Below are 55,221 nucleotides of genomic sequence, written 5' to 3' on the forward strand. Positions count from 1 at the left end.
ATCCAACACCGCTTGCGTACGCGCGCGCGGCTGCCAGCGCGCACGAGCCTCGGCGAAGGCGAGGGGATCCACCACTCCCGGAGTGAGCAGCTCCTCCTCGCAGAACGCCTGCTCCAGAGCGGTCGGCGCCCCATGCGCGGCGATGAGCGCGCCGGCCACACCGTCGCCTGGCTCGACGAGCACCGACCAGGCGGCGCGCGCTATCACCTCGGCAGGATCGGCATCGGGTCTCAGTCGCTGCGCTGCGGCGGGCAGCCGGTGATCGTTCAGCAGCTGATTTCTCTTGGCGCTCATGCCAGCAGTCCCTTCTTCAAGAACAGCGCCCTGCCCAGTTCATCGAGCCCGGGTGAGGACGCTCCGGTCAGATCGGCCAGCGTCCATGCGATGCGCAATACCCGGTCATAAGCGCGCAGTGTGACCTGACCGCGTTCCAGCGCGCGATCCAGCGGAGCGCGGACGGCAGCGGGCAGGCGCAGGGCGCCCGTCCGGAGCCGCTCCCCTGGTACCTCTCCATTGACTCGCCACGGGGAGCCGCGCCATCGTTCGGCCGCTGATGCGCGGGCAGCGACCACGCGCTCCCTGGCGACCGCCGACGTCACCGCCGATCGCTCCCCCGAGGTCGCCCGCGAGGCGGCCACCCGCGCGACCTGCAGATCGATGTCGATGCGGTCGCGCAGCGGCCCAGACAGTCGCGAAGCGTAGCGTCGGATCGCGATCGGCGGACACGTGCACTCCGCCCCGCGGACCCCGTAGTTGCCGCACGGACAGGGGTTCATAGCGAGAACCAGCTGGAACCGCGCGGGATAGCTCGCTGTGAAACCGGCCCGGTGCACCTCGATGCGTCCCGATTCCAGCGGCTGGCGCAGCGCATCGAGAGCGACGCGCTGGAACTCGGGAGTCTCGTCCAGCAGCAGCACACCGCGGTGGGCACGGACGATCGCACCGGGGCGCGCCACTCGCGTACCACCGCCGACCAGCGCCGCGGGCGAAGCGCTGTGGTGAGGAGCGACGAAGGGCACCACAGGATCGAGCCGCGTGACCGGCTCCCCGGCGAGTGATCGGATGGCCGCGACCTCGAGCGCCTCGTCGCTCGGCAGCAATGGCAGAATGCCCGGGAGCCGCCGAGCCAGCATGGTCTTGCCTGCGCCCGGAGGCCCGCTGAGCATGAGGTGATGCCCACCGGCTGCCGCGACGATCAGCGCGTCGACGGCTTCGTCCTGCCCGATGACATCGGCCAGATCCAGGTTCTCGGCATCCGCCTGCTCCTGCCCTGCCAACTCGACGGGCTCGACCAGGGGCACGTCGACCTCGGCACCGTGCAGCGCCGCAACCTCGGCGAGCGACGCCGCCGCGTGGATGTCGATGTCGGGCACCAGCGCTGCTTCCGCCGCGTTCGCGTGCGGCACGATGACCCGCCGGAACCCTGCACGGGCCGCCGCGTACACAGCGGGGAGCACGCCCGGCACCGGGCGCAGTCTTCCGTCCAGGCCCAGCTCGCCCACGTGCACGGTCGAGCGGATAGCCTCAGCCGGAAGCACACCACCGGCCGCCGCGGTCGCGATTGCGATGCCGAGGTCGAATCCCGATCCGTGCTTGGGCAGACTCGCCGGGGACAGGTTCACGGTGAGCCGGCGCCGCGGTACGACGAGCCCGGTGTTGCTGCACGCGTTCCACACCCGCTGCACTGCCTCGCCGAGTGCCTTGTCGGGCAGCCCGATGATCTTGAACTCCGGCGTCTGCGTGGAGAAGTCCGCCTCGACCTCCACCAGGTGGCCGTCCACGCCGGTGAGTGCGACCGCCCAGGTCCGCGCGGTGCTCATAGCAGATCCACCAGGTGCTCGAGGCGGGCGGTCTCGGCATCCGCTCCGATCAGCCCGACAGCCTCCAGCCGGATCGCGCATCGTCGCGCCGTGTCGGGGTGCGCGGCAGCCCAGGCGTACGCGAGCCGCCAGAGCCGTCGCCGCTTGCGCTCGTCTATCGCCTCGAACGGATGCCCGTACCGATCGGATCTGCGCGTCTTGACCTCCACGACGCACAGCTGGTCGTCGCACATCGCGACGATGTCGATCTCACCCTGATCGCAACGCCAGTTGCGATCGAGGATGACGTATCCCTGAGCCCGGAGGTGTCTTGCGGCGCGCTCTTCACCTGCGCGCCCCAACTCGTCTTTCGCTGCCATGACGACAGCTTGACGGTGTACACCGACCCTCCAGCACCGGAATCCCGGCCGCTGTGCACAACCCGCTCAGATCAGCGCATTGTGGAAAGCAGTGCGTTCACTTGCCGTCCAGGGACAGTTCGTCGGGCAGCTCGAACTCCCGCCGCTGCAGCTCCTCGACGTTGACGTCCTTGAAGGTCAGCACCCGCACGCTCTTCACAAACCGGTCGGCACGGTAGATGTCCCACACCCAGACGTCCTTCATGGAGATCTCGAAGTAGAAGTCGTTCTCGGTGTCGCGGCGCACCACGTTCACCTCGTTCGCGAGATAGAAGCGACGCTCGGTCTCCACGACGTACTGGAACTGCGCGACGACATCGCGGTACTCGCGGAACAGCGCGAGCTCGAGTTCGCGGTCGTAATCGTCGAAGGCATCCTCATCCATGATGACTCCATCCTAGGAGAGCGCGCCCCGGTGTGAGCGCAGTCGGCGTCGGGCCGCTCAGAACAGGGTGGGTGCGTCGGCGATCGACCAGGATGCCCGGTGCAGCGGCGACAGTCCCTGCTCGCGGATCGCGCGCCGGTGCTCGGCGCTGGCGTAGCCCTTGTTGCGATCCCACTGGTAGGCCGGATGCTGCGGGTGCAGCTCGGCCATCAGTCCGTCCCGTGCGACCTTCGCGATCACGGATGCCGCTGACACCGACGCGCAGTCGCGGTCTCCCTTGATCACGGTCCGCACCACGAGCGGGTCGGGATGCACCCGGGAGAGGTAGTCGTGATTGCCGTCCAGGATGACCACTGCTCGATCCAGGGCCGCACCCTGGTCGACGACGGCCTGCACCGCGCGGGAGGCAGCCAGTCCGAGAGCGCACATGATCCCGCTCGCATCCACCTCGGCAGCGCTGGCCCAGCCGACGGCGGATGCCGGCACCCAGCCCGCCGCGCGCGCGGCCATCTCCGGCCGACGGCGCTCGGTGATGAGCTTGGAGTCGCGCAGCCCGTCGGGCACGCGCCTGCGCGAGCACGTGGCGTCGATCACGGCCGCACCGACGGCGACCGGACCGGCCAGCGCCCCGCGCCCGACCTCATCGAGCGCGATGATCACGTCGAACTCCTGCTTCAGCAGGCTGCGCTCCAGGCGGAGCGTCGGCGCGACCACACTCACTTCGGCTCCGGCACCGACGTGAACACCTCGTCGTGGGTGTCTATCAAACCGACGCGGTTCAGCGGCCACGTGGTCAGGAACGCACGACCCACCACGTTCTCGAGCGGGACGAATCCCCCGCCGGGGAGCCCCTGATGCGCGCGGGAATCCTGCGAGCGGTCGCGGTTGTCGCCCATCACCCAGATCGAGTTCGCCGGAACGGTCACGTCGAAGTCCATATCGGATGCCGAGGTGTCGCCGTCAGGCAGATTCAGGTAGGAGAGCTCGTCGATCGGCGATCCGTTTATGGTGATCTGATCGAGCGCGTTGCAGCACACGACGTGATCGCCAGGCAGGCCGATGAGCCGCTTGACGAGGTGATCCTGGGCATCCGATGTCGAAAGTCCAACGAAGGTGAGCACCCAGTCCGCGGCTTCGACGATGAACGGGCGAGGCGCGCGCTGCGGTGCCGGCGGCAGCCATCCGCCAGGGTCCTGGAACACGATCACGTCCCCGTGGTCGTAGCCCGTCCACAATGGAGTCAGCTCGTCGACGAGGATGCGATCGTTGATCAGCAGGGTGCGCTCCATCGAACCGGAGGGGATGTAGAACGAGCGCACGACGAAGGTCTTCACCACGAACGAGACCAGAGCGGCGATGAGGATGATCACCAGCACATCCCGCAGGAAGACCAGTACGCCCCGCCGCCGAGGGGTGCGCTCCGCGGACTCGGCGGCGTCGGATGTCATGTGCTCTCTCTTCTACGATCGCGTCGCACGATGGCGGCATCTACAAGGTTCGCACATCGACGCTCAGACGACAGAACCCCGGGACGCAGTGTCCCGGGGTTCCGTCGAAATGCGCTGGCTGATCAGCCGCGCTTCTCCTTGATCTTGGCCTTCTTGCCACGGAGGTTGCGCAGGTAGTACAGCTTGGCACGGCGAACGTCGCCGCGGGTGACGACCTCGATGCGCTCGATCACCGGCGAGTGCACCGGGAAGGTGCGCTCCACGCCCACCTGGAAGCTGATCTTGCGAACGGTGAAAGTCTCACGCACACCATCGCCCTGACGGCCGAGGACCACGCCCTGGAACACCTGGACGCGCGAACGCGATCCCTCGGTGATGTTGACGTGCACCTTGACGGTGTCACCGGGGTTGAAGACAGGAATGTCGGAACGGAGCGATGCCGCGTCAACGGCGTCGAGGATCTGCATGATCGTCTCTCTCTGCACTCGCCACAGGTCGGGTGCATGATTCAAAGGAATAAGAACGGGTGCGTGCCGAGCGGCGCAGAATGCGTCCGCGGGTTCCCCTGAGGCAGAACCGGTTCACGGCACAAACATCTATTCTGCCATGAACCCGACCCGCTTCAAAACCAGTCGGATCACCGCCGAGTCCGGCGCTCCTCGATGATGACCACGTCGGGTTCGCGAGACGGCTCGCGGCGATCGGCCCGCGATGACGCGGACCAGCTCACCGTCTCGCGCACGCGCAGACCGGTGCCGCGTGCCTCGTTCCACAGCTGCCACAGCTGCAGCCAGAACAGTGCGACTGCGGTGACGATCGCTCCCGTCAGCAACCATCCGAAACCGCCGTCCAGAAACAGGCCGACCGCGATGGTCAGGGCATGCCAGACCGCGAAGCCCGCGACATCCCACCAGGACAGCGCACGTTCAGCGCGCACGGAAGGACGCGAGCGGGTGAGCAGGGTGAGCACGAGCTGACCGCCGAAGACCGCCGGCATCGCCATCAGCAGCACCCACAGCAGACTCCAGGCGCTCTGCCCGAAGATCGCCCAGCCGACGAACAGCCACAGCGGCAGCAGGAAGGCCGCCGGCAGGAGCCAGCGGAAGAACGCCTGACGCAACCACATGCTCCGATGTTACGTGCGCCCCCTTCTCGGACGACGGGTGTTCGCTGTGAGCTTGTCCAGCACGGCATCGGAGAGAATGGATGCTGACGAGAGGATCTTCCCCATGATCGAACTGCGCACACCCGCTGAGATCGACGAGATGCGAGCCGCCGGCCGCTTCGTCGCAGAGACACTGGCGACGCTGCGCGCAGAGACGAAGGTCGGCACGAATCTGCTCTCGATCGACCGCCACGCACACGATCTGATCCGCAAGGCCGGCGCCGAGTCCTGCTACATCGACTACGCGCCGTCGTTCGGGAACGGGCCGTTCGGAAAGGTCATCTGCACGTCGGTCAACGATGCCGTGCTGCACGGCCTTCCGCACGACTACGTGCTGCGCGACGGCGATCTCGTCTCTCTCGATTTCGCCGTCTCCGTCGACGGCTGGGTAGCGGACTCCGCAGTGTCCTTCGTCGTGGGGGCGCCGCGTGACGAGGACCTGCGCCTGATCGACACCACCGAGCGCGCACTGGATGCCGCGATCGCATCGGCTGTGGTCGGCAACCGGGTCGGAGACATCTCGGCATCCATCGCCGCCGTCGCACACGGTGCGGGATATTCGATCAACACCGACTTCGGCGGCCACGGCGTGGGCCGCATCATGCACGGCGACCCCCATATCCCCAATGACGGCCGCGCTGGTCGCGGATTCCCGCTGCGCGAGGGGCTCGTGTTCGCCCTCGAGCCGTGGCTGCTCGCCACCACCGACGAGCTGCGGACGGATGCCGACGGCTGGACGCTGCGCAGCGCAGACGGCTCGCGTGGCTCGCACTCCGAGCACACCGTGGCAGTGACCGCCGATGGCCCGATCATCCTCACCGACCGGAGCTTCCTCGGCGTCGACTGACGCCCGCCCACCCGACACGCCCGTGCTCTTCGTACCCTGCGCGACCGCTCGGGTGACTCATCTGGTCCCCTCCCCGACACGGATGCGGCGATTCGGGTCACACGAGGGAGATCATCGGGGCCGGAGGACGATCAGCGAGGGTCAGGACGCGCGGTAGACGTAGACATCGGTGATCTGCGGCAGCTCGAACTCGTCGCGACCCGCCGTCTCGGGGTCGGTGTCGAGGATGCGTTCGATCTCGGCTACCATGCGCGTGCGCTCGCGATCGGATGCGGCGAGGAACGAGCTGACGGTCAGCCAGCGCGCGATGTAGTCAGCCCGTCCGATCCGCTCGCGCCAGGGCACCTGCACGAACCGGGGCGGCTCGAACCCGGTCAGGTGCTCGGTGCTCTCCGCTGATGCGGTCAGTCCGTTCTCCAGCGCGGGGTGCGCGACGCGCGTGCAGGCGCGGTCCCAGGTACAGGCGGCATCGGAATGGTTCCACAGCAGTCCGAGGGTGCCCCCCCCGAGCGAGAACCCGCCGGATCTCGGCACAGGCCGGCTCGCGGTCGAACCAGTGGAAGGCCTGCGCGGCGGTGACGACGTCAACGGAGCCGTCGGCGGCGGGAATCGATTCGGCCGTGCCGAGGTGCACCTCGACATCGGGGAGCTTGGTGCGCAGCACGGCGAGCATCGGCTCGGACGGCTCGACCGCGATCACGTGCTCGGCGCGGTCGAGCAGAAGCTCGGTGAACTTGCCCGTTCCTGCGCCCAGATCAAGCGCGGTGCGCACAGGTGTCGGAATGACAGCATCCGCCGCCGCATCCGGGAACCCGGGACGGAAGCGTTCATAGTCCTCCCCCGCATCGAGGAACGACTTCGCCAGCATCCGATCAGCCATGCTTCAACACTATCGGCGCCACCGCGCGCCTCCCCTCCGCCGAAACCCCTCCCCAGCGTCCAGACCCCTCACCACAGACGTAATTCTGAGGGGGTTTCGACAACCAGGAGGGGTTTCGGCGAGCCGGGGTCAGGCCAGCAGATCGGGGCGCCGGGCGCGGGTGCGCTTCAGCTGCTGCTCGTGGCGCCAATCCGCGATCGCGCCGTGGTTTCCGCTGAGCAGAATCGGCGGCACCGCGCGATCGCGCCACACCGACGGCTTCGTGTACGAGGGGTACTCGAGCAGGCCGTCCTCGTGGGATTCCTCGACCAGGCTCTCAGGGTTGCCCACGACGCCGGGGATGAGCCGGCCGATCGCTTCGGTCATGGCCATGACGGCGACCTCCCCGCCGTTGAGCACATAGTCGCCCAGGCTGATCAGGCGCACTTCCCCCAGCGAGGCGGCGTACTCGAAGACGCGTTCGTCGATGCCCTCGTAGCGGCCGCAGCCGAAGATCAGGTGCTCGCGGGTTGCGAGCTCCCGGGCTGTCGCCTGGGTGAAGACCTCTCCTGCGGGCGAGGGGAAGATGATGGTCGGCTGCCCTTCCGACGACACGGCGAGCTGATCGAGCGCGTCACCCCAGGGCTCCGGCTTCATGACCATGCCCGCGCCGCCGCCGTACGGGGTGTCATCGACGGTGCGGTGCCTGTCGTGCGTCCACTCGCGCAGATCGTGCACCTTCAGGTCGAGGAGGCCGGTCTCGCGAGCCCTGCCCAGCAGGGAGAGCGTCAGTCCGTCGAAGTACGACGGGAAGATCGAGACGACGTCGATTCGCATATGCGGATGCCAGACGTCACTCAGACGGATCGCCCGCGGCATCCGACGCCGGCGGATCCTCGAAAAGGCCGTTCGGCGGGGTGACGATGATCCGGCCTCCGGCGATATCGACGGTCGGGACGATCGCCGCGACGAACGGGACCATGACCTCTGCGGTGTCCGTCTTGACGATCAGCAGATCCTGTGCGGGCAGATGCTCGACGCGCAGCACGCGTCCGACCACGACGTCGTCGCGGATCACGTCGAGGCCGACGAGCTGGTGCGCGTACCAGGCGTCATCCTCCGCCTCGTCGTCCTCATCCATCCAGAGGATCGCGCGGACCAGGGTCTCGGCGGTCGATCGGTCGTCGACGCCCTCGAGGAAGATCACGGAGTTGCCGTTCATCACGCGGTATTCGCGCACCGTGATGGTCTTGCCGTGCCACTCGGATGCCTCGGGCACTTGAAGCGTGAAGACGGCGCCGGGGACGAAACGGCGCTCGGGAGCATCCGTATAGAGCTCGAGCTTCAGCGCACCCTTGAGACCATGCGCCTTGAGCAGGCGTCCGACGCGGAGCTGGTTCCTGTCACCGGCCACAGTCAGTCGTCCGCGACATCGACGCGGACACGACGTCCGTCGGCGAGGGCGGAGATCAGCGTGCGCAGCGCCTTGGCTGTGCGGCCACCGCGCCCGATCACGCGTCCACGGTCATCCGGGTGCACGTGCACCTCGAGCAGATCGCCTCGCGGCGATGCGGATGAGACGATGCGGACATCGTCAGGATGATCGACGATCCCCTTGACGATGTGTTCGAGCGCGGCGGCGAGCACGGCGGATTACTCTGCGTCGGCGGCGGGAGCCTCAGCGGCCTCCGCGTCGGCGGCGGGAGCCTCCTCTGCGGGAGCCTCCTTCTTCTCAGCCTTGGGCTTGACGACGGACTTCTTCGAGGCGTCGATCTCGAACGGCGCCTTGGGCTCAGCGACCTGGACGGTGGACTTCGCGTCCTTGTCGCCCTTGAACTTGCCCCAGTCGCCGGTGAGCTTCAGCAGCGCGGTGACCTGCTCGGTCGGCTGCGCACCCACCGACAGCCAGTACTGCGCACGCTCGGAGTCGACCTCGATGAACGACGGCTGCTCAGTGGGGTGGTACTTGCCGATCTCCTCGATCACACGACCATCGCGCTTGGTGCGCGAGTCGGCGACGACGATGCGGTAGTACGGCGCACGGATCTTGCCGAAGCGCTTGAGACGGATCTTGACTGCCACGATTCTCCTGAATGGGTGTGGAAAGGAAGACGAACTGGTCACCTGGAGAGTGGGGTGCACAACCCGGTGGAAGCTCTGAAAGGGGGACGGGAGCTGGATAGAGGGTCGAGCAGCCGTCCGACCCTCTATTCTGCCAGATCCGGGCCCCGTGCGCGAAACCGGGCGACTCCGTGGGTGCGGCGAGTCGATCGCGCATGTCAGACTGTGCGCGTGCCGATCGAATTCGCGCCCTCAGCCCGCTCCACGGTCGGGTTGGAGTGGGAGGTCATGCTCGCCGACCCGGTGACCGGGGATCTCGTCGGCCGAGCGCCCGAACTGCTGGAGCTCCTCGAGGCGCAGAGCGCCGAGGAGCGGCACACCGTCACCGGTGAGCTGCTCACGAACACGATCGAGGTGACCAGCGGTGTGGGGGCGACCGTGGCGGACGCGGTGGACGACATCTCCGCGGCGGTGGCATCCGTCCGCCGCTCCACCGACCCAGCGGGAATCGAGCTGCTGTCGGCGGGCAGCCATCCGTTCGCGCAATGGTTCAACCAGCGTGTGACCGAGAAGACGCGCTACCGCCAGCTCATCGAGCGCACGCAGTGGTGGGGGCGGAACATGATGATCTGGGGCATCCACGTGCACGTGGGCGTCGAGGATCGCGACAAGGTGCTGCCGATCATCGGCGCGCTCTCGTCGTTCCTGCCGCATCTGCAGGCGCTGTCGGCATCCAGCCCGTTCTGGGCGGGTGAGCGCACCGGCTACGCCTCCAACCGCTCGCTGGTCTTCCAGCAGCTGCCGACCGCCGGGCTGCCCTGGCCGATCCGCACCTGGCAGGAGTTCGAGGGATACCTCGACGACATGGTCCGCTCCGGGGTGATGCACGACGTGTCCGAAGTGCGCTGGGACATCCGCCCCGCGCCTCGCTGGGGCACGATCGAGGTGCGCGCCTGCGACGGCATGTCCACCCTCACCGAGCTGGCCTCGGTGGCCGCACTGACCCAGTCGCTGGTCGAGCACTTCTCCCGGGAGCTCGACGAGGGTCGCGAGCTTCCCGGGCTGCAGCCGTGGTTCCATCGCGAGAACAAGTGGCGCACCGCGCGCTACGGGCTCGACGCCCGGGTCATCGTCGATCCGGCCGGGTCGCAGATTCCCGTGCGCGATCATCTTCTGGCGGTGCTGGAGGACCTCGCCCCCGTCGCACGCGATCTGTCGTGCTCGCGGGAACTCGAAGGCGTGCGGACGATCCTGCAGGATGGCGCCAGCTACGCTCGCCAACTGAGCGCGGCGCAGGCCGCAGACGGCGACCTGCGCGAGGTCGTGCAACATCTCATCCGCGAGTTCCGCGCCGGCCCCGAGCGCTCCACCGCGGTCTGAGCCGGGCTTGAGGAACGCGGGCTTGGGGCGATCGAGCACCGCTCCAGGCTCAATCCTCTTCGAGCAGCAACCGCGCGAGCGACTCGTCCAGGACGACATCCGTGATGATCCCCGCGGCGATCGCTGCGCGCAGCGCGCCGACCTTCGCCGCTCCGGAGACGACGCACACCCGCCGCGGCACGCGACGGAGACGATCCAGCCCAGGGCCGGTGGAGCGTGCGTTCAGACGGATGTCGCGCCAGCTGCCGTCCGCGCGGAAGAACACCGTCGCCACGTCGCCGATCGCCTCGTCCTCGCGCAGACTTCGGTAGTCGTCGCGGTTCAGGTATCCGCCGACATAGACCCGGCTGGGCACCTCGGCCTGCGGCGAGCCCAGCCCGAAGACGGCGATGTCCATCTTGGACTGGAACGACAGCACCCGGCGTGTGCTGCGCTCCCGCCACACGGCCGCGCGCGTGTCGGGATCGTCGAAGAAGGCCGGCACCGGGAACTGCTCCACCTGCGCGCCGAACGCGTGTCCGAAGCGCTGCAGGATGTCGCTGGAGTACTCCAGGCCGCTGGTCTGGACGTTGCCGGCTCCATTGAGCTGCACGATCGTCGTGCCATGTGTCTCCTTGGGCGCAAGCGATCGGCTCACCATGCCGATCGTGGAGCCCCAGGCGATGCCCACGACCATGTTCGATTCGACGAACTGCGACAGCAGCCGACCCGCGGTCAGCGCGACCCGCTCGAGGCTCTCGACATCGTTGACGATGCCTGACATCGGCACGATGTGCCCAGAGATCCGAAAGCGCGCACGCAACTGCTCCTCAAGCTCGCCGACGCGTTCGAAAGGCGAGTTGATGCGGATGTCGACCAGGCCGCTGGCGCGCGCATACGACAGCAGCCGCGACACCGACGACCGCGAGGTGCCGAGCTCGGTCGCGATGGCGTCCATGGTCATGTCCTGCAGATAGTAGAGCCTGGCCGCCGCGAGAGCGGCGGTCGTCCTGGCCTCCTGCCGGCCCGAGCTCGCGACCATCGCGCATCACCTCCGAGTCCACAATTGCACATTCGTGCACAGCGTTTGCGTGATCCGGTCAGGCGACGGATGCTGGAATCCGCAGCGGATGCACAGATCCGGACGAAGGGGACATCATGGTCGAGAAGACGCGCAGCACACGGCGAGAAGCGGAACTGGCCGCAGTGCGCGAGGCCGGCCGAACCACCGTCCTGATCGTCGGCGCCGGCATCAACGGCATCTCGCTGTTCCGCGATCTGGCGCTGCAGGGTGTGGATGCCGTCATCGTCGATCGGGGCGATTTCGCCGGCGGCGCGTCGGCGGCGTCCAGCCACATGATCCACGGCGGTATCCGCTACCTGGAGAACGGCGAGTTCCGGCTGGTGCGGGAATCCGTTCAGGAGCGCAACGGCCTGCTGCGCATCGCACCGCACTACGTCAAGCCACTGCAGACCACGATCCCGATCTACTCGACCTTCTCGGGCATCCTCTCCGCTCCCCTGCGCTTCCTCACCCATCGCAGCGGCAAACCGCAAGAGCGCGGTGCCGTGCTCATCAAGGCGGGGCTGACGATCTACGACCTGTTCTCGCGCGACGGCGGCTCCGTGCCGCGGCATCGGTTCCTCGGTCGCACATCGTCGCTGGCGGAACTCCCCCAGCTCGATTCGAAGATCAAGTACACCGCCACCTACTACGACGCCTCCATGCACGATCCGGAGCGGCTCGCACTCGACGTGCTGCAGGACGGCCGCTCGGCCAACTCCGGCTCCTTCGCACTCAACTATGTCGAGGCCGTGGGGCGCCAGGGCGAGGCTGTCGTGCTGCGCGACCGGGAGAGCGCCGAGGAGTTCGCGCTCAAAGCGGACGTCATCGTGAACACCTCCGGCCCCTGGACGGATCTGACCAATGAGTCGCTCGGCACCGACACCCGCTTCATGGGCGGCACCAAGGGATCGCACATCGTGCTGGATCATCCCGAGCTGCTGGCTGCGACGGGCGGCCGGGAGATCTTCTTCGAGCACTCCGACGGACGCATCGTGCTGATCTATCCACTCAAGGGCCGCGTGCTGGTGGGCACGACCGACATCGATGCCGACCCACGCGAGCCGGCACGCTGCACCGAGGAGGAGATCGACTACTTCTTCGCGCTCATCAACCACGTCTTCCCGACGATCCGCGTGGACCGCTCCCAGATCGTGTACCGCTTCGCCGGCATCCGTCCTCTGCCGCGGCACGAGGACACCGCCCCCGGCTTCGTCTCCCGCGACTACCGGATCGAACGCGATGACAGCGGTGCGACGCCGATGCTGAGCCTGGTCGGCGGCAAGTGGACGACGTTCCGCGCACTGGGCGAGACGCTGTCGAACCGCGTCCTCACACTGCTCGGGCGCAGGCGCTCGGTGTCCACGGTCGGCTTGCCGATCGGCGGCGGACAGGGCTTTCCTCGCACGACGCGGGCGCGGTCGGCCTGGAAACAGGCGAACCTGCCCGGTGCCGCCCCGGCGCGCGGCGATCAGCTGCTGGCGAGGTACGGCACGCGCGCGGCCGAGGTGTGGGCGCACATCGAGCAGGAAGAGGATCGCCCGCTCGCCGGCGGAGAGCTGTCGGTGCGCGAACTGGAGTGGATGGTGCAGCACGAGCTCGTCGTGCGTCTCGCCGACGTCGTGCTTCGCCGTTCCAACATCGCGTTCGTCGGAGATGTCACGGATGCGCTGCTCACGGAGCTGGCGGATGCCCTGGCTCCGCTGCTGGGATGGGATGGTGACCGCAGGGATGCCGAGGTCGAGGCGACGGTGCAGCTGTTGAATGACGCACACGGCCTGTCGCTCGCTGTTCCCGCTCGTCGCTGACGACACACTGGTGAGAATGCGGATCGTCGATGATCCGCTGAAGGAGGGCCGCATGGCCGAGTACGTTCTCTCGATCGATCAAGGCACCACATCGAGCCGGGCGATCATCTTCGACCGCTCCGGCAGCGTCGTCGCGACGGGCCAGAAGGAGCATGAGCAGATCCTGCCCAAAGCGGGCTGGGTCGAGCACGACGCGGCAGAGATCTGGCGGAACGTGCAGGAGGTCATCGGCCTCGCCCTCACCCGCGCCCATCTGACCCGTCACGACATCGCCGCCGTCGGCATCACCAACCAGCGCGAGACCGCTGTGGTGTGGGACCGGAACACGGGCGAGCCGGTGTACAACGCGATCGTGTGGCAGGACACGCGCACGCAGGAGATCGTCGACCGGCTCGCCGCGGACGGCGGGGTCGACCGCTTCAAGCCGGTGGTCGGTCTGCCGCTGGCCACGTACTTCTCGGGCACGAAGATCGCCTGGATCCTGGAGAACGTCGACGGCGCGCGAGAGAAGGCGGATGCCGGTGAGCTGATGTTCGGCACCACCGACACCTGGGTGCTGTGGAACCTCACCGGCGGAGTCGACGGCGGCGTGCACGCCACGGACGTGACGAACGCGTCGCGCACGATGTTCATGGATCTGGAGTCGCTGCAGTGGCGCGATGACATCCTCGAGGTGTTCGGGGTGCCTCGCTCGATGATGCCGGAGATCCGCTCCTCGTCCGAGGTGTATGGCACGGCCGAGAGCTCCTCGCTGCTGCGCGAGACGCCGATCGCCGGCATCCTGGGCGACCAGCAGGCGGCGACCTTCGGCCAGGCGGCCTTCGCTGCGGGTGAGAGCAAGAACACCTATGGCACGGGCTGCTTCCTCATCTTCAACACCGGTGAAGAGATCGTGCGCTCCGAGAACGGGCTGCTCACCACGGTCGGCTACAAACTCGGCGACGGCCCCACGCACTATGCATTGGAGGGTTCGATCGCCGTCGCAGGATCGCTGATCCAGTGGCTGCGCGACCAGCTCGGCCTGATCTCGTCGGCGCCCGAGGTGGAGGATCTCGCCCGCAAGGTCGACGACAATGGCGGCGTGTACATCGTTCCCGCGTTCTCGGGGCTGTTCACGCCCTATTGGAAGCCGGATGCCCGCGGCGTGATCGTCGGACTCACCCGCTTCGCGAACCGCAGCCACCTCGCCCGCGCGGCACTGGAGGCGGTCGCCTTCCAGACGCGCGACGTGCTCGACGCGGTGAACGCGGATGCCGATGTCGACCTCAGCGAGCTGAAGGTCGATGGCGGGATGGTCGCCAACGACGCGCTCATGCAGTTCCAGGCCGACGTGCTCGGCGTGCCCGTGGTGCGCCCCGTCGTGACCGAGACGACCGCGTTGGGAGCGGCCTACGCGGCCGGACTCGCCGTCGGCTTCTGGAGCGATCTGGATGATCTGCGCGCGAACTGGCAGGAGGATCGCCGCTGGGAGCCGACGATGGATGCCGACGAGCGCGATCGTCAGCTGCGATTGTGGCGCAAGGCCGTCACGAAGTCGATGGACTGGGTCGACGAGGACGTGCGCTGACTCAGCCCTTGCCGAACAGCTTCTGGATCTCGGCGAGGTCGGCTTCGGACGGCGCCTTCTGACCGCCGCCGAGCCCGAAGCCGGACCCGGTCGGATTGGCGGTCGAGGTGGCGATGCCGGCATTCTCGGCGGCACGCTTGGCCGGGTTGCCCGAGCGCGAGCCGCCCCTGCTCTTGGAGCCCTTCTTGCCGCGCTTGGAAGAAGCACCGGGCTTGCCCATCGGGCCCATCCCGGGAATCTGCGGGGTGCCGCCGCGGGCGACGGTCTTCATCATCTTCGCGGCCTGGTCGAAGCGCTGCACGAGCTGGTTCACGTCGGTGACGGTCATCCCGGAACCGCGGGCGATCCGCAGACGGCGCGAGCCGTTGAGCACCTTGGGATTGCGACGCTCGCCCGGCGTCATCGAGCGGATGATCGCCTCGGTGCGGTCGATCTCGCGGTCGTCGAAGTCCTCGAGCTGCTGCTTCATCTGGCCCATGCCAGGCAGCATGCCGAGCATCTTCTTCATCGAGCCCATCTTCTTCATCTGCTGAAGCTGCTCGAGGAAGTCTTCGAGGGTGAAGGCCTCGTTGGCGAGCTTCTCAGCGACCTTCATCGCCTCTTCCTCATCAAACGCCTGCTGCGCCTGCTCGATGAGGGTGAGGATGTCGCCGAGGTCGAGGATGCGGCTCGCCATGCGGTCGGGGTGGAACGGCTCGAGGTCCTCGAGGTTCTCACCCGTGGAGGCGAAGATGATCGGGCGACCTGTCACCGAGGCGACGGAGAGCGCGGCACCGCCGCGGGCGTCGCCGTCGAGCTTCGACAGGACGACGCCGGTGAAGTCGACGCCCTCCTGGAATGCCTTGGCCGTGTTCACCGCGTCCTGACCGATCATCGCGTCGATGACGAACAGCACCTCGTCCGGCGCGGTCGCGGTGCGGATGTCGGCCGCCTGCTTCATCAGCTCGGCATCCACACCGAGACGCCCGGCGGTGTCGATGATCACGACATCGTGCTGCTGGCGGCGCGCGTACTCGACGCCGTCCTGGGAGACCTTGACCGGGTCTCCCACGCCGTTCCCCGGCTCCGGAGCATAGATGGCGGCTCCAGCACGTTCGGCCACCACCTGCAGCTGATTCACCGCGTTCGGACGCTGCAGGTCGGCCGCGACGAGGATCGGAGTGTGGCCCTCACCCTGGAGCTGCTTTGCGAGCTTGCCCGCGAAGGTGGTCTTTCCCGATCCTTGGAGGCCGGCGAGCATGATGACGGTCGGCGGGGTCTTCGCGAACGCCAGCCGGCGCTGCTCGCCGCCGAGGATCGAGACGAGCTCCTCGTTCACGATCTGCACGACCTGCTGCGCCGGGTTGAGCGCCTTGCTGACCTCATCGCCCAGTGCGCGTTCGCGCACCTTGGCGGTGAAGTCCTTGACGACGGCCAGCGCGACATCCGCGTCGAGCAGAGCGCGGCGGATCTCGCGGACGGTGCCGTCCACATCGGCGGGGCTCAGCTTTCCCTTCGTGCGCAGATTGCGGAAGGTCTCGGTGAGCCGATCGGAGAGCGTGCCAAAGGTAGCCATGGTGCCTCCGATTCTACGGGAGAGCGGCGTCCGGGCCGAGCAGGGGCTGCTCAGCCCCAGGGGAGGTCGTGGATGCTGCGCAGCGCCGCATCGAACCGCTGCTCGAGCGATACCTGGCCCGGTCCCTGCTCCGCCCAGACCCGCAGCGCGGAGAGCACCGCAGTCGCGACGGCGGAGCCGAGGATGTCGGCGCGGATGACCTCCACGCCGGCGCTGCGCGCGGCCGCCGCGACGGCCGAGGCGATGCGAGCGTGCCGCAGGCCGGTATCTCGCAGCAGTTCGCTCTCCAAGCCCATCGCGGCACTGTTGCGCAGTGCGAGCGCCAGAGGGTCGGGGGCGAAACCGCGCACGATCGGTTCTACGGCCGCTCGCACGGACGCTCCATCGGCCTCTGTGCCGAGTGCGGCCAGCGCGACGGATGCCGCAGCGATCCTCGCATCCAGGCCCGACCACAGCACATCGCTCTTCGATGAGAAGTAGTTGAAGAAGCTGGATCGGCTGACCCCGGCGCGTCGTGCGATGTCGACGATCGATGTGGCCTCATAGCCCCGCTCGAGGAACAGCTCGCATGCCGCCTCTGCCAGCGTCTCGCGAGACGACGCCCGAGGCCTGCCCGCGCGCGGCTCCGAAGTCATGGCTTCAGCGTAGCGGTGCTGTGTCTCGCCGACTTCCCGGCGGGTGGAGTACGCTGGAGCGCAGAAGTTCTTGCACTGCATCCAACAACCTCGGGAGCACCCATGCTCGACATCCGGATCGCCGGTCTCGCACCGGACTTCGTGCCCTACCTGGACGGCTGGGAGCTGCAACGCAGCATCCATCGCGACGTCGTCGCGGGCGATCGTCCCGACACCCTGCTGCTGCTCGAGCACGAGGCGGTCTACACGGCCGGGAAGCGCACCGAGCCACAGGAGCGCCCGCAGGACGGAACGCCGGTCGTCGACGTGGATCGGGGCGGCAAGATCACCTGGCACGGCCCTGGCCAGCTCGTCGGCTATCCGATCGTGCGGCTGCCCGAGCCGATGGACGTCGTCGCGCATGTGCGACGCATGGAGCGGCTGCTGATCAGCATCCTCAAGCCCCTCGGCGTCGACGGCTACCAGGTCGCCGGGCGCAGCGGCGTCTGGGTGCGCCGGCCGCTCTCCGAGGACAAGGTGGCCGCGATCGGCGTGCGCGTGCAGCAGGGCGTGACCATGCACGGCTTCGCGATCAACTGCGACAACACCCTCACCGGGTTCAGCGGCATCATCCCCTGCGGCATCACGGATGCCGGTGTCACCACAGTCAGCGAGGTCGTCGGCGCTGACATCTCCCCCGTCGACATCGTGCAGGCCGTCTCCGACGCCTTCGCCGCCGAGTACGCCGGTGCGCCGACCGCGGGGGTCGCTGCATGAGCGCGACGCACCCGGAAGGCCGCAAGCTGCTGCGCCTGGAGATCCGCAACTCCGCGACCCCGATCGAGCGCAAGCCGGAGTGGATACGCACCAAGGCGAAGATGGGCCCTGAATACCAGGCGCTGCACTCATTGGTGAAGGACGAAGGTCTGCACACCGTCTGCCAAGAGGCCGGCTGTCCCAACATCTACGAATGCTGGGAGGATCGCGAGGCCACCTTCCTCATCGGCGGTTCGCAGTGCACCCGCCGCTGCGACTTCTGCCAGATCGATACCGGCAAGCCCGCCGACTACGACACGGACGAACCGCGCAGAGTGGCCGAGAGCGTCACCCGGATGGGCCTGCGCTACGCCACGGTGACCAGCGTCGCACGCGATGACCTGCCCGACACCGGTGCGTGGCTGAATGCCGAGACGGTGCGGCAGATCCATGCGCAGAACCCGAACACCGGGGTCGAGCTGCTGGCCAACGACCACAGCGGCAAGCCGGAGTTCCTGGGGCAGATCTTCGATGCCCGCCCCGAGGTATTCGCGCACAATGTCGAGACCGTGCCGCGCATCTTCCGCCGCATCCGCCCGGCGTTCACCTACGAGCGGTCGCTGAACGTGCTCACACAGGGGCACGAAGCGGGGCTGATCACGAAGTCGAACCTCATCCTCGGCATGGGCGAGGAGCCGGAGGAGGTCGTCCAGGCGCTGCAGGATCTGCGCGATGCCGGCTGTGACATCATCACGATCACGCAGTATCTGCGGCCGACGCCTCGGCACCTGCCGGTGGCGCGCTGGGTCAAGCCCGCCGAGTTCGTAGAGTTCAAGGAGGAGGCCGAGAAGATCGGTTTCCTCGGCGTGCTCGCCGGGCCGCTGGTACGTTCGTCGTACCGCGCTGGACGGCTGTGGGCGCAGTCGATGATCTCGAAGGGTCGCGAGATCCCGCCGCATCTCGCGCACATCGCCGAGAGCGCCGATCTCGGCTTCGCGCAGGCGGTCTGATCCCGGCGCCCGACTGCAGATCGGCGCGCCGCAGACCGATGCCGAACGCTAGTCGGCGCTCATCACCGAGAGCACCGCGCCGTCGGAATCGAGGTTGACCAGCAGCACGTCGTCGGTGGCATCCGCGTCAAGCGCATACTCCATGACGGCGAACGGGTCGGTGCCGCCGTGCTCGTCGGCGAGGATCGTCATGCTCATCAGCGTCAGCGATCGGATGATGTCGACAGCAGGATCCCCGCTGACGTCGACCAGGATCTCCTCGAGCTCGTCGCCATAGGCCTCCTGCTGCTGCAGGATGTACTCGGTCACCTCACTGGTGCGATCGTCGACCTCCGCCAGCATGGCGCGGCGGACGACCGCGTCCAGTGCCTCGATTCCGGAGATCAGCGACGCTGCGACGTCGAGCGCCGCCTGCGAGACGTCGTCCTGATCGGGGGCGGTCAGGTCGACCGTCACCGACTGCTCTCCCACCTCGACCCGCTCGGTCCAGAAGATGGCGCCGTCGGGCCCGGCGGAGAGGACTCCGAAGTAGTCGTGTTCGATCGCCATATCGCTATGAAACCAGCCTCCGCGCTCGTCCGGTAGTCCTACGCGCCGACGAGTGCCGACACGAAGACGTGCGGTGTGAAACCGGTGAGGTCGTCGATGCCCTCACCCTGCCCCAGCAGCTTCACCGGGATGCCGGTGCGCTCCTGCACGGCGAGGATGAACCCGCCCTTGGCCGAGCCGTCCAGTTTGGTGACGACGAGTCCGGTGACGCCTGCGTGCTGCAGGAACGCCTCGGCCTGCAGCACACCGTTCTGCCCTGTGGTGGCATCCAGCACCAACAGCACCTCGCTGATCGGCGCGAGCTTCTCGACCACGCGGCGCACCTTGGAGAGCTCGTCCATCAGCCCGCCCTTGGTGTGCAGGCGGCCGGCTGTGTCGATGATCGCGATCTCCACGCCGTGCTGCTGCGCGTACTCCACGGTCTGATAGGCCACGGATGCCGGATCCTGTCCCTCGTGCTGGGGGCGCACCATAGCCGCTCCCCGCGCTGCGCCCAGGTGGCCAGCTGGTCGACGGCGGCGGCCCGGAAGGTGTCGGCGCCGCCGACCACGACGCTGCGCTCGAAGCCACGCAGGAACTTGGTGAATTTTCCGATCGTGGTGGTCTTGCCCACGCCGTTCACACCGACCACGAGCACGACGGCGGGACGCTCGGTGAGTTTGAGCGTCGTGTCGAACTTCGCGAAGCGCTCTTCGAGGGTCTCGCGCAGCATCCGCTGCAGATCCCGCGGATCGGTGGTGCGGTACCGGTCGACCTTCTCGTGCAGCTCATCCAGCAGCTGCTCGGTGATGTCGGGACCGAAGTCTGCGGTGATCAGCGCGGTCTCCAGATCCTCCCAGGTGGTCTCGTCGATGGTGGGCTTGACGAACATGCCGCGCAGTGCACGACCGAGGGACCAGGACTTCTCCGCCATGTGTCCAGCCTACGATGATCGACATGAGCATCCGTCGCGTCTACGTCCATGGCGCCGGCCGACGGGGCGCGGATGCCTGGCCCGGCGCTGACCCGGTATCCAGTGAATTCGTGTCCTTCCCCTCCGCATCCACCGTCCAGGAGCAGGCAGAACTGCTGGTTCGAGGCTTCGGCACTGCGCCGGTGCTCTTCCACGCACACTCGATCGGTGCAGTCCCGGTCGCGCTGGCAGCACAGCGGATGCCGGTCGCCGGCCTCGTGCTCGTCGAACCCGCTCTCTACGACATCGCCCGCGGCGCCGAACCGGTCGAACGGCATATCAGCATCGTCACCGAGGCGCGATCCCAGGCTGAGAACGGCGATCTGCGCGCCTTCTGGGCGATTCTGCGACCGCTCATGTTCGGCGGCCCGTTCGACCCTGCCAGGTGGGACGCCGAGCGTCCGGTTGCCGAGCACTGGGCAGTGACGAACCTGCCCTGGGGCCATGGAGTGCGCCGACGGATGCTGTCCGACATCCCGACGCTCGTCGTCACGGGCGGCTGGAATGCGGAGTACGAGACGATCGCCGCAGAGCTGGCATCGGACGGCGCCGAGCACGTCGTCCTGCCGGGTGCCCAGCACCGCCCTATGGATGTGCCCGGCTTCGCTGAGCTGGTGACCGCTTTCGAAGCCTCGCTGCCGGCCCGACCCACCTGACGCCCCCGTCGCACTTTTCGTCGCCTCCGGGCTCGGAAAGCGACAGAAAGTGCGACGGGAGCGAATCAGGCGGATGCCGTGGCGCGGTCTCCGACACGCTGACCGACGACGGCCGAGACGCCGTCCTGGCGCATCGACACGCCGTAGAGCGCGTCGGCGATCTCCATGGTGCGCTTCTGGTGCGTGATCACCAGCAGCTGCGAGTTCTCACGCAGCTGCTCGAACACCGTCAGCAGGCGTCCCAGGTTGGCGTCATCGAGCGCCGCCTCTACTTCGTCGAGGATGTAGAACGGGCTCGGCCGCGCCTTGAAGATCGCCACCAGCAGCGCCACCGCTGCCAGCGACCGCTCACCGCCCGAGAGCAGCGAGAGTCGTTCGATCTTCTTGCCGACCGGGCGCACCGCCACCTCGATGCCGGTGGTGAGCAGGTTCTCGGGATCGGTCAGCGAGATGCTGCCGGAGCCGCCGGGGAACAGCAGCGGGAAGACCTCGCCGAACGCCTGCTTCGTGTCCTCGAAGGCGCTCGCGAAGATCACCTGCATCCGCTCGTCGAGCTCGGCGATGATCGCCAGCAGATCCTGCCGGGTCTTGGTCAGGTCCGACAGCTGCTCGGTGAGGAAAGCGTGCCGTTGCTCGAGAGCCGCGAACTCCTCCAGTGCCAATGGGTTCACGCGACCGAGCTGGGCGAGCTTGCGCTCGGCCTCCTTCAGCCGTCGCTCCTGGATTCTTCGATCGAACGGGATCGCCGTGTCGTCGTCCGGCTCCTCTGCTCCCGGATCGTGCGGCACTGGCTGATCCGGACCATATTCCGCAATCAGAATATCTTCGTCGAGAGCGAGCTCCGAGGCGACTCGTTCAAGCAGACCGGACAGGTGCAGCTTCTTCTCGTGGATCTGCAGCTCGAGTCCGTGCACGCTCTCGGTCAGACCCGCCAAGCGTTCCCGCAGCGAGCTCTCCTGCGCGCGCAGCGCCGTCAGCTCCTCGCTGTGCGCAGATCGCTCTGCCTCGGCCGCGGCGAGGGCCAGGCGTGCCTCGGCGACAGAGCGATCGATCGAGTCGAGCACGCGCGGCACCTCCTCTGCCACCGCCGATGCCGCCTCGCGCTGTGCGCGTCGGATCACTGCACGCCGGGCCGCCTCGGCGGCAGCCTCACGCTCCTGTTCACGCTGCCGCTGCAGCGAGACGACGCGGGCCTGCGCAGCGCGCACGCGTTCGCGGAGCGTCTCGATCTCCAGGCGCGCTCGAACCTCCCCTCGCGAGCCGCCTCCAGAGCCTCCAGGAGTCCATCGCGCGCGGACGCGTCCAGCACGGGACGGGGTTCGGACTCCGCGGCCTCGAGCTCGGCCTTGGCCTGCGTCGCCGACGACTCGGCATCGGCCACGGCCTTCTGCGCCTGTGCGAGCCCGGATTCGAGTCGCTCGCACTCGGCGACGGCCGCCTCGTGCTGTACCGTGACCCGGTTCACGTGCTCGGCGTGGGTCGCCAGCGCGGCGTCGTGCTCCCGCAGCGCCCGCAGCGCGTCCTTCGCACGCCGGCGAGCCTCTTCGACCTCGGCTGTCGCCGTGTCGCGCGCATCACGCAGCTCGGCGACGGCGACGCGCACCTCGTCGAGGCGCTCTGTCGCAGCATCGCGCTCCGCCGCCAGTTCGAGCCGGGAGGCTTCGCCGCTGCCGGCGCGCATGGTGTGCGCCGTGATCACCTCGCCGTTCTTCGTCACGATGGTCGTCCGAGTGTCTGCGAGTGCGTCCAGTGCCGCACGTGCGGCACGCGCGGCGTCCAGGTCGTCGGCGACGAGCACGGCCGACAGCACCCCGCGCACCCCGCCCGGCGCATCGACCACCGCGGCCGCCGAGACCGTCCCCGGCACCTCGATCGAGACGGCATCCACGGGTGCGTTCGTGTCGGCGATGACGAAGTCCACAGTGCCCTTCGCACCCCCGGACGATACGAGTGCGAAGGCGTCGTCGACGCCGTCGACCAGCACGCCCTCCGCCAGCGGACCGAGCACGGCGGCGATCGCAGCCTCATAGCCGGCACGTACCTGCACCGCGTCGCCGACGAGCCCGCGCACGCCGGAAGCACCGGATGCGACGATCTCGGCGGCCCCGCCCGACAGCGCCAGCGCACTGCCGAGTGCCGCCGCCTTCGCCGTCAGCGAGTCCGCCTCGCGCTCTGCTTCGTGCAGCCGTTCGCGCAGTGAGTCGCGCTCGCTCTCGGCGGCGGCGACCTGCTTCTGCGCCTCGTCGTAGGCTGCAGCGTGCTCCGCAGCGGTGCCCTCGGGCGCCTCCGCATCGTCGATCGACTCCAGTGCCTCAGCGGCCTCGCGGCGTCGGGCGTGCGCGGCCTCCAGCGCGTTCTCCTGCCGGAGCACGGCCCCGCGCACGGCCGCGAGGGCGGATGCCGCGGCATCCGCGTTCCCTCGCAGAGTCGTCAGCCGCATGTCGTACTTCGAGACCAGCGCGCTCTGCTCGGCGATGTCCACGTCCAGCGTGTCGAGCTCGGCGCGCGCGTCAATCACCTCCCGGCTCGCCGCGGCGGCGGCCTCCTGGGCATCGCCGAGACCCTCGGATATGCGCGTGATCTCGTCCTCGGCCTCGTCGATCGTGTCCTGGGTGACGGTGATCGCCGTGACCGTGTCGTCGTCTTCGCTGCCGAGCAGGGCGAGACGCTGATTGGCCAGGGTGAACAGGCTCCGCATCCGCTCCTGCGTCTGCTCCAGCCCGAACGCCACCCGGCGGGCCTCGTCGACCGCGGCGGAGTTCTGCTGCGCCTCGAGCCGCTGAATACCGGTGCGAACGGCATCCGCCTGATCCGAGAGCACCAGCCGCTCGGTGTGCCGTTCCTGCTCGGTGCGCGTGTGATCGGCCAGCGCGGTGCGCAGAGCGACCACGTCGTCGGCGAAGATCCGCGCCTTCGCGTCGCGAACCACGGCGGCGATGCCCTGCGCCTCCCGGGCGATCTCGGCCTGCTTGCCGAGCGGTTTGAGCTGGCGGCGGATCTCGCCGGCCAGGTCGCTGAGCCTGGTGAGATTGGTCTCCATCGCATCGAGCTTGCGGAGCGTCTTCTCCTTACGTCGGCGATGTTTGAGGATCCCGGCGGCCTCTTCGATGAACCCTCGGCGGTCCTCAGGGAGGCCTGCAACACGGTATCCAGTCGGCCCTGGCCGACGATGACATGCATCTCGCGTCCGAGACCGGAGTCGCTCAGCAGCTCCTGCACATCCAGCAGCCGGCAGCTGGAGCCGTTGATGGCATATTCGCTCGAGCCGTTGCGGAACAGGGTGCGGCTGATCGTCACCTCGGCGTACTCGATCGGCAGCGCACCGTCGCTGTTGTCGATGGTCAGCTGCACCTCGGCGCGGCCCAGCGGGCCCCGCGTCGAGGTGCCCGCGAAGATGACGTCCTCCATCTTGCCGCCGCGGAGGGTCTTCGCCCCCTGCTCCCCCATCACCCAGGCGAGAGCGTCGACCACGTTCGACTTGCCCGAGCCGTTCGGCCCGACGATACAGGTGACCCCCGGTTCGAACACGAACGACGTGGGCTGGGCGAAGGACTTGAAGCCCTTGAGCGTCAGGCTCTTCAGATGCATGGGAGCACCGTTCGTCGTACTGGCCGGCCACGGAGAATCACGCCGCCACGCTACCCGAATCCGAGCCTGCGCTGAGGATCCCGCGCGGCTGCGACCCGGATCCGCACGCGGCGCGACACGCCGACGAATCACAAGATCCTTGACGTCTTCCGTGAAGAAGCAGTAACTTTGCAAGCCGGATCGCTCACGAAAGGAGAACGCTCATGGTCACCGCATATGTCATGGCACCAGCCGCACGCTTAGATGCGACGCGCGCCGCGGATCAGACGTTCTCCGACCTCGGCATCCGAACCAGCGCGCTCTCGTAGCACCGCAGCTCGAGATCTCCTCCCCAGGAGCCTGATCTCCGCCGGTTCCCGCCGCTCCCGCATCGGTCGATCCTCGACCCTCTGCATCCCCCTGTGACGTCTCCGTCTTCGAGACCTCTCACTCGCTCCCCGTCCATCGACCGGGTTCTCCGGTCGACCCCGACGGCGGCACATCACCCCCGTAACAAGAAACGAGCACTCTCGTGAGCACTGAAGCACTGCTTCGACAGACCACCCATCCACCGTGTACCGAGGAGCACGACATCCTCGAGATCACCGTCCCCGCAGACCGCACCGAACTCGGTCTCGCCGACCGGCTGTCGCTGCGCATCGGACTGTGGCTCCTGCTGCGGGCGCAGCGCAACCCGCGCCACGCCCGCGCAGGAACCGGCGACGACATCGTCCGGCACCGCGATCGGACTCGCGTCACCGAGCATGACGCCATCACACTGCTCGCCCACGGCCTACAGCGTCACCTGCGCTGAGCTGGAGACCGCGATGAGCACTCGAATCACCGAGACGGCGAGGCTGCGTTCGCTCGTGCTGCCGGCACGGGCGGACGCGGCATCGGCCGAAGACCTGCGCATCTATGCGGACGTGCGCAACCGCTCCATCCGGGACGTGACCGGCCGAGATGACGACGAGATGACGGCGGAATCGCTGCTCCCGATCCTGCGTTCCACTCCGAATGCGTCCAAGCAGCAGTGGTTCATCGTGGTCGACGGCGAGCTGGTCGGCGTCGCTCCGCTGAGCATTCTCGGCGACGGCGACGGCAGGTCCGCGATCCTCATCGTCAGTCTGCTGCGCCGGTTCTGGGGCCGGGGCATCGGATCGGCGGTTCTTCCCGAGCTGGAGGCCGTCGCCCGCGATGCCGGCGTTGAGCGGCTGCTCACCTGGGTTCCGCATCCGACGCCTGCTGACACGGACGTGGCCCTGGCATCGCCGACCGGCTTCGGCGCCATCCCGCGAGACCATCATGCGCGATTCCTGCTGCGTCACGGCTACCGACTGGAGCAGGTCGAACGCGTCAGCACGCTCACCTGGTCCGATGCCGTGATGCAGCGCCTCCGCGACCTCCGCTCGGATGCCGCTCAGCGCGCCGACGGCTACCGCATCGTGCAGTGGCTGCTGCCGACGCCCATGGAGCACATCCGGGGCTACGCCCGCATGAAGGAGCACATGTCGACGGATGTCCCCGACGCCGACCTCGCGATGCCTGCGGAGACGTGGGATGCCGACCGGGTCAGGCGCCACGACGAACGATACATCCAGCACGGCAGCACGGTGCTGGTGACGGCTGCGCAGCACGTCGGCACGGGTGAATTGTGCGCGTACAACGAGCTGTCGATCGGACCGGACCCGACCGCGACCTCCCACCAGGAGGACACTCTCGTGCTGTCCTCGCACCGCGGACACCGGCTGGGAATGCTGGTGAAGACAGCCGGTCTTCTGCGCTGGCGGGAGCATCACTCCGGCTCCCCCGCAGTGATCACCTACAACGCCGAGGAGAACCGGCCGATGCTCGATATCAATGAGGCCATCGGATTCACCCCCATCTCTTATGAAGGCGCCTGGAAGAAGGAGCTGATCCAAGCGGATAGCATCGTGGGATGACCGGCATGCCAGACGATCTCGACTGGCGCGCCGCGACTGATCCCGCCACCTCGCCGGAGCGCCTCGCCGACCTCGCCGCTCGACGGTGGGATCTGCATCCGGCGATCGCCGCCAATCCCCAGGCGTATCCGGCGCTGCGCGTCTGGATGGCGCAGGTGAATCCGGCCGGCGCGCAGCCGCCGTCGCTACGGATGCCGCCCCATCTCGCTGCACCAGTGCAGGCACCGAGACGCCGCGGCATCGGATGCTGGATCGTGGGCTGCGGGGGCATCGCCGTCGTCGCCGTGCTCGCCGTCGTCGGCGCACTCCTCGCCGGTATCGGCGCGGCGACTCCTCCGGACCACGGTGCGCCCGCCATACCCACCACGCCTTCTGCGCAGGATGAGTCGGTCGCGGAGCAGCTGGCCATCTACGAGGCCGAGCATGCGGAGTACGACAAGCTGGCCGCAGAGCTCGAGGGCAACCCGGTGGCGCCGTTGGTGACCGAGTCCTACTTCATGCAGCGGCTCGAACGGGAGGCCGCGGTGCCGAACATCTCCGAGATCGCCGCGCGCGGGTGGCGCAGCGTGCGCGCGGCTTCAGAGAAGAGCTGCAGGCTCGGGTGACTGCCGCACAGGCGCGCCGCGTCAACAGCTCCGGCACCCTCACCGAGCGGCTCGTCGACCAGGCCGGCGACGGTTACATCGACGTCCGCTGGGACGCGGCCACAGCGTGCGGCGATTCCGAGGAGGGCAGGATCACCACCGGGTGCGTGATCAGCGGCAGTCCCCTCACCGTGCACCTTCAGGCCGAGGGCCAGGTCAGCGGCGATTGGGAGCGGAAGATGGTCGTCGCCCACGAGCTCGCACACGTGTACCAGCATGCCGACGCACGCCGTTTCGAGGACGGCGAAGGCGATGCGGATCGACTGCTCGAGCAGGGCCTGTTCCAGGGCAGCGCCGAGAAGATGGCCGATTGCTATGCGCTCACCTACTACGACCAGGCTTCGCTCTCCCATCAGGGAGTGACTCTGGGGTACGGCTATGTGTGCAACGCGGCGGAGCGTGAGGCGATCCGCGACTGGGCCGCGGCCATCGATGCGCCGATGCCCGGCTGAGGCGAGGATCATCCTCTCGATGTATCCGCCCGCGACTGCAGGCTGACGACGCCCTCGGTGCCGACGGCGAGGCTGGAAGCATGACTGATCTCGTGCTCGAAGCCACCGGCCTGACCAAGAACTATGCGTCCACGCGCGCACTCGCAGGAGTCGATCTGAATGTCCGGCGGGGTGAGTCGCTGGCGATCATGGGCGCATCGGGATCCGGCAAGACGACGCTGCTGCACGTGCTGGCCGGGATCGTGGCACCGGATGCCGGGGCCGTGCGTTTCACGCCGGCATCCGGAGTTCCGATCGATGTGACCGGCGGAACAGAGAGCGTGCGCTCTCGTCTTCGCCGGGAGCGGTTCGGGTTCGTCTTCCAGCAGGGACTGCTGATTCCCGAGCTGACCGCGATCGAGAACATCGCACTGGCCGTGATGATCAACGGTACGGGCCGCCGCGACGCGACCGAGCACGCTGCGGGCTGGATGGCGTCTCTCGGGCTGGCGGGCATGGAGGAGCGCCGCATCGGCGAACTCTCCGGCGGACAGGCCCAGAGAGTCGCGATCGCTCGCGCGCAGGTCACCGGTGCCGAGCTGATCTTCGCCGATGAACCCACCGGGGCGCTCGACTCACAGACCTCCGCGGATGTGATGAATGCCCTGCTGTGGTCGACGACAGGTCAGGGGCGCACGCTGGTCGTCGTCACCCATGACGCGGACGTCGCCGCCCGCTGCTCGCGCACGGTCAGTGTGCGGGACGGCCGTATCGTGAACGCCGAGGTGTCCGCATGAACCCGCGCGTGCTCGCGCTGCTGCTGCGGCCGTCCCGCGATCAGCTCGCCGTCATCGCGCTTCCCGCGATTGCGTTTGCGCTCGTCACCACCCTTCTGCTCGCCGTCATCGGCGGCGCGCAGAAGTTCTGGACGTGGACGGACGCGGATGCGGGGCTCTATCAGGCGCTCGCGGCCATCGCACTGGTGCTCCTCGTGGTCCCGCTCGCCACCCTCGGCGGCGCCGCGGCGCGGTTGTCGGCCAGGCGCCGCGATGAGCGGCTCTCCACTCTGCGGCTGCTCGGGGTCTCCCCGCCGGCGTCGTCGCCGCGACTGTGCTGGAGTCGACGGCGATCGCAGCCGCCGGAGCGATCGCAGGTCTCGCAGGCTATCTCGCCCTCGCTCCGGGGCTCGCGCTGATCCCGTTCCGCGGGGAGGCGCTGGGATTCGCGTCGGTGCTGCTGTCACCGCTCAGCATTCTGGGCGTGCTCGCCGGCGTCATCGCACTGGCCACCGCCAGCGCGGTGCTCGGTCTGCGTCGGGTCGCCATCTCTCCGCTCGGCGTGCGTACGCGCACCGATGTTCCGAAGGTGCACTGGACACGCGCGCTGATCGCCGTGCTCGTTATCGCCGGCGCGGTCGGCATGATGCAGGTCTTCCCCGGAACGGCAGGATTGGTCATAACCATCGCGGTCGTCGCAGCGCTGTTCGCCGCCTCGCTCGCCGTGCTCAACCTGATCGGCCCGTGGGTTCTGAAGGTGCATGCCCGGGCGGGACTCCGCCGTGCCGAGCGCCCTGAGCGGCTGCTCGCGGCACGATTCGTGCTGGAGTCACCGAAGTCGGCGTGGCGCCAGGTCAGCGGGATCGCGATGGCGAGCTTCATGGCCGTCTTCGCCGGCACGGGGGTGGCATTGATCGACACCGCGGCTGGAGCGGATGCCGAAGCGAACTCCCTGCTGGCAACCGACGTGCGCACCGGTCTGATCATCACCCTGCTCGGCTCATTCCTGATGGTCGCCGCCTCGGTCGGCGTGAATCAGGCTGCGAGCATTCTGGATCAGCGTGACCTGCACCGCAGTCTGCATTCGCTGGGGGTGCCGGTGGCGACGGTCGACACGGCCCGGACGCGTGCGGTGATGTCGCCGCTGCTGTTCACCGCGATCGGATCGGCGCTGTGTGCGGTCGCGCTCATGCTTCCCCTGATCGGATTCGCGCTGATCACCGCTCCGGCGTCACTGATCACGATCGCCGCCGTGGTGGCCGCGGGTATCGCGCTCGTGTGGCTGAGCACACGCGTCACACGTCCGCTGCTCGACCGCGCGTTCCAAGCGGTCTGACCCGGTGCACCGAGGCCGGCGATGCGAAGATGGACTCATGATCCTCAGCACGCCGCGGCTCGATCTTCGCGAGCTGACCGAGCAGGATCTGCCGGCGCTGCGCGCCATCCTTCAGGATGCCGAGACGATGGCCGCTTATGAGGGCGCGTTCGATGAGCAGGGCGTCCGGGACTGGCTGCAGCGGATGCGCGACCGATATCGGAATGATGGCTTCGGGATGTGGGCCGTCGTCCTGCGCGAGACCGGCGAGATGATCGGACAGTGCGGGCTCACCCTGCAGCACATCATGGGCGTCGACGTGATCGAGGTCGGCTACCTGTTCAACCGTGCGCACTGGCATCGCGGATATGCGGTCGAAGCCGCTGCGGCCTGTCGGGACCATGCCTTCGGTTCCCTCGGTGCGAATCGCGTGTACGCACAGGTCCGCGACACCAACCTGCCCTCGATGAACGTGGCGATCCGGCTCGGCATGACCGTGCGGGGCCGCTTCGTGAAGCACTACCGCGGGGTGGACATGCCGCACCTGGCGTTCGCGATCGACCGGGATGACCGCCACCACGGCGGATGATCTCCGGGACGACAGGCCCTGGCTTCTGAGTCGAAACGGCGCTCAGCGGCGGCGCTGACAGCGCGGGCAGAAGTGACTTGAGCGGTTCATGAACGCCTCGCGCCTGATCGGCCCGCCGCACCGCGGGCATGGCGCTCCACCGCGCCCGTAGGCGTTCAGGGAGTGCGCGAAATAACCTGCCTGCCCGTTCACGTTCACGTACTGGGCGTCGAAGCTGGTGCCGCCCTCGGCCAGCGCCTTCTGCAGCACCAGTCGCACGTCGCTCAGAAGCCGCCGCACGGCCGGAGCGGACAGCGCTCGCCCCTGCGTCTCGGGATGGATGCGTGCGGCCCACAGCGACTCGTCCGCGTAGATGTTGCCGATGCCGCTGACGAGGGTCTGGTCGAGCAGAATCCGCTTGATGGCACTGGCTCGCCGCCGCACGGAAGCGATGAACCGGACGTCGCTGAAGGCGGGATCCAAAGCGTCACGTGCGATGTGCGCGACCTGCGACGGCACCCGTGGCGCCTGCGCACCGAAACCGCCTGCGGCGGCATCGGGCGTGTCCTCCAGTGCGTCCACGGCCAGTGAGCCGAACGTCCGCTGATCGGCGAACACGATCGCAAGACTCCCGTGCTGCGGATGCTCGATGTGCAGCCGGATGCGCTCATGTCGTTCCACGGGTGCGTCGGGCGTGCGCAGCAGCAGCTGCCCGCTCATGCCCAGGTGCGCGATCACCGCCTCGGCGCCGCCCTCCAGCATCAGCCACAGGAACTTCCCCCGCCTGGCCGCTGCGGTGACCGTGCGGCCCTCAAGACGGGCGACGAAGTCTCCGGCGCCGAGTGGATGCCGGGTGAGCGCCCGCTCATCGAGCACGTCGACGGCCGTGATCCGCGCGTCGACGACAGCGGGGGCGAGACCGGCGCGAACGACCTCGACCTCGGGAAGCTCTGGCACGGGATGCTCAGGCGACAGAGGGCTCGGAGCGCGAACTCAACTCACGCCAGGCGGTCAGCGCTGCAGCCATCTCGGCGGTCTTCTTGCTCGTGCCGGTGCCGGTGCAGGTGAGATCCCCGACGATCACCGTGGCGGTGAAGACGCGATCGTGATCCGGTCCCGCCGACTCGACCGAGTAGCGTGGCGGCGTGGCGCTGAGCCGAGCGGCCAGCTCCTGCAGGCTTGTCTTGGGATCCATCGCAGCACCGTACCGCTCTGGGTCGGCGAGCAGCGGCTCGGTCAGCCGCAGCACCAGCGACTCGGCAGCCTCAGGACCGGCCGACAGATACGTGGCGCCGAACACGGCCTCCATGGTGTCGGCCAGGATCGAGTCCTTGTCCCGTCCGCCGGTGCGCTCCTCGCCTCGACCGAGGCGCAGATACTCGCCCAGACCGATACCGCGGGCGACCTCCGCCAGTGCGACAGTGGACACGACACTCGCACGGCGCTTCGCGAGCTCGCCCTCATCGAGATCCGGGAGCGTAGTGAAGAGCATGACGGTGACGGCGATCCCCAGCACCGAGTCGCCGAGGAACTCCAGGCGCTCGTTGTGCGGGATTCCGCCGTGCTCGTATGCGTAGGACCGATGCGTCAGTGCCCGCTCCAGAAGCTCGGCGTCGATGTCGACGCCGAGCTTCTGGGTGAGAGCATCCGCCCTCGCGGATTGATCCGCCACGATCGGCGGATCAGATGTCTGCGACCTTGCGGCCCTTGTACTCCAGGAACAGCTCGGTGCCCTGCGAGTCGGTGACGACCTTCGCCTGATGCGGGCGGCTGTAGACGACCTTGCCGTTCTCGACGGTCTTCACCAGAGCGGTGGGAGTCGCCTTCCACTGCGCACGACGGCTGCGGGTGTTGGAACGGGAGACCTTACGCTTCGGGGGTTACCGGCCATGACTAGCTCTCTTCTTTCTCGGCGCCGCGGCTACCTGCCGTGGCGTCCTGGTCTGTGATCTGGCGGAGCGCACTCCACCGAGGATCGATGGGAGCGTCGCTCTCTGCGTCGGTGCTCGCGGTCAGCTTCTCACCCGTGCTCGGGTCGAGACCCGGGCAGTCCGGCTGACACACCGGCTGAAATGGAAGCGACAACACGACCGCATCCCTGACCAGAGTTTCAAGATCCACGTGGTCGTCTTGAACTTCGAAGTCAGTTTCTTCCTGTCCAGGATACGCGAAAAGCTCCTGGAACTCGACTTCGACAGGCGCAGTGATGTCGGTGAGGCATCGACCGCACACGCCGACGTAGTCGGAATCCACGGTTCCGGAGGCCAGGATGCCCTCGTGCACCGACTCCAGGCGAACATCGAGATCGACGCTCTCGCCCTGTTCGACGGTCACGATGCCCTCGCCCCATTTCTCGGCCAGGGTCACCGAGAAGCGATGCTCGCGCATCTCGCCCGGCTTGCGGACGATGTCGCGGACGGGCAGGACGAAGGGTCCGAATCGGGTTCTCACCCCGCCATGCTACCGGCCCGGAAGCTGTGAAGGACCGGCATGGACGACGGCTCAGATGCCGCGGGCACCGGTGTCGAGGAACGCTGCCACGGACGGCGGGACGAATGGCGAGACATCGCCGCCCAACGCCGCCACCTGGCGCACCAGAGAGCTGGAGACCATGGCATGCGCGGGATCGGGAAGCAGGAACACCGTCTCGATGTCGGCGAGGTGCCGGTTCACGATCGCCATCGGCGATTCGTAGGCGACATCGACCTGCGAGCGGATGCCCTTCACCAGCACCCCCGCGTCGACGTCCCGGGCGTAATCGACGAGCAGTCCCATGCTCCAGGAGCCGACGATGATGTGGCCCTCGATGCCCGCTTCGGCGACGGACTGCTCCAGCAGGCTCAGACGCTGCGCGATCGGCAGCATCGCTTCTTTGCCGGGGTTGTGCACGATGAGCACATGCAGCTCGTCGTACAGCCGCGCTGCGCGACGGATCACATCGAGATGGCCGAGCGTGGGCGGATCGAAGGATCCCGGGACGACGGCTATCCGGTTGTTCACTTCGACTCACTCCGTTCGCTCAGCACAGGCACTTCGACTCACTCCGTTCGCTCAGCACAGGCACTTCGACTCCTTCGTCCGTTCAGTGCCTCGCGTGCTCCCAGCCTATGGCAGTGCACGCTCAGTTCTTCCCGAGGGCGGCGCGATCGGCATCCGTCACCCGCTGCTCGATCGCCGTACGGAGTGCCGGGTGACGCTCCAGCTGCGGGTCCTCGGCGAAGATCCCTGCGGCGATCTCGCGTGCTCGGGAGATCAGATCGGCATCCGTCACCACTCGGAGCAGCCGCAACGATGAGCGCGCCCCGGACTGTGCCGCACCGAGCACGTCGCCCTCGCCGCGCAGCTCCAGGTCGACCTCGGCGAGCTGGAAACCGTCGAGAGTCGCGGCGACGGCTTCCACGCGCTCGCGCGCCAGAGACCCGGCCTCGGCCTCGGTCACCAGCAGGCACAGGCCCGGATGCTCGCCGCGCCCCACCCGTCCTCGCAGCTGGTGCAGCTGCGAGACGCCGAAGCGCTCGGCCTCCATGATGATCATCGTCGAGGCGTTCGGCACGTCGACCCCGACCTCGATCACCGTGGTGGCGATGAGCAGGTCGATCTCGCCGCGCGCGAAGGCCCGCATCACCGCGTCCTTCTCCTCCGCCGGCATCCTGCCGTGCAGCACGGCACGGCGCACCGACGAGAGCTGGGGATGGGTCCCGAGCACCTCGGCGAGCTGCACGACACCCCAGCGCGGGCCCTTGCCCTCGGCATCCGGCGGCGGCGCATCGTCAGCCTCCACCGTCTCCTTGGCCGTATCGATCGCGGCGCACACCGCGAACACCTGTCGCCCGCCGGCGATCTCCTCGGCGGCGCGCGCCCACACCCGCTGGAACCAGGACGGATGCTCCGCCAGCGGCGCTGTGAAGGTCTGGATGCCGGCGCGCCCGGCGGGCATCGATCGGATCACCGACGTGTCCAGGTCGCCGAACACCGTCATGGCCACTGTCCGCGGGATCGGCGTGGCCGTGAGGACCAGGGCATGCGGGGCGGTGCCCTTCGCGCGCAGAGCCTCGCGTTGCTCCACCCCGAACCGGTGCTGCTCATCGACGACGACCAGGGCGAGGTCGGCGAAGGTGGTCTTCTCGGACAGCAGCGCGTGCGTGCCGATGACGATCAACGACTGCCCCGACGCCACCCGCAGCGCGGCTTTGCGTCGTTCGGGGGCCGACATCTGCCCGGTCAGCAGCGTCGGGATCAGCTCCGGCGCCAGATCGGGACCGAGCATCTTGCTGATCGAGCGCAGGTGCTGGCCCGCCAGCACCTCGGTGGGGGCGATGAGTGCCGCCTGTCCCCCGCTCTCGGCGACCTGCAGCATCGCGCGCAGCGCCACCAGGGTCTTGCCCGAGCCCACCTCGCCCTGCACGAGCCGGTTCATCGGGCGACCGGCCACGAGGTCCGTGGCGATCTCCGCGCCGACGCGCTGCTGATCGTCGGTGAGCGTGAATGGCAGTGCGGCATCGAAGCGCTCGAGCATGCCGCCGGGATTCGCTTCGCGCGGGGTCGCCGTCAGAGCGCGCACCTGTTCGCGCTGCTGCAGCAGCGCGGCCTGCAGCGTCAGCGCCTCGTGCACCCGCAGCGTGCGGACGGCCAGAGCGATCTCGCCCCGCTCCTGCGGGCGGTGGATGCGCTCCAGCGCCTCGCGCGCGGTGAGCACCCTCTCCGCTGCGCGCAGCTGCTCCGGCAGCGGTTCGGGCACTTCGCCGAGGCCGTCGAGCACCGTCGAGACGAGCTTGGCGATCCGCCAGCTCGCCATCTTCGACGTGGCCGGGTAGATCGGGATCGGGACGTTCCGGCGTGCGCTCGCCTTGCGCTGGGCCGCGTCGAGATCGTCGAAGAGCTCGTAGTCGGGGTGCGCGAACTGCACGGTGTTCTTGAACATGCCGACCTTGCCCGAGAAGATGCCGCGGCGGCCGACGGAGAGCTCGTTCTTGCGCCATTCGGCCTGGCTCATGCCCTTGGCGAAGAAGGTGAGCGACATCCTGCCCACCCCGTCGCCGATGATGACCTCGGTCATCGCACCGCGCTTGTTCTTCATCGGCCGGGCGCTGGAGGCGAGCACCTCGGCGACGATGGTGACGGTCTCACCGATGGGCAGCTCGCGGATCGGCGTGAGCTCGGCCGGGTCGGCGTAGCGCCGCGGATAATGGCCGAGCAGCTCACCCGCAGTGGTCATCCCGAACGCCCGCTCCAGCGCGCGCGCCTCGGTGGACCCGACCGCCTCTGTCAGCGGTGTGTCGAGCTCGAAGGACATGATCCGAGTCTAGGGATGCCCTCCGACGCGGCGCGCGCACCGTCGGGCCGCAGCCCTGCAGTGTCGTATCGTGAACGGGTGACCAGGATCATCGCCGGGGCCGCTCGAGGCATCCGGATCGACGTGCCGGATGCCGGAACCCGCCCGACCAGTGATCGCGTGCGCGAATCGGTCTTCGGCGCGCTGGAGTCGATGGATGCCCTCGACGACGCCCGCGTGCTCGACCTGTACGCCGGCAGCGGCGCGCTGGGGCTGGAGGCGTGGAGCCGCGGTGCGCGCTCGGTCGAGTTCGTGGAGCGCTCAAGAGGGGCAGCGGCGATCATCGGACGCAATGCAGATGCCGTGGCGAGATCCCTCGGCACGACGTCCGGCGGCGGGAGCAGAGTGCATCAGAGCGCCGTGCGCGCCTTTCTCGGCCGAGCCGTCGGCTCTTACGACCTGGTGTTCACCGATCCGCCGTACGAGCTGGACGACGTGGCGATGACCGCCGACCTCGTGGCGCTGGCGCCGCTGCTCTCGCCGGATGCCATCGTCGTGATCGAACGGGGCAAGCGCAGCTCCCCGCCTGATCTCGACGCCGCTGGGCTCGCGCTGCTACGCGAGAAGTCCTACGGGGACACGGTCGTCTGGTGGGCTGAGCCCGCAGCGCCCGAGCCCGCAGCGACCGAGCCTCAGCCCGAGACGACGCCGTCCCAGTCCCGGTAGGGATCCCAGCCGCCGGCCGGCACCGGCTCACCATCCACCAGCACGCCGTCGGAACGGCGAGCGACGACCTGCCCGATCCTCGTGAATCCCGTCGGCACTGGCGTCTCAGCCGGGAACGTCGCGAGCAGTCCATGATCCTCGCCGCCGGACAGCGCCCGCACCCGGTCGCCCCCGAAGGCAAGAGCATCCAGGGCGGTGCCGTCGAGATCGATGGTGACGTCCGAGGCGCCCGCGATCCGTCCGGCATCGAGCCCGAGTCCGTCCGACACGTCCATCAGTGCGGTGGCACCGGCATCCGCCGCCACCGGCCCCAGCATGATCGGCGGTCGCGGACGCAGCTGCCGCTCCACGCCCAGCCGCGCCGTCTCATCCAGCAGCCGCAGATCGATCGGGCGCGGAACGCTGCCATCGCGGAAGACCCCGAACAGCGTCTCGAGCCCGGCGGCCGCGGCGCCGAGTTCCCCGCCAGAGCCACGACATCGCCCGGCGATGCACCGCTGCGTGTGACCGCCGCGTGCCCGCCGAGGTCGCCGAGGGCCGTCACCGCGATCATCATCAGCTCCGAGACGGTGAGGTCTCCGCCGACCACCGCGCAGCCGGGCGCCAGCGCATCGCACGCTTCGCGGAACCCGTCGGCCATCGCAGCCACGAAGGAGAGCCGCACATCTCGTGGCACCGCGAGAGCGACCAGCAGCGCGGTCGGCGTCGCGCCCATCGCAGCGATGTCGGCGAGGTTGACGGCGGCCGACTTCCAGCCCAGGTCGTATCCGCTCGACCAGGCCCTGCGGAAGTCGGGCCCCTCCACGAGCGTGTCGGTGGTGGCGACGACGGATGCCGACGGTGCGGCGACCACGGCTGCGTCGTCGCCGGGGCCCAGCAGCGTGTGAGAGGCCTCTGCGGTGCGGGCGAGGATGGCGCGCAGCACCGCCCCCTCCGAGATGTCGCCGATGCGCGGGTCGTCGGGATCGGATGCCATGCCGTCAACGGTAGCCTGGAATCATGCTCCGACGTCTCGCCCTGTCCGCCGGGGTGCTGGCGCTCCTCGCCCTCACAGGATGCTCGAGCACGGTGGCGCTCCAGCCCGCGCCCGACGCGAACAACCCGGCCTGCGCCGATGTCACGGTGCGGCTGCCCGGCTCCATCGGCGACTTCGACCGGCGCTGGACGGATGCCCAGGCCACCGGTGCCTACGGGGACCCGACCGCCGTCATCATCGCGTGCGGTGTGGCGGTCCCCGGGCCCACCGCCACCCTGCAGTGCGTCACGCTCGACGGAATCGACTGGCTCGTGGACGACTCCGCGTCACCCTGGATGCGCATGACCACCTACGGTCGCGATCCGGCTGTGCAGGCGTTCGTCGACACCGAGAGGATCGGCGCGAACGAGGTGCTCACCAACAACGGTCTGGTCAGCGGCGTGCGCACCATCGAGGCGACCCGTCAGTGCATCGCACCCGACGAGCTGCCCGAAGACCTGCCGGAGTAGCTTCCGCCCGGGCTGCCCGCCGTGGACTCAGCTGTTCAGGCCCGCCTCGATCAGCTCGGTGATCAGCTCCGAATAGCTCAGCCCCGACGCGATCCAGCACTTCGGGAACATCGAGAACGGAGTGAACCCCGGCATCGTGTTCAGCTCGTTGACGATCAACTCCCCGTCGGCGGTGACGAAGAAGTCCACCCGTGCCAGGCCTCGGCCGTCCACGGCATCGAACGCGCTGATGGCGGTTCGCTGCAGCTCGTCGATCAGCTGCTCGTCGACATCCGCCGGGCAGACGATCTCGACCCCGTCGCCGCCGAGGTACTTGCCCTCGAAGTCGTAGAAGCTGCGCGAGGTGAGCACGATCTCCCCCGGCAGCGACGCGCGGGCCGGAGTACCGTCGCGTCCTGCCAGGACGCCGACCTCGATCTCACGGCCTGCGACCCTGGCCTCGACGAGCACCTTGGCGTCCTCGGCGAACGCGAGGCGGAATGCCTCGTCCAGCCCCTCGCCGGCATCCACTCGCGACACTCCGACGCTCGATCCGGCGCTGGCGGGCTTGACGAACACGACAGGCCCCAGCGCACGCACCCGCTCGCGCACGGCATCCGGGTTCTCCTGCCACTCGCGATGACGCACGGTGATGCCCGGGGCGACGGCGATGCCGGCCGCCGACAGGGCGAGCTTGGTGAAGTGCTTGTCCAGGCATACCGCGGAATCAAGGATCCCCCGCCCGCGTACGGCACATCCAGCACGTCGAAGAAGCCCTGGATAGCACCGTCCTCGCCGTGCAGGCCGTGCAGCAGCGGCAGCACCGCATCGATCTCGCCGAGCTCGATCGGCGTGCCGTCGGCGGCGATGACTCGCAGCATCCGGTCGCCGTCCGGCTCGGGCCAGCGCACACGGGTGCCGTTGTCGACGACCTCGGGCATCGCTGCGGCGTCCAGTGCGAACTTCGCCGGATCGTCCTGTTCGAGCACGAACGCGCCGGCGCGGGTGATGCCGACCGGGATCACCCGGTAGCGATCGCGATCAATGGCCGCCAGCACTCCGCCCGCCGTTGCGGAGCTGATCGAGTGCTCGCTGGAACGCCCGCCGAAGAGCACCACCACCGTCTGCCTGCTCATGATTGGTCCTCTCCTCTTGCGGAGTGTCGTCGTCGGTGGTCAGGTGCGGGGCGATGTCGCGCGGGTCCATCCTGCCATCCAGCACCATTTTCACCTGTTCGACGATGGGCATGTACACGTCGGCCTCGTGCGCCAGCTGCAGGATCGGCGCCACTGACGCCAGTCCCTCGGCGGTCTGGTTCATCTGCTTGACGACATCCTGAAAGCCGTACCCCTGGCCGAGCAGGCGTCCGGCGGTGTTGTTGCGGCTCAGCGGAGACTGGCAGGTGGCGATCAGGTCGCCCAGACCCGCCAGCCCCTGCAGCGTCTCGGGTCGGGCGCCGTTCGCGACGGCGAAGTCCGTCATCTCCACCAGTCCGCGGGTGATGATGGATGCTTTGGTGTTCTCGCCATATCCGACGCCGTCGACGATCCCGATCGCCACGGCGATGAGGTTCTTCAGCACGCCGCCGAACTCGGTGCCGATCACATCGGTGTTCACGAAGGATCGGAAGTAGCGGTTGCGTGCGGTGCGTGCGACGGCATCCGCCGTCTCCTGGCTGCGGGAGGCGATCACGGCCGCCGTCGGCTGCTCGCGCGCGATCTCGAGCGCGAGGTTCGGCCCGGATGCCACGGCGATGCGCTGTGGGTCGCAGCCCAGCTCCTGCTCGATCACCTGGCTCATGCGCAGACCAGAGGCGCGCTCGACGCCCTTCATCAGGCTGATGATCGGGAACTCCCCCTCGGCGAGCAGCGGTCGGAACGTCCGCAGATTCTCGCGCAACGTCTGGCTGGGCACCGAGAGGTACACCTGCTGCGCACCCTCGAGCGCACGTTCGATGTCGGGTGTGGCGGCTATCGAGCGCGGCAGATTGATGCCGGGGAGGTACTTCGAGTTGCGCTTGGCCTCCGAGATCTCCTGCGCGAGCTCGGGGCGCCTGGCCCACATCGTCACCTGCGCCCCGCCGTCGGCGAGGATCTTGCCGAAGGTGGTCCCCCAGCTGCCGGCGCCGATGATGGCGGTTCGGGTGGCGCTCTCGGCAGGCATCCGCTTAGGAGTCAAGGCGACCCGTCTCCCTCTGTCCGTGATCGGAAGGATTCCAGCGCACCGCGGGCGCCTTCTCATCACGCAGCTGCTCCAGCAGCGCCGTGACGGCCGCCATCAGGCGCGCGGTCGCCTCGTTCAGCGCCGCGGGCTCCCCGCGCGACCGACCAGATCCGACACGTCGACCGGGTCACCGAAGATCACCTGCACACGCTTGCGCAGCGGCCAGAGGCTGAGCCCCTTCTGGTAGCGCCCCATAATCTGCTGGGTGCCCCACTGCGCCATCGGGATCAGCGGGATGTCGCCCGAGAGCGCCAGGCGCACGGCGCCGGACTTTCCGCGCATCGGCCACAGCTCCGGGTCGCGGGTGAGGGTGCCCTCGGGATACACGATCACGCCGCGTCCGTGCTCGACGAGCTCGCGGGACTGAGTCATCGTCTGCTTGGCCGCGCTGGCCGACGAGGCTCGGGCGACGGGAACCATCCCGGTGCGCCGCAGTACCCAGCCGAGCACCGGCACGTGGAACAGGCTCTCCTTCGCCATGAACCGCGGAAGCCGCCCGGTGCGATACACGGCGACGGCCACGATCAGCGGATCGAACTCGGAATAGTGATTCGGCGCCAGCACGAAAGCACCCTCGCGGGGCAGCTTGTCGGCATCCGTCACCGTGATCTTCGCCAGCAGCGACACCAGGGGGATGATGAGCACCGCCAGCGGCCAGAAGATGCTGGGTCGGCTCCGCTCGGACGCAGCCATCAGATCACCGGACGACGTCGAAGTCCGCGCCGAGCGCCCGGAGCTTGTCGAGGAACTTCTCGTACCCGCGACTGAGGATGTCGACGCCGGAGACCTGCGACTCCCCTCGGCCGTGAGCGCGGCGATCACGTGACTGTAGCCGCCGCGCAGGTCGGGAACGACGATGTCGGCGCCGTGCAGCGGCGTCGGCCCGGTGATGACCGCGGCCTGCTCCAGCTCACGACGCGGAACCCGGCGCGGGCCATCCTGCAGCCCATGCGGATGCACGACGATGTCCGCCCCCATCTTGACCAGCGCCTGGGTGAACCCGAACCGGTTCTCGTACACGGTCTCGTGCACGGTGGATCGGCCCGAGGCCTGGGTGAGTGCGACGATCAGCGGCTGCTGCCAATCGGTCATGAACCCCGGGTGCACGTCGGTCTCGACCACGACGGGCTTCAGCTCGCTGCCGCGGCGGAAGAGGATGCCGTCCTCCTTCACGTCGAACCAGCCGCCCGACTTGCGGAACACGTTCAAGAAGGTCAGCATCTCCTGCTGCTTTGCGCCGCCGACGAAGATCTCCCCATCGGTGGCCAGCGCGGCGCACGCCCAGGAGGCGGCCTCGTTGCGATCGAAGATGCAACGGTGATCGTAGCCGCGCAGCTGTTCCACGCCCTCGATGAGGATCACGCGGTTCGGCTCGTAGGAGATGATCGCGCCCATCTTCTGCAGCAGGGCGATCAGGTCCATGATCTCGGGCTCGATGGCCGCATTGCGCAGCTCGGTCGTGCCCGCAGCGCGCACGGCGGTCAGCAGCACCTGCTCGGTGGCACCGACGCTCGGGTACGGCAGATGGATGTTCGCACCCTTCAGTCCGTGGGGTGCCGACAGACGGATGCCGCTGGGCTGCTTCTCTACGATGGCCCCGAACTTGCGCAGCGCGTCGAGGTGGAAGTCGATGGGGCGGTCGCCGATCCGGCATCCGCCCAGATCGGGGATGAACGCCTGACCGAGCTTGTGCAGCAGGGGGCCGCAGAACAGGATCGGGATGCGTGAGGCGCCGGCGTGCGCGTCGATCTCTTCGTAGTGCGCGGACTCGACGTCACTCGGATCGAGCACGAGGGAACCGGCCTCTTCGCCCTCGGAGACCCGCACGCCGTGCACTTCGAGCAGTGACCGGACGACCGCGACGTCGCTGAGGTCGGGCACGTCGCGCAGGATGCTGGTGCTCTCACCGAGCAGGGCGGCGACCATCGCCTTGGTCGCGAGGTTCTTCGCGCCCTTCACGTCGACTCGACCGCGCAGTGGCCTGCCTCCGCGGATCGCGAGCACGGATCCGGCGGGAACCGGAGCCTCGGCAACTGCAGCATCGCGGAGCGGTGTCGTCATTCGGGCCTCTTCTTCGTCAGGACAGGCGCGGCGGTGGCCGCAGGTCTCTCATCCAATCACGGCTGGTGCCGCAGGGGCTCATGACCCCTGGGCCCACCCCGCGCCTCGCGCTAGCGAACGGGGAGCGTACGTGGCCGCCACGACTCGCGACGGGCCTCGAACTGCGCGATCTTGTCTTCGTCGCGCAGAGTGAGCCCGATGTCATCGAGCCCTTCGAGGAGCCGCCATCTAGTGTAATCGTCGATTCCGATGGCGACCTGGAAGTCGGCGATCGTGGCGGTACGAGCCTCGAGGTCGACCGTGATCTCGCGGCCCGGCTGCTCGTCGATCAGCGTCCAGATGCGCTCGATGTCAGCCTCGTCGACCGTTGCGGCCAGCAGGCCCTGCTTGCCGGAGTTGCCTCGGAAGATGTCGGCGAAGCGGGAGCTGAGCACGACCTTGAAGCCGTAGTCGCGCAGGGCCCAGACCGCGTGCTCGCGGCTGGAGCCGGTGCCGAAGTCAGCACCGGCGACCAGCACGGATGCGGTCTGGAACGGCTCCTGGTTGAGCACGAACCCCGGGTCTTTGCGCCACTCGTGGAACAGTGCGTCCTCGAAGCCGGTCTTGGTGACTCGCTTGAGGAACACCGCCGGGATGATCTGGTCGGTGTCGACGTTGGAGCGCTTCAGCGGCGCCGCGATGCCGGTGTGCGTGGTGAACTTCTCCATCAGTTGCTCGCCTCCAGATCAGCAGGGCTGGACAGTGTGCCGCGGACGGCGGTCGCCGCCGCGACCAGCGGCGACACCAGGTGGGTGCGGCCACCCTTACCCTGCCGGCCCTCGAAGTTGCGGTTCGACGTGGATGCGCAGCGCTCACCGGGAGCCAGCTGATCGGGGTTCATGCCCAGGCACATCGAGCACCCGGCGAAGCGCCATTCGGCACCGAACGCCTCGACGATCTTGTCGATCCCCTCCGCTTCGGCCTCCAGTCGCACGCGCGCAGATCCCGGCACGACCATGACCCGCACCCCGTCCGCCTTCTTCTTGCCCTCGATGATCGACGCGAACGCGCGCAGATCCTCGATGCGGCTGTTGGTGCACGAGCCCATGAACACGGCATCCACCCGCACGTCCTTCAGCGGTGTGCCAGGGGTGAGGTCCATGTACTGCAGCGCACGCTCTGCGGCGGCGCGCTCGTTAGCATCCGCGATCTGCGCCGGATCGGGCACCGACGACGACAGCGAACTGCCCTGCCCCGGGTTCGTGCCCCAGGTGACGAAGGGCTCGAGCTCGCTTGCGTCGATGTCGACCTCGGCGTCGAAGACGGCACCCTCATCGGTCGGGAGCGTGCGCCAGTAGGCGACTGCGTCCTCCCAGTCCTGCCCCTGCGGGGCGTGCGGCTTGCCCTTGACGTAGGCGAAGGTCGTCTCATCGGGGGCGACCATGCCGGCGCGGGCGCCCGCTTCGATCGACATGTTGCAGATCGTCATCCGGCCCTCCATCGAGAGCGCGCGGATCGCACTGCCGCGATATTCGAGCACGTAGCCCTGACCGCCGCCGGTGCCGATCTTGGCGATCACGGCGAGGATGATGTCCTTCGCCGTCACGCCGGGGCGCAGCTCACCCTCGACGTTGATCGCCATGGTCTTGAACGGCTTCAGCGGCAGCGTCTGCGTGGCCATGACGTGCTCGACCTCGCTGGTGCCGATGCCGAAGGCCATCGCGCCGAAGGCGCCATGCGTGGAGGTGTGCGAGTCGCCGCAGACCACGGTGATCCCCGGCATGGTCAGGCCCAGCTGCGGACCCACCACATGCACGATGCCCTGTTCGGCATCGCCCAGCGAATGCAGGCGCACACCGAACTCCTCGGCGTTGCGACGCAGCGTCTCGATCTGAGTGCGACTGGTGAGGTCGGCGATCGGCTTGTCGATGTTCAGCGTCGGGGTGTTGTGGTCCTCGGTGGCGATCGTCAGGTCGAGTCTGCGCAGAGGCCGGCCCTCGGCGCGCAGTCCGTCGAAGGCCTGCGGGCTGGTCACCTCGTGCACCAGGTGCAGGTCGATGTAGATCAGATCGGGTTCGCCGTTCTCGCCCTTGACGACCAGATGGTCGTCCCAGAGCTTCTCGGCGAGTGTGCGCGGCTTGGTGCTGCTGGTCATGCGGTGTGTTCCTTATGGCTCGATGAGTCGGCCCACGATGGACTCCGCGACGAGGAAGGCCTAGATCGAGGTCCCGTCGCGGCTGCTAAGGAGGAGAAGCTCGTGCCGCACGAGGTCAGTCTACAACGCGCCGGGACGCGTTCGCCCCGTTCGTGTCGACTGTGACGCGGCCCTCAGCGCTCGATGCTCGCGCGCTTGTCCCTCGAGGAGGAGATCAGGCTGGCGACCGTGGCGACCGCCATCGATCCGAAGATGACGCCGAGCGAGAGCCAGTTGTCGATGTCGGGCGCCCAGTCGATGGGCTCGCCGCCGTTGATGAACGGCAGCTCGTTGACGTGCATGGCGTGCAGCACCAGCTTCACCCCGATGAACGCCAGGATGAATGCGACGCCGTAGTGCAGGTACTTCAGCTTCTCGAGCAGGTTGCCGAGCAGGAAGTAGAGCTGGCGAAGTCCCATCAGGGCGAACAGATTCGCGGTGAACACGATGAAGGGGTCGGTGGTGATGCCGAAGATCGCGGGGATCGAGTCCACCGCGAACATCAGGTCGGTGACGCCGAGTGAGACGAAGACGATCAGCATCGGCGTCCAGATCTTGCGGCCGTCGACCACCGTGCGCACCTTGGGTCCGTCATACTCCTCGCTGATCGGGATCACGCGGCGGATCTGGCGGACGATGAAGTTCTCGGTCTGCGCGTCGTCGGCGTGCTTCTCGGGGAGCGACTGCCGGATGGCGGTGAACAGCAGGAAGGCGCCGAACACGTAGAAGATCGGGCTGAGGTGCTCGACCGCGGCGCCGACGATGATGATGAAGATCGCCCGCAGCACCAGCGCGATGATGATGCCCACCATCAGCGCCTCCTGCTGATACCGCCGCGGCACCGAGAACTGCGTCATGATCAGGATGAACACGAACAGGTTGTCGATGGAGAGGCTGTACTCCATCGCCCAGCCGGTGAGGAAGTCCAGCGAGGTCTTCGCGTCGCCGACGAAGTACAGCACACCGGCGAAGATCAATGCCAGGGTGACGTAGAACGCGACCCAGAGACTGGACTCCCTGGTGGTGGGGATGTGCGGGCGTTTCAGGATCAGCAGCAGATCGCCGATGAGCACGGCGGTCAGCACGACCAGTGCGGTGATCTCGAACCAGACGGGGATATCCACGAGCGGCGGACCTTTCGGAGGGATGACGGAAGTCCGAAAGTCTCTCCCCGCACCGTGGTGCGCCGCGCGACCGGAGCAGCGATGACGATGCTCGTGATGACGATCCGCGCGATGACGGGATACTCCCTCTCGCGCTGGCCATGCTACCGGAACCCGCCGAGATGACCGCATCGCTCCGGCATCCTCGTTCATCGATCTGAGACGATGGGGCGAAGCGCGACACTTCCTGAACAACAGACGCGAACGGAACGGGAATGCCGACCAGCACACAGGACCGCGAGTGGGCCGCACGGGCCGCATCCGGAGATCAGGATGCCTTCCGCGAGATCTACCGAGCCCACGTGCGGCCGGTGTACTGGATCGCACACGGCATTCTCGGATCGGCGGCGGATGCCGAGGACATCGCCCAGGAGACGTTCGTCGTCGCCTGGCGCAAACTGCCCGGCCTCGAGCTGGTCGGCGAATCCCTGCTGCCGTGGCTGGCGACGATCTGCCGATTCCAGGCGGCGAACCGCCTGCGGGTGCTGCGCCGCGACAGGGCGAATCTCTCGGATGCCGCGGACGAGTCGATCCCCGACACCGTCAGCGTGGAGGATCAGGTCATCTCCTCCGCCCTCGCGGAGCGGATCGTCGACGAGATCGGCCAGCTGGACGATCTCGATCGACGGGTCTTCCTGCTCTGCGCGGTCGAGGGATTCGCCTACCAGGCCGCCGCGGATGAGCTCGATGTGAGCCACGCGGTCGTCCGCAACCGTCTGTCCCGGGTACGCACGCGCCTGCGGGGCGCGGCCGAGGAGATGAGAGACGCATGAGCGAGGACAGCAGTATCAGCCTGCCGCCGCTGAGCGACGAGAGTATCGCGCGCATCGAGCAGGAGGTGTTCGACGACATCGCCGAGGAGCGGCCGCCCTCGCCTGCCACGCCCGCACCGGCCGTGTCCCGGCCGCGTCGACGACGGTGGGCGGTGGGCCTGGGCATCGCGGCCGCATTCGTCGGCGGCGCGGTCATCGCTCCTCCCCTGCTCTCGGGCATCACCAGCAGCTCCATGACGATGTCGGACGTGGGCAGCGCCCGCGACTCGTCGGCCGAATGGGCGGATGCGGTGGTGCCCGCCGTGGGCGTGCCCGATTCCGTGGGTCTGACCTCGGACGGACGGGTGACCACCACGACGGGCGGCGCAGAGACGCCGGACAGGGACATCATCACGACCGGCCAGATCATCCTGCGCGTCGCGGACGTGTCGGCGGCGGTCGACACGCTCACGGCGCTCGCCGAGGAGCACGATGGGTACATCGAGTCGTCCGACGTCGGCCTCGACTCCGGCGACCCCGTTGAAGGCACGGCGGGTTCCACGCGATCGCAGGGCTCGGGATGGCTCAGCATCCGCATCCCCTCGGCAGACCTCAGCGCCGTCACGAAGGCGATCGGCGATGCCGGGCAGGTGCTGCACTCATCGATCTCCCATGAGGACGTCACCTCCACCGCGGTCGATCTGCGCGCCAGGGTGGCTGCGGCGGAGGCCTCCGTGCAGCGCCTCACCGAGCTGATGACGAAGTCGGGATCGGTGAGCGACCTCATCACCGCCGAGTCGGCGCTCAATGAGCGTCAGGCGCAGTTGGAGAGCTACCAGCAGGAGCTGAAGAATCTCGACCAGCGGGTCGCGATGTCGACCGTTCGGGTGCAGCTGACGAAGCAGGCCTCCGTCTCGCAGGCGGACCCGGCCGGCTTCGGAGACGGGCTGCTCGCGGGGTGGAACGGACTGATCATCGCGCTGAACGCACTGGTGGTCACCGTGGGCTTCCTGCTGCCGTGGCTGGCGATCGCGGGGATCGTGCTCCTGGCGGTCTGGCTGATCCGTCGTCGAGTCCGCAAGACCCGAGTTCCTTGATTTCCCGGGGTATACAAGAACTCTTGTGAGATTTGGGATGTCCGCTTAGCGTTGCGGGCGTGGAAAACATCTCGGTCATCACGGCCATCTCGCACCCGCTTCGACGACGCATCATCGATCGTCTGCTGCTGCATGGCCCCACGCAGGTGGGAACCTTCGCCCGCGTGCTGGATGCGCAGGTGGGCAGCATCAGCCATCACCTGCGGATGCTGCAGAAGGCCGGCGTCATCGAGCAGACCGACGCACCCGACGGCGACCGGCGGGCGAGCTGGTGGCGGCTCGCCCGCCGGTCGTTCACGTGGTCGGCTGCCGACTTCGAGTCCCCTGCCGACGCGCTCCTCGCGCGCGAGGCGGAACGTGCGAACGTGCGTCATCAACTGGACCGCCTGTCGCAGTGGTATCGCACCTCGCCGACCAGCGACCTCGAGGGGTTCAACACGGATTCACTCGCCTGGGCGACGCAGGAGGAGCTGAACGATCTGCATCGGCGGCTGAACACGATGCTCGACGATTGGCGCAGCAGCATCGATCGGGAAGATCGCCAGGAGCGGATGCCGGTGTACTTCTTCGCACACGGCTTTCCGACAAAGGTGTGAGATGACCACGACCGAACCCCGCCTGCTGCGCGAGCCGCCCGCGTTCCGCCGCGACCGCATGGTGCAGACCTGGCTGGCGATCAAAGCCTTCTCGGATGCCGGCGATGCGATCTTCACGATCGCCTTCGCCTGGACCGCCGTGCAGATCGCCTCTCCTGCTGTGGCCGGTCTCGTCGTCGCCGCAGGGACCGTGCCCCGCGCGATCGTGCTGCTGCTCGGCGGCGCGTACGCCGACCGCAAAGACGCCCGACGGCTGATGATCACATTCAACGCGCTGCGCGTGGTCGTGCTGGTCTCCGTCGCCGTCTGGTGCCTCGCCGCACCGCCCACCGTCGCCCTGCTGCTGATCGCGAGCATCGCCTTCGGGCTGTGCGACGCCTTCTTCGAACCGGCGGCGGGGACGATGCCGCGTCAGCTCGTGGCGCCGGCCGATCTACCGGCGTACTCGGCTCTCAGCCAGACGCTCTCTCGCCTGGGCACCATGGCGGGTTCCGCCATCGGCGGTTTCCTGGTGGCGGCCTTCGGCATCGCCGGCAGCGCCGGCCTGAACACCGTGACCTACGTGGTCGTCATCGCCTTCATCGTGCTGTGGCTGCGACCCCGCTTCGCGCTGCCGCGTGCGTCGACGCAGCAGAACGTGCTGCGCGGCGTGGCCGACGGATTCCGACACCTCGGGCAGGAGCGTGCGACGCGCACACTGGTGATCGCCCTGTCGGGCTTGAACCTCGCAGTGGGCCCGGCGATCGCGATCGGGCTCCCCTGCAGGCGACCTCGCACGGATGGGGTGCAGGAGCGGTCGGCATCTTCGAGGCGCTGGTGGGCGGTGGGGCGATGATCGGTGCACTGACCGTCGTGCGCTGGCGCCCGCGACACGAGGCGATCGGCGGGTTCACCGCACTGATGGTGCAGGGCGCCGGGATCGTCGCGCTCGGCATCGGCTCACCCGTCGTGGTCGGCGTCGGCTGCCTTGCGATCGGATGCACTGCCGGCTTCGCGTCGACCCTGCTGAGCTCCACCTTTGCGGCGACCGCCGCCCCCGACTACCTGGGACGGCTGGGATCCATTCTGCGCCTGGGCGATGACTGCCTGATGCCCGCCGCCATGGCGATGTTCGGCCTGATCGCCGGCATCCTGCCGCTGTGGGTGCCGTTCGCCATGTACGGCGGCGCGATGGCGCTGCTGATGATCATGCCGCTGCGCAACCCGCAGCTGCGTGCGATCTCACTGCGCACACAGGGGCCTTCCTAGGCAGTGCAGCTAGGACTCCTTCGCACCGCAGATCCCGGGGCCGAACGCTCGATCTACAGCGTCGCCAGCGGTCGTTCACCTCGGGGCTGTCGAGTGTTCAGTTCTGGATGAGGGCGAGGGCGATTCGGTCGATGATCCAGAGACCGACACCGATCCCGGCGGAGATGCCGAACCCAACGGCGAGCAGCCCGGCTCCAGTGCCAACGAACAGGGCGACCTCGATCCCCAGTGGGGCGGGCTGGCGCAGCGGCACGGCCGCTTTGGGCGAGAGGAACAGGCCCCACACGGTCGCGACGACGGCCACTCCGAGGATTGCCGCAGGCCATCGCCACCACCCCACAGTGAGGTTCCAGGTGAGGACGGCGACTCCGGCGAGAAGGGCGAGTTCGAGCAGGAATCGCACGGTCAGCGCGATCGTCCGGCCGGCGGATGCGCCGTCGAGCGGCCCGGTCTCAGTCACGACGACCACCCGGTGAGCACGGTATCGAGGGAGTCAACCGCGCGCGCGAACGTGTCGTCGAGGCTGCGCGACAATTTGAATCCTCCGCACTGTTCCAGAGCGAGGAAACCGTGCAGAGTGGCGCGGATCAGACGAATCGCATCGGTCAGATCGTCACCGTCGAGCCGGTAGGCCCGCAGCGCCGACGCGATCACTTCGATCACGCTCTGGGCAGCGGCCTGCCCGTCGGTGTCGTCCGGGTCAGGAGCGACTTGCAGCGCCGCATACCGGCCGGGATGCCGGGTAGCCCACGCCCGCAGGGTGTGCGCGAGGGCGGCCAAGGCGTCGATGCCCGAGAGCCCAGCGCACGCGGTCGACAGGGCGGCGGCGACCTCGCGTGCGGCCTGCTGGCCGAGCGCGCTGCGCAGGTCGCCGAGGTCGGTGACGTGCCGGTAGACGCCCGGCGGGGCGATACCGAGCGAACGACCAAGTTTGGTGATCGTCAGCTCGTCAAGGCCGATGTCGTCTGACAGCGAAGCGGCGCGTTCAACCACCGCGCTTCGGGTGAGGCGTTCAGCCATGCGATACCTCCTGATCGTCCGATCCTTCGAGGAACGGCAGTATCGCGGCCAGCGTCTCGGCGGGCTGCTCAGCCATCGGGTAGTGACCTGCGCCGGGAATCATCCGGCGCTCGCCACGCAGCGCCCCCGCGACCCAGGCCGCTTCGGTCACCGGATCGGGGAAGTCGCGATCCTTGTCCCCCATCACGACCAGCGTCGCGGCATTCACACGTGGGAGTGCAGCTTCGGCCGGTGCGTGGGAGGTGCGTGCCGTGGCCTGGAACGCTGTCCACCGTCCGGGTCGCCGCAGCAGGGCGAGCGCCCGATCGACATGTTCTTCGTGGTCGGCAGGTGTCGACTGCCCGAACAGCGAGGGAAAGTAACTGCGCCACACCCGCGGCCCCCACGGGCGAGCCAACAGCATTCGCATGAACAGGCGAGTCGTGGCTGACCCGTGATCCCGCACGAATGGCCCGATCAGCACCAACCGCTCCACCGCATCGGGGCGCTCCGCCGCCGCGAGCACCCCGGCTGCCGCGCCCATCGAGTTCCCCACCACCGTCGCCGAGCCGCCACCGAGCGCGTCGATCACCGCGAGCACATCGCCCGCGGCCGCCGGGTCGTCATACGCGTCGAAGCTGACCGAGCTGTCTCCGTGCCCGCGCAGATCCATCACTGCGACCCGAAACCCCGCGTCCACCAGACTCGGAACAAGATGACGGAACGACGCCCGCGATTCACCCATCCCAGGCACACACACCACCAGTGGCCCCGCACCACCCGTCCCCACAGCGACCACTCCGCCAGGCCGTTCCACCCTCATCATCCTCATGTTATCCAGCATAACAGACCGATACGCATAGTAACTTCCACTGATCCACTGTGGCCGCGTTCACCTGGCCGGCTGGTTCGATGACGCGGCGGACGTCGGGCTCAAGGGCCTCACACCGCACGAGCTGAGGCACACCGCCGCGTCACTCGCCGTCAACGCAGGGGCGAATGTGAAGGCCGTGCAGCGGAAATGCGAAAACCCCCGGATGACCGGGGGTTTTCCTGTTCGTGACCCCAGCGGGATTCGAACCCGCGTTACCGCCGTGAGAGGGCGGCGTACTAGGCCGCTATACGATGGGGCCGTCACTGCAACCGTTCAAGTATGCCATGACGAATACGGCCGAACAAATCGGGCGCGACGTGCTCAGCCGAGCATGTCCTTCACCATCGGCACGACCTTCTCGCCGTACAGGCCGATGGACTGCAGCATCGCGTCGTGGCTGACGCCGTTCTGGTCGTACTTGAAATCGAAGCGGTTCACGCGCAGCGTGTTCAGCGTCGTCACGATCTTGCGTGCGACGGTCTCCGGCGAGCCGATGTACAGTGCTCCTCCTCGATCTCCCGCTCGAAGTCCCCGACCGCCGGCGGCGCCCAGCCGCGCTCCTCACCCAGGCGGGTGCGCATGGCGAGCCAGCCGTCATGGGTGATCGCCCGTGCCTCCTCGTCTGTCTCGGCCACCAGACCGGGCGAGTGCACCGCCACCGGCTTGGGTTCGACGCCGTACTGATCCTGAGCACGGTCGAACAGATCGATGTACGGAGCGAACCGCGTCGCCGGTCCCCCGATGATCGCCAGGAAGAGACCGAAGTTGTAGCGCGCCGTGCGCACGACGGAGTCCGGGCTGCCCCCTACTCCCACCCAGGTGGGCAGACCACCCGCCGTGCGAGGAACACCCGCTGGTTCTCCAACGGAGCGCGAGTGCTGCCCTGCCAGGTGACCGGCCGCTCCTTCAGCAGCTGGGAGAGCAGATCGAGGCGCTCCTCGAAGAGCTCTTCGTACTGACGCAGATCGAAGCCGAACAGCGGGAACGACTCGATGAACGAGCCCCGACCTGCCACGATCTCGGCGCGGCCGTTCGAAACGGCGTCGAGAGTGGCGAACCGCTCGAACACGCGCACCGGGTCATCGGAGCTGAGCACCGTGACGGCCGAGCCCAGCCGGATGCGCTCCGTGCGCGAGGCGATCGCCGCCAGCACCATCTCGGGACTGGAGACCGCGAAGTCGGGACGGTGATGCTCCCCTACGCCGAAGAAGTCCAGACCGACGCTGTCGGCAAGCACCGCCTGCTCCACGACGTCTCTGATCACCTGCGGGTGCGCGACCGGGTCGCCGCCGGCGTCACGGGTGACTCCACCGAAGGTGTCGAGTCCGAATTCGATGTCCGTCATGCCGTTCACAACCTCTTTCCGGCGACATTCATTCCACCGCATGCATCTGAGCTGCAGCGGGTGTGTTCGGAACAGATGACGAAGGCCCTTCGATCTGCTCGAAGGGCCTTCGTGTCGCGCTGTGACCCCAGCGGGATTCGAACCCGCGTTACCGCCGTGAGAGGGCGGCGTACTAGGCCGCTATACGATGGGGCCGCGTGGCCCGTGCGGGCCGTCATGGCAACCATGGAAGTCTCCCATGACGGTTCTGTCGGCACCAAATCATGCCCATCGGCACGTGCACGACGGGCGTGTCGCCCGCCATGACTTGCAGCGCGCGCCGACCGGGTGTTGACTCTGGTCATGCGCGTCACCAAGTTCGAACATGCCGCCCTTCGTCTGGACCATCGCGGTCAGTCCCTCGTCGTGGATCCGGGATCCTTCACCAGCCCGATCGAACCCATCGATGAGCTGGTCGCCGTCGTGATCACTCACGAGCATCCCGATCACTGGACACCCGAGCATCTCGACCGACTTCTGGGGTCGGCGCCGGGAACGCCGATCTACGCACCGGCCGGTGTGGCGGCGGCAGCCGACGCCTATGACATCACCGTGGTCGCCCCGGGTGATGCGGTGGCCGTCGGCGAGTTCTCCCTGCGGTTCTTCGGCGGTGAGCACGCGGTCATCCACTCGTCGCTGCCCCGCGTCGACAATGTCGGCGTGCTCGTGAACGATCAGCTCTACTACCCGGGCGATTCCTATGCAGTTCCCGAGGGCGTACAGGTGGACACACTCGTCGCCCCCATGGGCGCCCCCTGGCTGAAGATCGGCGAGGCGATGGACTTCGTGCTCGCCGTTGCGCCGCGGCGCGCCTTCGGCACCCACGACGTGCCGCTGTCGAGCGTCGGCCGCGGCATGCACCGGCAGCGGCTGCAGTGGGCGACGGAACAGGGCGGCGGGGTGTACGTCGACCTGCAGCCGGGAGACTCCCTGGAGCTGTGACCCGCAGCGGGGCGCCGCGCCGAGGTCAGCCCTGCGCCGCGCGCACCCGCAGATCCCGCGCGAGATCGTCTCTCGACTCGATCAGCAGGCGCCGCAGTGCGCCGGGCGCGTCGGTGTTCTGCTCCAGCCAGGCGTCGACGAGCGAGGTGTCCGGCGTGGCCGGAAACAGCCCCACGACCAGTCGCTGGGCGAGCTCGATACTGCGCGTCGACCAGACGTCGCGGATGCGCTCGAAGTACTCGGCGTCGAAAGACGCGATCAGATCCCGCCGGCCACCCGCCCGGAAGCCGCCGATGGTGGCGTCCAGGTGGTCGTTGGTGAGCGTCAGATCGTTCCAGGCCGCGTGCCAGGCGTCCGCGCGCGTCTGGGCATCCGGTCTAGAGGCGAGTGCGCGGATCTCTGCGGTCCGTCCGGTGGCGGTGTCGTCCTGAGCGCGTTCGGCGGTGATCTCCTCGACGGTGGCGTTCCCGGTGGTCGCCAGAGAGGTCAGCATCAGCCATCGCAGATCGGCATCCACCGGCAGACCGCGGGGCGCGTCGCCATCCAGGATGCCGCGCAGGTGATCTTCGTGGCCACCGCCGTACCCGGCTGCGGCGGCGAAGGCGCGCGCCCAGGCCAGCTGCGCGTCTCCCCCGGCATCCGCTGACTGCAGCGCTGCCCAGGTCGTGTCCACCCAGGCCCGGCTCTGACCGTCGCGAGCATCGTCGGCGACGTAGTGGCGCACCGCGAAGGCGGCGTTCAACAGCACCGCGGTGAGCAGGGCGACGTTCGATTCGGCCGGGCCATGAAGGCGGACGATGTCGAGGTAGCGCTCCGCGCCCAGCTCGCCGTCACGGGTGGCGTTCCACAGCGACGACCACACCAGACCGCGTGCGAGGTCGTCCTCGAGCGCCGACAGGGATTGCTCCACCGTGGCGAGCGACCTCTCATCGAGCCGCACCTTGGCGTAGGTCAGGTCGTCGTCGTTCAGCAGCACAAGGTCGGCATCCGGCACCTGAACCTCGGTGCGATCCTGCTCGATACCGAGCTCGATGCGCTCGCGCAGCGCGAGGCGGCCATCCTGAAGGTCGTACAGACCGATGCGCAGTCGGTGCGGGCGGGGACCTGCCGCACCACCGTCCTGCACGAGCACCCGGCGGCCCTCGGCATCCGTCTCCAGCCAGAGCGTCGCGACCCCGCTGGTCTGCAGCCACAGTCGCGCCCAGGTTCTCAGATCCTGACCGGAGACCTCTTCGAGCTCGTCGAGCAAATCCTCCAGTGTGGTGTTTCCGAACGCGTGGGCGGCGAAGTAGCGTCGGGCGCCCTCGAAGAACGCGTCCTCGCCGACGAACGCCACCAGCTGCTTGAGCACGGCGGCGCCCTTGGCATAGGTGATCCCGTCGAAGTTCAACTTGGCTGCTTCGAGGTCGGGGATGTCGGCGACGATCGGATGCGTGGTGGGCAGCTGGTCCTGCCGGTACGCCCAGGTCTTGCGGCTGTTCGCGAAGCGCGCCCAGGCGTCGGTGAACCGCGTGGCCGCCGCGGACGCGTGCGTTCCCATGTAGTCGGCGAACGACTCCTTGAGCCACAGGTCGTCCCACCAGCGCATCGTGACCAGATCACCGAACCACATGTGCGCCATCTCGTGCAGGATCGTGTTCGCCCGTCCGCCACGCTGCGCGTCGGTGGCGGCCCCGCGGTTGATGTAGGCCTCGGTGAACGTGACCAGCCCCGGATTCTCCATGGCTCCGAGGTTGTACTCGGGCACGAAGATCTGATCGTACTTGCCCCACGGGTACGGGTACGCGAAGGCATCGCTGAAGAAGTCGAGCCCCTGCCTGGTGACCTCGATGATCTCGTCGGCCTCCAGGTGCTCGGCCAGCGATGCACGGCACAGCACGCCGAGGTCGATGCGCTGATCGCCGCGCGACCACTCTCCGTCGATGCGCGCGTAGGGGCCTGCAGCAACCGACGTGATGTAGCTGGAGATCGGCAGGGTGGGCGCGAACTCGACGCGCTGCACGCCGATGCCCTCGCGCACCCGCGCCGGCGACTGGTTGGAGAGTACGTGCCAGCCGGCGGGAGCGGTGATGTCGAAGGTGTAGGAGGCCTTCATATCGGGCTGCTCGAAGCAGGCCATCACGCGGCGCGC

Annotated in this window: 54 protein-coding genes, 2 tRNA genes and 9 pseudogenes (2 of these 65 cut by a window edge); 24 read left to right on the forward strand and 41 right to left on the reverse strand. The window is 68.1% G+C overall.

Translation table 11 applies throughout. The features are described from left to right. The 8 genes from dprA to QUE33_RS04970 form a co-directional block, all read right to left on the reverse strand. Nucleotides 1–294, reverse strand: partial view of a DNA-processing protein DprA gene (dprA, locus tag QUE33_RS04935; RefSeq protein WP_286302265.1) — the 5' end (the start) only. The gene continues 744 nt to the left of window position 1, outside the view; the window shows 294 of its 1,038 coding nt (coding positions 1–294); the start codon lies at nt 292–294; its stop codon lies beyond the left edge, outside the window. Further along, the gene (locus QUE33_RS04940; protein ID WP_286302266.1) at nt 291–1,820 is read right to left on the reverse strand and encodes a YifB family Mg chelatase-like AAA ATPase; all 1,530 of its coding nucleotides are present in this window, start codon (nt 1,818–1,820) and stop codon (nt 291–293) included. Before QUE33_RS04940 ends, dprA begins: the two co-directional genes overlap by 4 nt. Continuing rightward, on the reverse strand, nt 1,817–2,179 hold the full coding sequence (locus QUE33_RS04945; protein WP_286302268.1) for a YraN family protein: 363 nt from the start codon (nt 2,177–2,179) through the stop codon (nt 1,817–1,819). The genes QUE33_RS04940 and QUE33_RS04945 overlap by 4 nt, the downstream gene beginning before the upstream one ends. A 97-nt stretch (nt 2,180–2,276) precedes the next feature. Continuing rightward, the gene (locus QUE33_RS04950; RefSeq protein ID WP_286302270.1) at nt 2,277–2,603 is read right to left on the reverse strand and encodes a DUF2469 family protein; all 327 of its coding nucleotides are present in this window, start codon (nt 2,601–2,603) and stop codon (nt 2,277–2,279) included. Nucleotides 2,604–2,660: 57 nt separating this feature from the next. Beyond that, nucleotides 2,661–3,323, reverse strand: coding sequence for a ribonuclease HII (gene rnhB / locus QUE33_RS04955; protein WP_286302272.1), 663 nt, complete (start codon nt 3,321–3,323; stop codon nt 2,661–2,663). Beyond that, nucleotides 3,320–4,051, reverse strand: coding sequence for a signal peptidase I (gene lepB, locus QUE33_RS04960; RefSeq protein ID WP_286302273.1), 732 nt, complete (start codon nt 4,049–4,051; stop codon nt 3,320–3,322). The genes rnhB and lepB overlap by 4 nt, the downstream gene beginning before the upstream one ends. 122 nt (nt 4,052–4,173) lie before the next feature. Next, the gene (gene rplS / locus QUE33_RS04965; RefSeq protein WP_286302274.1) at nt 4,174–4,518 is read right to left on the reverse strand and encodes a 50S ribosomal protein L19; all 345 of its coding nucleotides are present in this window, start codon (nt 4,516–4,518) and stop codon (nt 4,174–4,176) included. Between the two features lie 170 nt (nt 4,519–4,688). Then, nucleotides 4,689–5,177 carry an MFS transporter permease gene (locus QUE33_RS04970; protein WP_286302275.1) on the reverse strand — a complete coding sequence of 163 codons (489 nt, stop codon included), beginning with the start codon at nt 5,175–5,177 and terminating at the stop codon, nt 4,689–4,691. Nucleotides 5,178–5,280: 103 nt separating this feature from the next. Between QUE33_RS04970 and map the strand changes: the two genes are divergently transcribed. After that, nucleotides 5,281–6,063: a type I methionyl aminopeptidase gene (gene map / locus QUE33_RS04975; protein ID WP_286302277.1), complete on the forward strand. Its 783-nt coding sequence runs from the start codon at nt 5,281–5,283 to the stop codon at nt 6,061–6,063. Nucleotides 6,064–6,204: 141 nt separating this feature from the next. On the opposite strand, the gene QUE33_RS04980 is transcribed toward map, so the two are convergent. From QUE33_RS04980 to rpsP, 6 genes are all read right to left on the reverse strand, one after another. Beyond that, on the reverse strand, nt 6,205–6,408 hold the full coding sequence (locus QUE33_RS04980) for a hypothetical protein (protein ID WP_286302279.1): 204 nt from the start codon (nt 6,406–6,408) through the stop codon (nt 6,205–6,207). Next, nucleotides 6,377–6,943 carry a class I SAM-dependent methyltransferase gene (locus QUE33_RS04985; protein ID WP_286302280.1) on the reverse strand — a complete coding sequence of 189 codons (567 nt, stop codon included), beginning with the start codon at nt 6,941–6,943 and terminating at the stop codon, nt 6,377–6,379. Before QUE33_RS04985 ends, QUE33_RS04980 begins: the two co-directional genes overlap by 32 nt. 129 nt (nt 6,944–7,072) lie before the next feature. Next, nucleotides 7,073–7,759 (reverse strand): tRNA (guanosine(37)-N1)-methyltransferase TrmD, encoded by a 687-nt coding sequence (gene trmD / locus QUE33_RS04990; protein WP_286302281.1) that lies wholly within the window; start codon nt 7,757–7,759, stop codon nt 7,073–7,075. Nucleotides 7,760–7,775: 16 nt separating this feature from the next. Next, on the reverse strand, nt 7,776–8,342 hold the full coding sequence (rimM, locus tag QUE33_RS04995; RefSeq protein ID WP_378760849.1) for a ribosome maturation factor RimM: 567 nt from the start codon (nt 8,340–8,342) through the stop codon (nt 7,776–7,778). Then, nucleotides 8,339–8,569 carry an RNA-binding protein gene (locus QUE33_RS05000; RefSeq protein ID WP_286302283.1) on the reverse strand — a complete coding sequence of 77 codons (231 nt, stop codon included), beginning with the start codon at nt 8,567–8,569 and terminating at the stop codon, nt 8,339–8,341. Before QUE33_RS05000 ends, rimM begins: the two co-directional genes overlap by 4 nt. 6 nt (nt 8,570–8,575) lie before the next feature. Beyond that, nucleotides 8,576–9,004, reverse strand: coding sequence for a 30S ribosomal protein S16 (rpsP, locus tag QUE33_RS05005; protein WP_286302284.1), 429 nt, complete (start codon nt 9,002–9,004; stop codon nt 8,576–8,578). Nucleotides 9,005–9,271: 267 nt separating this feature from the next. Here rpsP and QUE33_RS05010 point away from each other — a divergent pair, with 267 nt between their 5' ends. Beyond that, the gene (locus QUE33_RS05010; protein ID WP_434019624.1) at nt 9,272–10,363 is read left to right on the forward strand and encodes a glutamate--cysteine ligase; all 1,092 of its coding nucleotides are present in this window, start codon (nt 9,272–9,274) and stop codon (nt 10,361–10,363) included. A 49-nt stretch (nt 10,364–10,412) separates the two neighbouring features. Here the strand turns inward: QUE33_RS05010 and QUE33_RS05015 are convergent, their stop codons facing one another. Further along, a complete protein-coding gene (locus QUE33_RS05015) occupies nt 10,413–11,384 on the reverse strand; it encodes a sugar-binding transcriptional regulator (protein WP_286302287.1) in 972 nt (323 codons plus the stop codon). Nucleotides 11,385–11,500: 116 nt separating this feature from the next. Here QUE33_RS05015 and QUE33_RS05020 point away from each other — a divergent pair, with 116 nt between their 5' ends. Continuing rightward, nucleotides 11,501–13,213, forward strand: coding sequence for a glycerol-3-phosphate dehydrogenase/oxidase (locus QUE33_RS05020; RefSeq protein WP_286302288.1), 1,713 nt, complete (start codon nt 11,501–11,503; stop codon nt 13,211–13,213). A 52-nt stretch (nt 13,214–13,265) separates the two neighbouring features. Beyond that, complete coding sequence (gene glpK, locus QUE33_RS05025) at nt 13,266–14,780, forward strand: glycerol kinase GlpK (protein WP_286303061.1); 1,515 nt, start codon at nt 13,266–13,268, stop codon at nt 14,778–14,780. A 1-nt stretch (nt 14,781) separates the two neighbouring features. Here the strand turns inward: glpK and ffh are convergent, their stop codons facing one another. Together ffh and QUE33_RS05035 are read right to left on the reverse strand one after the other, a co-directional pair. Further along, nucleotides 14,782–16,335, reverse strand: coding sequence for a signal recognition particle protein (gene ffh, locus QUE33_RS05030; protein ID WP_286302289.1), 1,554 nt, complete (start codon nt 16,333–16,335; stop codon nt 14,782–14,784). 50 nt (nt 16,336–16,385) lie between these two features. Beyond that, a complete protein-coding gene (locus QUE33_RS05035; protein ID WP_286302290.1) occupies nt 16,386–16,970 on the reverse strand; it encodes a TetR/AcrR family transcriptional regulator in 585 nt (194 codons plus the stop codon). Between the two features lie 102 nt (nt 16,971–17,072). On the opposite strand from QUE33_RS05035, the gene lipB reads away from it, so the two are divergent. Beyond that, a complete protein-coding gene (gene lipB, locus QUE33_RS05040) occupies nt 17,073–17,726 on the forward strand; it encodes a lipoyl(octanoyl) transferase LipB (RefSeq protein ID WP_286302291.1) in 654 nt (217 codons plus the stop codon). After that, nucleotides 17,723–18,715 carry a lipoyl synthase gene (lipA, locus tag QUE33_RS05045; RefSeq protein ID WP_286302292.1) on the forward strand — a complete coding sequence of 331 codons (993 nt, stop codon included), beginning with the start codon at nt 17,723–17,725 and terminating at the stop codon, nt 18,713–18,715. Before lipB ends, lipA begins: the two co-directional genes overlap by 4 nt. A gap of 48 nt (nt 18,716–18,763) precedes the next feature. Here the strand turns inward: lipA and QUE33_RS05050 are convergent, their stop codons facing one another. Next, a complete protein-coding gene (locus tag QUE33_RS05050; protein WP_286302293.1) occupies nt 18,764–19,264 on the reverse strand; it encodes a DUF2004 domain-containing protein in 501 nt (166 codons plus the stop codon). Nucleotides 19,265–19,302: 38 nt separating this feature from the next. Beyond that, nucleotides 19,303–20,177: pseudogene (gene ftsY, locus QUE33_RS05055) on the reverse strand (signal recognition particle-docking protein FtsY). Between the two features lie 23 nt (nt 20,178–20,200). On the opposite strand from ftsY, the gene QUE33_RS05060 reads away from it, so the two are divergent. Further along, the gene (locus QUE33_RS05060; protein ID WP_286302294.1) at nt 20,201–20,872 is read left to right on the forward strand and encodes an alpha/beta fold hydrolase; all 672 of its coding nucleotides are present in this window, start codon (nt 20,201–20,203) and stop codon (nt 20,870–20,872) included. Between the two features lie 65 nt (nt 20,873–20,937). Here QUE33_RS05060 and smc read toward each other — a convergent pair. Then, nucleotides 20,938–24,460, reverse strand: a pseudogene (gene smc, locus QUE33_RS05065) (chromosome segregation protein SMC). Between the two features lie 511 nt (nt 24,461–24,971). Here smc and QUE33_RS05070 point away from each other — a divergent pair. The 8 genes from QUE33_RS05070 to QUE33_RS05105 all read left to right on the forward strand — a co-directional run bounded on the left by QUE33_RS05070 (nt 24,972) and on the right by QUE33_RS05105 (nt 30,137). Beyond that, the gene (locus QUE33_RS05070; protein WP_286302295.1) at nt 24,972–25,253 is read left to right on the forward strand and encodes a hypothetical protein; all 282 of its coding nucleotides are present in this window, start codon (nt 24,972–24,974) and stop codon (nt 25,251–25,253) included. A gap of 13 nt (nt 25,254–25,266) precedes the next feature. Then, the gene (locus tag QUE33_RS05075) at nt 25,267–26,382 is read left to right on the forward strand and encodes a GNAT family N-acetyltransferase (protein ID WP_286302296.1); all 1,116 of its coding nucleotides are present in this window, start codon (nt 25,267–25,269) and stop codon (nt 26,380–26,382) included. Further along, entirely contained in the window at nt 26,379–26,987 is a 609-nt protein-coding gene (locus QUE33_RS05080; RefSeq protein WP_286302298.1) for a variant leucine-rich repeat-containing protein, read from the forward strand. Before QUE33_RS05075 ends, QUE33_RS05080 begins: the two co-directional genes overlap by 4 nt. Beyond that, nucleotides 26,984–27,478, forward strand: a complete 495-nt coding sequence (locus QUE33_RS05085; RefSeq protein ID WP_286302299.1) for a hypothetical protein — start codon at nt 26,984–26,986, stop codon at nt 27,476–27,478. Before QUE33_RS05080 ends, QUE33_RS05085 begins: the two co-directional genes overlap by 4 nt. Before the next feature lie 80 nt (nt 27,479–27,558). After that, nucleotides 27,559–28,254 carry an ABC transporter ATP-binding protein gene (locus QUE33_RS05090; protein WP_286302300.1) on the forward strand — a complete coding sequence of 232 codons (696 nt, stop codon included), beginning with the start codon at nt 27,559–27,561 and terminating at the stop codon, nt 28,252–28,254. Further along, on the forward strand, nt 28,251–28,652 hold the full coding sequence (locus tag QUE33_RS05095) for a hypothetical protein (protein ID WP_286302301.1): 402 nt from the start codon (nt 28,251–28,253) through the stop codon (nt 28,650–28,652). Before QUE33_RS05090 ends, QUE33_RS05095 begins: the two co-directional genes overlap by 4 nt. Further along, entirely contained in the window at nt 28,568–29,569 is a 1,002-nt protein-coding gene (locus QUE33_RS05100) for a permease (protein WP_286302302.1), read from the forward strand. The genes QUE33_RS05095 and QUE33_RS05100 overlap by 85 nt, the downstream gene beginning before the upstream one ends. Before the next feature lie 37 nt (nt 29,570–29,606). After that, entirely contained in the window at nt 29,607–30,137 is a 531-nt protein-coding gene (locus QUE33_RS05105; RefSeq protein ID WP_286302303.1) for a GNAT family N-acetyltransferase, read from the forward strand. A 42-nt stretch (nt 30,138–30,179) separates the two neighbouring features. Here the strand turns inward: QUE33_RS05105 and mutM are convergent, their stop codons facing one another. From mutM to QUE33_RS05135, 6 genes and pseudogenes are all read right to left on the reverse strand, one after another. After that, nucleotides 30,180–31,073, reverse strand: a complete 894-nt coding sequence (gene mutM / locus QUE33_RS05110; protein WP_286302304.1) for a bifunctional DNA-formamidopyrimidine glycosylase/DNA-(apurinic or apyrimidinic site) lyase — start codon at nt 31,071–31,073, stop codon at nt 30,180–30,182. A gap of 7 nt (nt 31,074–31,080) precedes the next feature. Beyond that, the gene (rnc, locus tag QUE33_RS05115; RefSeq protein WP_286302305.1) at nt 31,081–31,788 is read right to left on the reverse strand and encodes a ribonuclease III; all 708 of its coding nucleotides are present in this window, start codon (nt 31,786–31,788) and stop codon (nt 31,081–31,083) included. 10 nt (nt 31,789–31,798) lie between these two features. Beyond that, nucleotides 31,799–31,993: pseudogene (rpmF, locus tag QUE33_RS05120) on the reverse strand (50S ribosomal protein L32); the annotation flags it as partial. A gap of 16 nt (nt 31,994–32,009) precedes the next feature. Next, nucleotides 32,010–32,504, reverse strand: coding sequence for a YceD family protein (locus QUE33_RS05125; protein ID WP_286302307.1), 495 nt, complete (start codon nt 32,502–32,504; stop codon nt 32,010–32,012). Nucleotides 32,505–32,618: 114 nt separating this feature from the next. After that, nucleotides 32,619–33,116, reverse strand: a complete 498-nt coding sequence (coaD, locus tag QUE33_RS05130) for a pantetheine-phosphate adenylyltransferase (RefSeq protein ID WP_286302308.1) — start codon at nt 33,114–33,116, stop codon at nt 32,619–32,621. Between the two features lie 121 nt (nt 33,117–33,237). Beyond that, on the reverse strand, nt 33,238–35,409 hold the full coding sequence (locus tag QUE33_RS05135; RefSeq protein ID WP_286302309.1) for an ATP-dependent DNA helicase RecG: 2,172 nt from the start codon (nt 35,407–35,409) through the stop codon (nt 33,238–33,240). A gap of 78 nt (nt 35,410–35,487) precedes the next feature. Here QUE33_RS05135 and rsmD point away from each other — a divergent pair, with 78 nt between their 5' ends. Then, a complete protein-coding gene (gene rsmD, locus QUE33_RS05140; RefSeq protein ID WP_286302310.1) occupies nt 35,488–36,114 on the forward strand; it encodes a 16S rRNA (guanine(966)-N(2))-methyltransferase RsmD in 627 nt (208 codons plus the stop codon). Here the strand turns inward: rsmD and thiL are convergent. Further along, nucleotides 36,081–37,090: pseudogene (gene thiL, locus QUE33_RS05145) on the reverse strand (thiamine-phosphate kinase). The gene rsmD and the pseudogene thiL overlap by 34 nt on opposite strands. A 23-nt stretch (nt 37,091–37,113) precedes the next feature. On the opposite strand from thiL, the gene QUE33_RS05150 reads away from it, so the two are divergent. Further along, nucleotides 37,114–37,599 (forward strand): DUF3515 family protein, encoded by a 486-nt coding sequence (locus QUE33_RS05150; RefSeq protein ID WP_286302311.1) that lies wholly within the window; start codon nt 37,114–37,116, stop codon nt 37,597–37,599. A 27-nt stretch (nt 37,600–37,626) separates the two neighbouring features. Here the strand turns inward: QUE33_RS05150 and QUE33_RS05155 are convergent. The 7 genes and pseudogenes from QUE33_RS05155 to QUE33_RS05185 all read right to left on the reverse strand — a co-directional run bounded on the left by QUE33_RS05155 (nt 37,627) and on the right by QUE33_RS05185 (nt 45,159). After that, a pseudogene (locus QUE33_RS05155) lies at nt 37,627–38,714 on the reverse strand (D-alanine--D-alanine ligase family protein). Next, nucleotides 38,620–39,741 (reverse strand): NAD(P)H-dependent glycerol-3-phosphate dehydrogenase, encoded by a 1,122-nt coding sequence (locus QUE33_RS05160; RefSeq protein WP_286302312.1) that lies wholly within the window; start codon nt 39,739–39,741, stop codon nt 38,620–38,622. The pseudogene QUE33_RS05155 and the gene QUE33_RS05160 overlap by 95 nt, the downstream one beginning before the upstream one ends. A 4-nt stretch (nt 39,742–39,745) precedes the next feature. After that, nucleotides 39,746–40,494, reverse strand: a pseudogene (locus QUE33_RS05165) (lysophospholipid acyltransferase family protein). Nucleotides 40,495–40,498: 4 nt separating this feature from the next. Then, nucleotides 40,499–41,862 (reverse strand): annotated as a pseudogene (gene murA / locus QUE33_RS05170) (UDP-N-acetylglucosamine 1-carboxyvinyltransferase). Nucleotides 41,863–41,972: 110 nt separating this feature from the next. After that, nucleotides 41,973–42,569 (reverse strand): 3-isopropylmalate dehydratase small subunit, encoded by a 597-nt coding sequence (leuD, locus tag QUE33_RS05175; RefSeq protein WP_286302313.1) that lies wholly within the window; start codon nt 42,567–42,569, stop codon nt 41,973–41,975. After that, nucleotides 42,569–43,996: a 3-isopropylmalate dehydratase large subunit gene (gene leuC, locus QUE33_RS05180; protein WP_286302315.1), complete on the reverse strand. Its 1,428-nt coding sequence runs from the start codon at nt 43,994–43,996 to the stop codon at nt 42,569–42,571. The genes leuD and leuC overlap by 1 nt, the downstream gene beginning before the upstream one ends. Before the next feature lie 173 nt (nt 43,997–44,169). Beyond that, a complete protein-coding gene (locus QUE33_RS05185) occupies nt 44,170–45,159 on the reverse strand; it encodes a TerC family protein (RefSeq protein WP_286302317.1) in 990 nt (329 codons plus the stop codon). 254 nt (nt 45,160–45,413) lie between these two features. Here QUE33_RS05185 and QUE33_RS05190 point away from each other — a divergent pair, with 254 nt between their 5' ends. From QUE33_RS05190 to QUE33_RS05210, 5 genes are read left to right on the forward strand one after another with little or no spacing between them, the layout of a single operon-like run. Continuing rightward, nucleotides 45,414–45,971, forward strand: a complete 558-nt coding sequence (locus tag QUE33_RS05190) for an RNA polymerase sigma factor (protein ID WP_286302319.1) — start codon at nt 45,414–45,416, stop codon at nt 45,969–45,971. Then, on the forward strand, nt 45,968–47,047 hold the full coding sequence (locus tag QUE33_RS05195) for a DUF4349 domain-containing protein (RefSeq protein ID WP_286302321.1): 1,080 nt from the start codon (nt 45,968–45,970) through the stop codon (nt 47,045–47,047). Before QUE33_RS05190 ends, QUE33_RS05195 begins: the two co-directional genes overlap by 4 nt. Nucleotides 47,048–47,106: 59 nt before the next feature. Then, nucleotides 47,107–47,643, forward strand: a complete 537-nt coding sequence (locus QUE33_RS05200) for an ArsR/SmtB family transcription factor (protein WP_286302323.1) — start codon at nt 47,107–47,109, stop codon at nt 47,641–47,643. Nucleotide 47,644: 1 nt separating this feature from the next. Further along, a complete protein-coding gene (locus QUE33_RS05205) occupies nt 47,645–48,478 on the forward strand; it encodes an MFS transporter (RefSeq protein WP_286302324.1) in 834 nt (277 codons plus the stop codon). After that, nucleotides 48,475–48,891 (forward strand): hypothetical protein, encoded by a 417-nt coding sequence (locus QUE33_RS05210; protein WP_286302326.1) that lies wholly within the window; start codon nt 48,475–48,477, stop codon nt 48,889–48,891. Before QUE33_RS05205 ends, QUE33_RS05210 begins: the two co-directional genes overlap by 4 nt. A 97-nt stretch (nt 48,892–48,988) precedes the next feature. Here the strand turns inward: QUE33_RS05210 and QUE33_RS05215 are convergent, their stop codons facing one another. Genes QUE33_RS05215 through QUE33_RS05225 form a run of 3 tightly spaced genes read right to left on the reverse strand, consistent with a single transcriptional unit; the run spans nt 48,989 to nt 50,722 of the window. Continuing rightward, nucleotides 48,989–49,351: a YrdB family protein gene (locus QUE33_RS05215; protein ID WP_286302328.1), complete on the reverse strand. Its 363-nt coding sequence runs from the start codon at nt 49,349–49,351 to the stop codon at nt 48,989–48,991. Beyond that, nucleotides 49,348–49,911, reverse strand: a complete 564-nt coding sequence (locus tag QUE33_RS05220; protein WP_286302330.1) for a TetR/AcrR family transcriptional regulator — start codon at nt 49,909–49,911, stop codon at nt 49,348–49,350. Before QUE33_RS05220 ends, QUE33_RS05215 begins: the two co-directional genes overlap by 4 nt. Continuing rightward, nucleotides 49,904–50,722, reverse strand: coding sequence for an alpha/beta fold hydrolase (locus tag QUE33_RS05225; RefSeq protein WP_350226510.1), 819 nt, complete (start codon nt 50,720–50,722; stop codon nt 49,904–49,906). Before QUE33_RS05225 ends, QUE33_RS05220 begins: the two co-directional genes overlap by 8 nt. A 73-nt stretch (nt 50,723–50,795) precedes the next feature. On the opposite strand from QUE33_RS05225, the pseudogene QUE33_RS16440 reads away from it, so the two are divergent. Continuing rightward, nucleotides 50,796–50,909: pseudogene (locus QUE33_RS16440) on the forward strand (site-specific integrase); the annotation flags it as partial. Nucleotides 50,910–50,950: 41 nt separating this feature from the next. On the opposite strand, the gene QUE33_RS05230 reads toward QUE33_RS16440, so the two are convergent. The 3 genes and pseudogenes from QUE33_RS05230 to QUE33_RS05240 form a co-directional block, all read right to left on the reverse strand. Then, nucleotides 50,951–51,023, reverse strand: a tRNA-Glu gene (locus QUE33_RS05230). 62 nt (nt 51,024–51,085) lie between these two features. Beyond that, a pseudogene (locus QUE33_RS05235) lies at nt 51,086–52,109 on the reverse strand (LLM class flavin-dependent oxidoreductase). Between the two features lie 122 nt (nt 52,110–52,231). After that, nucleotides 52,232–52,304 (reverse strand) — tRNA-Glu (locus QUE33_RS05240). 147 nt (nt 52,305–52,451) lie between these two features. Between QUE33_RS05240 and QUE33_RS05245 the strand changes: the two genes are divergently transcribed. Further along, nucleotides 52,452–53,090, forward strand: coding sequence for an MBL fold metallo-hydrolase (locus QUE33_RS05245; RefSeq protein ID WP_286302332.1), 639 nt, complete (start codon nt 52,452–52,454; stop codon nt 53,088–53,090). A gap of 25 nt (nt 53,091–53,115) precedes the next feature. On the opposite strand, the gene pepN is transcribed toward QUE33_RS05245, so the two are convergent. After that, nucleotides 53,116–55,221, reverse strand: partial view of an aminopeptidase N gene (gene pepN, locus QUE33_RS05250; RefSeq protein ID WP_286302334.1) — the 3' portion only. Its footprint extends 402 nt past the window's final position; only the last 2,106 of its 2,508 coding nucleotides appear in the window; its start codon lies off the right edge, out of view; it ends in the stop codon at nt 53,116–53,118.

The sequence above is a fragment of the Microbacterium suwonense genome (assembly GCF_030296555.1).
GTDB classification, from domain to species: Bacteria; Actinomycetota; Actinomycetes; order Actinomycetales; family Microbacteriaceae; genus Microbacterium; species Microbacterium suwonense.

Excerpts from the sequence above, each read along its gene's own strand:
- QUE33_RS04940 (WP_286302266.1), bottom strand. The coding sequence starts at position 1,820 with ATGAGCACCGCGCGGACCTGGGCGGTCGCACTCACCGGCGTGGACGGC.
- QUE33_RS04945 (WP_286302268.1), bottom strand. The coding sequence starts at position 2,179 with ATGGCAGCGAAAGACGAGTTGGGGCGCGCAGGTGAAGAGCGCGCCGCA.
- QUE33_RS04950 (WP_286302270.1), bottom strand. The coding sequence starts at position 2,603 with ATGGATGAGGATGCCTTCGACGATTACGACCGCGAACTCGAGCTCGCG.
- lepB (WP_286302273.1), bottom strand. The coding sequence starts at position 4,051 with ATGACATCCGACGCCGCCGAGTCCGCGGAGCGCACCCCTCGGCGGCGG.
- rplS (WP_286302274.1), bottom strand. The coding sequence starts at position 4,518 with ATGCAGATCCTCGACGCCGTTGACGCGGCATCGCTCCGTTCCGACATT.
- QUE33_RS04970 (WP_286302275.1), bottom strand. The coding sequence starts at position 5,177 with ATGTGGTTGCGTCAGGCGTTCTTCCGCTGGCTCCTGCCGGCGGCCTTC.
- map (WP_286302277.1), top strand. The coding sequence starts at position 5,281 with ATGATCGAACTGCGCACACCCGCTGAGATCGACGAGATGCGAGCCGCC.
- QUE33_RS04985 (WP_286302280.1), bottom strand. The coding sequence starts at position 6,943 with ATGGCTGATCGGATGCTGGCGAAGTCGTTCCTCGATGCGGGGGAGGAC.
- trmD (WP_286302281.1), bottom strand. The coding sequence starts at position 7,759 with ATGCGAATCGACGTCGTCTCGATCTTCCCGTCGTACTTCGACGGACTG.
- QUE33_RS05010 (WP_434019624.1), top strand. The coding sequence starts at position 9,272 with ATGCTCGCCGACCCGGTGACCGGGGATCTCGTCGGCCGAGCGCCCGAA.
- QUE33_RS05015 (WP_286302287.1), bottom strand. The coding sequence starts at position 11,384 with ATGGTCGCGAGCTCGGGCCGGCAGGAGGCCAGGACGACCGCCGCTCTC.
- QUE33_RS05020 (WP_286302288.1), top strand. The coding sequence starts at position 11,501 with ATGGTCGAGAAGACGCGCAGCACACGGCGAGAAGCGGAACTGGCCGCA.
- glpK (WP_286303061.1), top strand. The coding sequence starts at position 13,266 with ATGGCCGAGTACGTTCTCTCGATCGATCAAGGCACCACATCGAGCCGG.
- ffh (WP_286302289.1), bottom strand. The coding sequence starts at position 16,335 with ATGGCTACCTTTGGCACGCTCTCCGATCGGCTCACCGAGACCTTCCGC.
- QUE33_RS05035 (WP_286302290.1), bottom strand. The coding sequence starts at position 16,970 with ATGACTTCGGAGCCGCGCGCGGGCAGGCCTCGGGCGTCGTCTCGCGAG.
- lipB (WP_286302291.1), top strand. The coding sequence starts at position 17,073 with ATGCTCGACATCCGGATCGCCGGTCTCGCACCGGACTTCGTGCCCTAC.
- lipA (WP_286302292.1), top strand. The coding sequence starts at position 17,723 with ATGAGCGCGACGCACCCGGAAGGCCGCAAGCTGCTGCGCCTGGAGATC.
- QUE33_RS05050 (WP_286302293.1), bottom strand. The coding sequence starts at position 19,264 with ATGGCGATCGAACACGACTACTTCGGAGTCCTCTCCGCCGGGCCCGAC.
- QUE33_RS05060 (WP_286302294.1), top strand. The coding sequence starts at position 20,201 with ATGAGCATCCGTCGCGTCTACGTCCATGGCGCCGGCCGACGGGGCGCG.
- QUE33_RS05075 (WP_286302296.1), top strand. The coding sequence starts at position 25,267 with ATGAGCACTCGAATCACCGAGACGGCGAGGCTGCGTTCGCTCGTGCTG.
- QUE33_RS05080 (WP_286302298.1), top strand. The coding sequence starts at position 26,379 with ATGACCGGCATGCCAGACGATCTCGACTGGCGCGCCGCGACTGATCCC.
- QUE33_RS05090 (WP_286302300.1), top strand. The coding sequence starts at position 27,559 with ATGACTGATCTCGTGCTCGAAGCCACCGGCCTGACCAAGAACTATGCG.
- QUE33_RS05095 (WP_286302301.1), top strand. The coding sequence starts at position 28,251 with ATGAACCCGCGCGTGCTCGCGCTGCTGCTGCGGCCGTCCCGCGATCAG.
- QUE33_RS05105 (WP_286302303.1), top strand. The coding sequence starts at position 29,607 with ATGATCCTCAGCACGCCGCGGCTCGATCTTCGCGAGCTGACCGAGCAG.
- QUE33_RS05125 (WP_286302307.1), bottom strand. The coding sequence starts at position 32,504 with ATGCGCGAGCATCGCTTCTCGGTGACCCTGGCCGAGAAATGGGGCGAG.
- QUE33_RS05135 (WP_286302309.1), bottom strand. The coding sequence starts at position 35,409 with ATGTCCTTCGAGCTCGACACACCGCTGACAGAGGCGGTCGGGTCCACC.
- QUE33_RS05150 (WP_286302311.1), top strand. The coding sequence starts at position 37,114 with ATGCTCCGACGTCTCGCCCTGTCCGCCGGGGTGCTGGCGCTCCTCGCC.
- QUE33_RS05160 (WP_286302312.1), bottom strand. The coding sequence starts at position 39,741 with ATGCCTGCCGAGAGCGCCACCCGAACCGCCATCATCGGCGCCGGCAGC.
- leuD (WP_286302313.1), bottom strand. The coding sequence starts at position 42,569 with ATGGAGAAGTTCACCACGCACACCGGCATCGCGGCGCCGCTGAAGCGC.
- leuC (WP_286302315.1), bottom strand. The coding sequence starts at position 43,996 with ATGACCAGCAGCACCAAGCCGCGCACACTCGCCGAGAAGCTCTGGGAC.
- QUE33_RS05190 (WP_286302319.1), top strand. The coding sequence starts at position 45,414 with ATGCCGACCAGCACACAGGACCGCGAGTGGGCCGCACGGGCCGCATCC.
- QUE33_RS05195 (WP_286302321.1), top strand. The coding sequence starts at position 45,968 with ATGAGCGAGGACAGCAGTATCAGCCTGCCGCCGCTGAGCGACGAGAGT.
- QUE33_RS05205 (WP_286302324.1), top strand. The coding sequence starts at position 47,645 with ATGACCACGACCGAACCCCGCCTGCTGCGCGAGCCGCCCGCGTTCCGC.
- QUE33_RS05210 (WP_286302326.1), top strand. The coding sequence starts at position 48,475 with ATGATCGGTGCACTGACCGTCGTGCGCTGGCGCCCGCGACACGAGGCG.
- QUE33_RS05220 (WP_286302330.1), bottom strand. The coding sequence starts at position 49,911 with ATGGCTGAACGCCTCACCCGAAGCGCGGTGGTTGAACGCGCCGCTTCG.
- QUE33_RS05225 (WP_350226510.1), bottom strand. The coding sequence starts at position 50,722 with ATGAGGATGATGAGGGTGGAACGGCCTGGCGGAGTGGTCGCTGTGGGG.
- QUE33_RS05245 (WP_286302332.1), top strand. The coding sequence starts at position 52,452 with ATGCGCGTCACCAAGTTCGAACATGCCGCCCTTCGTCTGGACCATCGC.